The following is a 56,596-nucleotide window of genomic DNA, read 5'->3' as shown; positions in this document are numbered from 1 at the left end:
TGAACCGTACTCATGAGCACCGCAAGGCTCTGTTTGCAAACATGGCTGGCTCGCTCATCGAGCATGAGCAAATCAAAACAACTCTGCCGAAGGCAAAAGAACTGCGCCCGATCATCGAAAAGCTGGTCACTCTGGGCAAGCGCGGTGATCTTCACGCCCGTCGTCAGGCCGCTTCGCAGCTGAAAGAAGACAAAGACGTCGCAAAGCTGTTCGAGGTTCTTGGCCCCCGCTATGCCGAACGTCAGGGCGGTTATGTCCGCATCTTGAAAGCGGGTTTCCGCTATGGCGACATGGCTCCGATGGCGATCATCGAATTCGTTGATCGTGACGTCGACGCTAAAGGCGCGGCTGACAAAGCCCGCGTTGCTGCTGAAGAGGCTGCAGACGAATAATAAATTCTGACCATTTGGTCGGAAATAAACCTCCGCTCGGGCAACCGTGCGGAGGTTTTTCTGTTTTGAGGTTCAGATACGGGAATTGTCGGCCACGCCTATGCCTGCAGTGTGTCGACTAAGCTAGTCGCGGTCGCACAGTTCATCGGCTCTTGCATTCATGGCGCGGGCTTCGCATATCTTCGATCATTCCTGATTGGAGGTCACATGATCCGCAGTATTCTAGTGATAAGCCTGATGGTGGTGGCTGCGACTGCCTCAGCTGAAACGCGAGTGCCCCAATCACAGGCCGAGATTGGACTGGGTTTTGCCCCGGTAGTTCGGAAAGCTGCCCCGGCAGTGGTAAATATCTATGCCAAGATCATACGGGAAGGTCGAACCAATTCGCTGTTCTCAGACCCGTTCTTTCAGGACTTCTTTGGTCGGGGGTTTGGGGAGCCCCGTCAACGTATTCAGAACTCGCTCGGATCGGGCGTCGTTTTGTCGGAAGACGGCTATGTCGTGTCCAATTATCACGTGGTTGGGACAGCCACAGAGATACGGGTGGTGACCACGGACCGTCGTGAGTATTCGGCCAAGGTTGTGCTGGGCGATAAGGAAAGCGATATTGCCATCCTGCGGTTGGAGGAGGCGGGCGAGCTACCTTTTCTGCATCTGCGCGACTCCGATCATGTAGAAGTAGGTGAACTGGCTCTTGCGATCGGGAACCCGTTTGGGGTAGGGCAAACTGTGTCTTCAGGGATAATCTCGGGATTGGCGCGGACCGGTACAGCCACCGGTAATGCACGTGGATATTTCATCCAAACCGATGCGGCGATCAATCCCGGTAATTCCGGTGGTGCACTGATCGATGTGAATGGGGATTTGATCGGCATCAATACTTCGATTCTGACCCGGTCGGGAGGGTCAAACGGTATTGGATTTGCAATTCCGGCGAATTTGGTGGCGGAATTTCTACGTCAGGCGCGGGCAGGGAATGAAAGCTTCGTCAGCCCTTGGGCCGGTATGGCCGGTCAGCACATGAGCGCGGATATTGCCGAGTCTTTAGGATTGGTCATCCCGATGGGCGTTGTGGTGTCGGACCTTCATGCGCTTAGTCCGCTGGCCGAAGCGGGCTTGCGGGTAGGCGATGTAGTCACGCATGTGGATGGGGATGAGGTGAATTCTCCAGCCGAGATGAAGTTTCGCATGGTGGTTGCCGGGGTGGGCGGCAAATCCGTGCTGACACGGCTACGGGGTGAGGAGCGTGCTGATATCGAAGTTGCATTGATCCGAGCGCCCGAAACGCCTGCCGCGAACGAGACGATTTTGGGCGAGGATACCGCGCTGCCGGGGCTTATAGTCTCCGGGGTCAATCCGGCGGTCATTGTGCGCCTCGGATTGAAGCTGTCTCAAACAGGTGTTGTTGTCGTCGATCCCGGACAATACGGCGCGCGGGCGGGCTTGCGTGCAGGGGATGTGCTTGAGGTTATAAACGGCGGCAAGATTGACGTGCCAGAAGATGTTGTTCAGGTTCTGACCGACCCGGGTCGCCGGGTTCAGGTTCAAATTGAACGCGGTGGGCGGACAATCTCATTGCGGTTCCGGATGTGATCCGTGAATGATCTGTTTGATACAGGGTCGAGCGAACCCACGGCTTCGCCGCACAGACCGCTAGCAGATCGGTTGCGTCCGCAATCCTTATCCGAGGTGATCGGGCAGGAACAAGTGTTGGGCCAGGATGCTCCGTTGGGAGTGATGCTGGCTTCTGGAAGCCTGTCGAGCCTGATCTTTTGGGGGCCTCCGGGCGTAGGTAAGACGACAATTGCCCGGTTGCTCGCGCAGGAAACTGATCTGCATTTCGTACAGATCAGTGCTATCTTTACCGGTGTTCCGGATCTGAAGAAGGTGTTCGAAGCCGCCAAGATCCGCCGTCAGAACGGGCAGGGCACTTTGCTGTTCGTTGACGAAATCCATCGCTTCAACAAAGCCCAACAGGACGGGTTTCTGCCGCATATGGAAGACGGCACGATCCTTCTGGTCGGCGCGACCACCGAAAACCCGTCCTTCGAATTGAACGCAGCGGTGCTCAGCCGATCTCAGGTGCTGGTGCTGGAACGTCTCAGCCTCGCTGATCTTGAACGCTTGACCCAACGGGCCGAGAAAGAGCTGGACCGTGCCTTGCCCCTAACCCCTTCGGCGCGCGAAGCGCTGCAGGAAATGGCGGATGGCGACGGGCGCGCGCTGTTGAACCTGATCGAACAGGTTGCCGCCTGGACCGTGGAAACCGCTCTGGATCCTGATGCGCTGTCGACGCGTCTGATGCGACGGGCAGCGAAATACGATAAATCAGGGGACGAGCACTACAACCTTATTTCGGCCCTGCACAAATCGGTGCGCGGCTCGGATCCCGACGCGGCGCTCTATTGGTTCGCGCGGATGCTGACAGGGGGTGAAGACCCGCGCTATCTGGCACGCCGGATCACGCGGATGGCGGTCGAGGATATCGGGCTGGCCGATCCGCAGGCGCAATCAATCTGTCTTCATAGCTGGGAAACCTACGAACGGCTGGGCTCGCCCGAGGGCGAATTGGCACTGGCACAAGCGTTGGTGTATCTGGCGCTCGCTCCAAAATCGAACGGGGCTTATGTGGGGTACAAGGCAGCGATGCGGTTGGCAAAACAATCGGGCAGTGAACCGCCGCCCAAACATATTCTTAACGCACCGACATCGCTGATGAAGGATCAGGGATATGGGGCAGGTTACGCCTATGACCACGATGCCGAAGATGGGTTCTCGGGTCAGAACTATTTCCCGGATGATATGAAGCGCCCGGTTCTCTATCAGCCGGTCGAGCGCGGTTTTGAGCGAGAACTAAAAAAACGGTTGGAGTACTTTGCCAAACTGAGAACGCAGCGCAATCCGGGCTAGGCTTGACTCTGCACCCGATGCGCGCGACAGACGCGCATGATTTCTAAGGCACTGAAACAAGCACAATCCGGGCGGATCAGCCGCGCGGAAAAAGGGGCAATGGCATGAGCGGCGTACAGGTGATCACCGTAGCTGAGGGCGATGGCGAACAGCGGTTGGATCGTTGGCTGCGCCGGCTGTTTCCCCATGTCAGCCAAGGCCGGATCGAGAAGATGTGTCGCAAGGGTGAGCTGCGCGTTGATGGCGGGCGGGTCAAAGCCGCGACTCGATTGGAGGTCGGGCAGTCCGTGCGTGTGCCCCCGCTACCGGATGCGGACCATAAGCCAGCAGTCGTAAAGCACCGTGTCTCGGACGCCGACGCAAAGATGATCCAGTCTTGCGTGATCTATAAGGACGATCACGTGCTGGCGCTGAACAAACCACATGGGCTGCCGGTGCAGGGCGGAAGCGGTCAGACGCGCCATGTGGACAGCCTGTCAGAAGCGTTGCGCTTTGGGTACGATGAGAACCCGCGCCTTGTGCATCGGTTGGATAAGGACACATCTGGGGTGCTGTTGATGGCCCGCACGCGCGAAGCCGCCAAGGGGCTGACCGCAGCGTTCCGGCATCGCAACACCCAAAAGATTTATTGGGCGCTCGTTGCAGGGGTGCCGACGCCATATCTGGGTGAGATCAAGACCGGTCTGGTCAAGGCTCCGGGGCATGGCAAACAGGGCGAAGGCGAGAAGATGATCGCTGTTCATCCGAGCGAAGTGAACGATACGCCTGGCGCAAAACGCGCGCATACGCTCTATGCCACGCTCTACCGTGTGGCGGGCCGGGCCGCATGGGTTGCAATGGAGCCGGTAACCGGCCGGACACATCAACTGCGTGCGCATATGGCAGCGATCGGCCACCCTATCATCGGAGATGGAAAATACGGTGGCTCGGGGCAGGAAAACCTCGGCGATGGTTGGGGGGCTCAGCTGGGCGGCATCATCAGCAAGAAACTTCACCTGCACGCCCGCAGTCTGTCATTTGAGCATCCGGAAACACGAAAACCCATCACGATTACAGCCCCATTGCCAGACCACATGAAGCACAGTTGGGATACGCTCGGCTGGACCGAGGATCTGGCATCCGACGATCCATTCGAGCAGCTGCGATGAGTGCGCCCTTACGGTTGGTTCTGTTCGACGTGGATGGCACGCTTGTCGACAGTCAGGGCGCCATCGTTTCGGCGATGACTGCCAGCTTTCAGGCACAGTCTTTGCCAGTGCCGCGCCGAAACGCAATCCTATCCATCGTTGGCTTGTCTCTGCCTCATGCGATGGCACGTCTTGCGCCGGATCAGTCCGATCTGGCGCAGAACGCGCTGGTTGATGGCTACAAACAGGCCTATCACGCGCAACGGTTAGAGCAGGGCGCAGCCAGCTCGCCGCTTTATCCAGGCGCTCGGGAAGTAATTCAGGCACTCCATGAAATGCCCGAGGTGCTGCTGGGGGTTGCGACCGGAAAATCCAAGCGCGGACTGGATGCGCTGTTAGAGGCGCATGGGTTGGAGCAATATTTCATCACTCGGCAGGTGGCCGATCATCACCCCTCAAAACCGCATCCATCGATGATCGAAACGGCGCTGGCCGAAACCGGCGTGGGGGCCGCTCATTCGGCCATGGTGGGCGATACCAGTTTTGACATGGAAATGGCTGCTGCCGCGCAGGTCGCTGGGATCGGAGTAAGCTGGGGATACCATGATCGATTAGCCCTAGGCACTGCCCAATACGTGATCGAGAGCTTCGAAGAATTGCCAATTACACTGGCCAACATCTGGGACTGAAAAATATGAGCGACTGGAAACCAAAACGCTTCTGGACCTCAGGCGCGGTCGTTGAGATCGACAACGGTTACACGGTTGAGCTGGATGGTCGTCGTGTCAAGACGCCGGTAAAAGCAGCGCTGGTTCTTCCCACGCATGCCATGGCGCAGGCCATTGCCGATGAATGGGATGCGCAGGAAAAAGAGGTCGATCCCACCACGATGCCTTTCACCCGTTCGGCCAACGCGGCGATCGACAAGGTGCAGCATCAGCATGGTGAGGTTGCTGATATGCTAGCAGATTATGGCGATTCGGATTTGTTGTGCTATCGGGCGACTCACCCCGAGGCTTTGCAAAACCGGCAGGCAAACGATTGGGACCCTGCTTTGGATTGGGCTGCCGACGCGCTGGGCGCACGTTTAATTTCGCGCGTGGGCGTGGTGCATCAACCGCAAGACACAGAAACGCTGCAAACGTTGCGCAACCGGGTACACGCGCTCAATGCCTTTCAATTGGCGGCGTTTCACGATCTTGTCAGTCTGTCCGGATCATTGATTCTTGGATTTGCTGCGGCTTTGGATTGGCGAGCGCCAGATGAGATCTGGTATATTTCCCGATTGGATGAGCTGTGGCAGATCGAACAGTGGGGTCATGATGACGAGGCAAACGCTGCAGCCGAAGTAAAAAAAGCAGCGTTTTTGCATGCCAAGCGTTTCTACGACATCTCGATCTGAGACTTTTTGAGCTCAAATCGTGATTTTGGGCCCCTTTTTGCCCAAATTGATCAATCGTTTTCCCTGATCCAGCCCTTGACGTTTGTTGATGAATACGCCCAAACTCGGGCCACTAAAGGGGAGACACCTTTTGGGTAACCTTTCTGGCGCGTATAGTGCTGGATCGAACCGTCCCATAAAGGGATGGAAAATCAGGAAGAGGTAAAAATGAAAAAATCCGTAATCTTGGGCATGGCAACCATTGCCGGCCTGGCTGCTGGCGCAGCTGCGGCGGGAACTGTTGACGATGTCAAAGCACGCGGCAAGCTGAACTGCGGTGTGACCACCGGTCTGGTCGGCTTTGCTGCACCCGACGCGAATGGCGAATGGCAGGGCTTTGACGTCTCACTGTGCCGTGCTGTTGCAGCCGCTGTACTGGGCGATGCAAGCGCTGTTGAATTTGTTCCGACCACCGGCAAGACTCGCTTTACCGCGCTGGCTTCGGGTGAGATCGACATGCTGGCTCGTAACACCACTTGGACATTCAGCCGCGACGTAGACCTGAAGTTCGAATTCGTCGGCGTGAACTACTACGACGGTCAGGGCTTTATGGTTCCCAAAGCGCTGGGCGTAAGCTCGGCCAAGGAACTGGACGGCGCAACCGTGTGCATCCAGACCGGCACCACAACCGAGCTGAACCTGGCGGACTTCTTCCGCTCGAACAACATCAGCTATGAGCCGGTTCCGATCGAAACCAACGCCGAAGCACAGCAGCAGTATCTAGCTGGCGCATGTGACGTTTACACCACCGACGCATCGGGCCTGGCTGCTACTCGCGCCACGTTCGAAAACCCTGGTGACCACGTCCTGCTGCCCGAAATCATCTCGAAAGAGCCTCTGGGCCCGCTGGTCCGTCACGGCGATCACGAGTGGGGCGACGTTGTCCGCTGGACTCTGAACGCTCTGGTTTCGGCTGAAGAGCTGGGCGTGACCTCGGCCAATATCGATGAGCTGAGCGCCGGCGCAGGTGACAACCCCGAAGTGAACCGTCTGCTGGGTACCGAAGGTACTCTGGGCGAAATGCTGGGTCTGGACGCTGACTGGGCTGCCAAGGCGATTAAAGCTGGTGGTAACTATGGCGAAGTCTTCGCCAAGAACATCGGTGAAGAAACTCCGATTGGTCTGGCTCGCGGCCTGAACGCACAGTGGACCGAAGGTGGCCTGCTGTATTCGCCGCCGTTCCGCTAAAATCCATTGGAAAGGGCGCAGGGCAACCTGCGCCCTTTTCTCATCAGAATGCTACGAGTTGCTCAAGAGTGGGGAGAACCCCGCCGACAATGAAGCGCTCGAAAAGCACGGGGATTCCTAAATATGTCAACTATGACTGACCCACCGAAAGCTGACTTTCGGTTGTCTATGCTCATAAACGACACCCGCTATCGCTCACTGACATTTCAGGTGATTGCGGCCGTCGTTATTGCGCTTTCCATCTGGTATCTTGGCAACAACCTGATCCAGAACCTCAGGGCCGCCGGCCTCAACATTTCCTACACATTTCTGGGCGACCCTTCGGGGTACGACATTAACCAGCGTTTGATTGAATATGACAGCCAGTCTTCGCATGGGCGCGCCGCTATTGTTGGAATTCTCAATACGCTGCTTGTCGCTGTTCTTGCCTGTGTTACAGCCACGGTGTTTGGTGTGATAGCGGGCGTATTGCGCCTGTCGAATAACTGGCTCGTGTCAAAGTTGATGGCCGTCTATGTCGAGATCTTCCGGAACATCCCGGTCCTGATCTGGATCATCATCATCTTCACAATCATGACGGCAGTATTGCCAGGGCCCAGAGCCTTCCGCGGCGATAACCCAACATCCAGCATGTTGTTTGACTTGTTCGCTTTCACCAACCGTGGTGTGTATATCCCGCGTCCGGAATTCGCCAATGGCTTGTTCAGCGCCACAATTTTGAATTGGGTTGTGGTGATCGTGTTTTTGGTCGGTTCTTGGTTTGCGTCTCGCGAAATTGAAAAACGCGCCACGCTGAAGCAGGAACAAACTGGTGAGCGTCCGAAAACCGGCCTTGTGAAACTGGCCGTTTGGCTGGTGCCTTTTGCGCTGCTGATGGCGGTGATGGGTCTGACTTGGAACATTCCCGAGCTGAAGGGCTTTAACTTCAGCGGTGGTATCAAAATCGGTGGCCCGCTGATCGCTTTGTGGTTTGCCTTGTCGATTTATACCGGTGCCTTCATCGCGGAAAACGTTCGCGCGGGTATTCAGGCGATCTCGAAAGGTCAAACCGAAGCTGCAGCTGCACTGGGTTTGCGCCCCGGGCGGATCATGAATCTGGTGATCCTGCCGCAAGCGCTGCGGGTGATCATCCCGCCGCTGATTTCGCAGTATCTGAACATCACCAAGAACTCGTCGCTGGCGATTGCCGTGGGCTATGCGGATATCACTGCAACGTTGGGTGGCATCACGCTGAACCAGACCGGTCGTGCGATCGAGTGTGTTCTGTTGCTGATGCTGTTCTATCTGACCGCTTCGCTGCTGATCTCAATGGTGATGAACGTCTACAACGCATCCGTCAAGTTGAAGGAGCGCTGAGCCATGGCTGATCAAACAACAAACCCGATCGCCTTTGTGGCCGATGGCACCATTCCTCCGTCGCCACCACCAGCGAACCAGACGGGTATTGTGAAGTGGTTGCGAGAGAATCTTTTCTCAGGCGCAACCAATACAATCCTGACTGTCCTGTCGCTGATGTTGATCTATGTGCTTCTGAAGAACACGTTGCCATGGATCCTGAATGGAGTGTGGAACGCGAACTCGCTTGCGGAATGCCGAGAGATTCTCGCCGGTAAAACAGGTGCGTGTTTCGCGGTTCTGACCGAACGCTGGCCTCAGCTTATCTACGGGTTCAAATACCCTACCGATGCGTATTGGCGGCCTAATCTGGCATTCGTACTGATGCTAGCGGCGGTTGCACCGGTCCTGTTCTTCGACCTACCGCGCAAACTCCTGATCTTTACAGCCCTCTATCCCTTTATTGCCTTCTGGCTGATATGGGGTGGCACGATCTTGGTACCCTTTGTCGCCCTACTTGGCTGCGTTGCTGCGGGTGCTGTCTTTCAGAAGCTCGGGAAGAACAGTTTTGCCGCTGGATTCTTCGGGGCCATTATCGTTGCCTTGATCGTCTGGAAGCTTGGCGGTGCGTTGATCCCAGAGGATGCGTCCGAGGGGGCGTGGCTTTCCGCTGTTCCCAGCCGCGATCTAGGTGGCTTCATGCTCAACATGATGCTGGGCTTGGCCTGCGTATCGTTGTCTGTCCCGTTAGGGATCGCACTTGCGCTGGGCCGTCAGTCGAACATGCCGCTGATCAAGTGGGTCTGCGTCATCTTCATCGAATTCATCCGTGGTGTGCCTCTGATCACACTGCTGTTTGTGGCTTCGGTGATGCTGTCGTATTTCTTCCCGCCTGACAGCACGGTCGACCTGTTCCTGCGCGTTGTGATCATGATCACCATGTTCTCGGCCGCCTATATTGCCGAGGTGATCCGCGGTGGTCTGGCAGCGCTTCCACGTGGACAGTACGAGGCAGCAGACAGTCTTGGTTTGGATTACCCGCAGGCGATGCGGCTTATCATCCTGCCGCAGGCATTGAAGATATCGATCCCCGGTATCGTGAACGTGGCCGTGGGCCTGTTCAAGGACACCACACTGGTTTCGGTCATCTCAATGTTCGATCTGGTGGGCATGATCCGGGGTCCCATCCTGGCGTCGACCGAATGGAACGGCGTCTATTGGGAGCTTCTGGGCTTTGCCGCGCTTCTGTTCTTCGTCGTCTGCTACGGCATCTCTCAATATTCCCAGTGGCTCGAGCGTCGCCTTGCCACGGATCATCATTAAGGAGTTCAACATATGTCTGAACTTGCAATTGACCGCGAAATCGACCGCACCAAGATGCAGGTGAGCGACGAGGTCGCCATCGAAATCAACAACATGAACAAGTGGTACGGATCCTTCCACGTACTGCGCGATATCAATCTGACCGTCAATCAGGGCGAGCGGATCGTGATCGCGGGGCCGTCCGGGTCGGGTAAGTCCACCCTGATCCGCTGCCTGAACGCGCTGGAAGAGCACCAGCAAGGCACGATTGTCGTGGATGGGACGGAACTTTCGAATGACCTCAAGAACATCGACAAGATCCGGTCCGAAGTTGGCATGGTGTTCCAGCACTTCAACCTGTTCCCGCATCTGACCATTCTGGAAAACTGCACGCTGGCCCCGATCTGGGTACGTAAAACGCCCAAGAAAGAGGCAGAAGAACGCGCGATGCATTTCCTGGAAAAGGTGAAAATCCCGGATCAGGCGCTGAAATATCCCGGCCAGCTTTCGGGTGGTCAGCAGCAGCGTGTGGCGATTGCCCGCTCGCTCTGCATGATGCCGCGGATCATGTTGTTTGATGAACCGACATCGGCGTTGGACCCCGAGATGATCAAAGAAGTGCTCGACACCATGATAGAACTGGCCGAGGAAGGCATGACCATGCTGTGTGTGACCCACGAGATGGGTTTTGCACGTCAGGTTGCCAACCGTGTGATCTTTATGGACGCAGGCCAGATCGTGGAACAGAACGAACCGGAAGAGTTCTTCAATAACCCTCAGAGCGAGCGGACCAAACTGTTCCTAAGCCAAATTCTGGGTCATTGAACCGAGACCAGAAGATCAGAAAGGCGGGGTTTACCCCGCCTTTTATTATTCCAGCAATTCGCGTGGGATTTTAAATCCAAGGACTTCACCACTTCCCCAACGAACCGAAGCCCAATCTGGTGCTTCAAAGTGGATGACTGTCGTTGCGCCAGTCGGATAATCGTAGAATCGCGGATGGTTCGGGGCTTGGCGTACTAATCGATGTGCAAACTCTGCAATACCGGGATTATGGCCTAGAATGAGCACGGTCTTTGCCGAAGCCGACGAAAGCGCCTCAAACATTTGATCGGGCCCGGCAAGGTAGAGGCCGGGGGTAAAGGACAGCTTTGATGCGCTTAGCCCCAACCGGTTCCATGTCTCCCGCGTGCGTTGTGCTGTTGAGCTGATGACTTCATCTGGTAGCCAACCATTGCTTTGTAACCAGCGGCCGATCGCAGGAGCCGACCTTCGTCCGCGTTTGTTTAGTGGCCGGTCGTGATCTTGGACAAATGGATCTTGCCAACTGGATTTCGCATGGCGGGTCAGAATCAGAGTTCGGGTCATGATCGAAAAAAGGCGTTCATGTGATGCGCCGACTGTTCGGGTTGACGCTCGGCACCTGCGCTGACAGGGCAGGCGCGCCGCGCGATACACCCATCGTTCAGGCAGTCTTGTCCAGATTCAGTACCCAGATATCCTTTGCAGGCGGCCACATCGTAGAAGCTGTGCGTATTCAGCGCTTCTACTGGACAGGTGGTTGCGCAAGGGGCGGGGCATTCAATACATGGGGATTCCTGTAAGTTGTGCGGGATCGTAAATTCCCCAGTGAAATGCAAAGCGCCACGGAATGAAATCATCATTCCCACAGTATCGTGCACCAGTGCCCCTACTGGGCTGCTGAACGTGCGCCCGGAGTTTAGTGCCCAATCAATGAATGGCGCGTACGGTGGGCCGCCAAATGGATAGTGTGCTGCGGCTGACAGGTCCTGTGCCAGTTCGCCAATAACTCGCTTTGACCACCGGTCTACAGGATCGGGTTGACCATCCTTCCACTCAGGCGATGCAGTCAGAGTTGGCCAGAACGCTCCTGCCGTCCCCAGCAGGATCAATGTCCCGCCGCCCAATTGTTTGGCTCCCGACACGCGCGGATGTTGTGCACCCATAACTATCAGCCCAAGCTGAGTGGCTGCTCGTTCGACATTGGTGTAGGTCATCGACGGCGGAACGGCAGAGCCAGGCTCCAGCCCAGTTTTGTTGGTCGATCGTCCTGCCATTCCAATCCCACGCTCATTTGTTCGTGCCCGTCCCGAGGTTGTGCGATGTAAGTCCCCAGCATCCGATCCCAGATAGACAGTGCAAAGCCATAATTGCTGTCATGCTCTGTTCGGAATACCGAATGATGTACGCGATGCATATCGGGTGTCACAAGAACCCTACGTACCACAGCGTCAACGGCAAGGGGGAGCTTCAAGTTTGAATGATTGAACAACGCTGTGCCATTAAGAAGGATCTCGAACAGGATCACAGCCAGGGCGCTGGCGCCGAGCAGATAGATTAGCCCGATTTTCAGGATCATGGACAACGCGATTTCAACAGGGTGAAAGCGGACTGCAGTAGTGACGTCCATGTCTCGGTCGGCGTGATGCACACGATGTAGCCGCCAAAGGATTGGCACCTTGTGGGTAATCAGATGCTGTAGCCAGATTGCAAAGTCCAGAATCAGCACACAAAAAATAAGCTCAACCCACCCTGGCCAGGCGAGCCAATTAAAAACGCCCAATCCATTTTTCCCGGCATCAATGGCAGCGCCAACTGCCAATAAGGGCAACCCAATCGCCATAGTCCTGAGCATCAGTGTGTTCAAAACAGTGATTGATAGATTGGTTAGCCACCGATTTTTTCGCGGACAGGTTCGTAAGCGTTTTGGCGCAATTGTCTCTGCTGCCGCAAACACAACAAACAGAGCAAGAAACACGCTCAGACGAAATAGGGGCTCGTTCTCCATACATTCAACATCGGGCATGTTAATGCCCGGTGCAAGATGTCGAAGATCACTATGGCGTTAATCCGGGCGGATCAGGGATCCGGCACCGTGTTCCGTAAACAGTTCGAGTAACACCGCATTTGGCGCGCGCCCGTCCAGTATTACCACAGCCCGAACACCGCTATGAAGTGCGTCCAGCGCGGTTTCTGTTTTGGGGATCATTCCACCCGCGATAGTGCCTTCCAGCGTCATCTCACGGATCTGACCGGCTTTCAGTTCGGTCACGACCTCTCCGGCGGCATTCTTGACGCCTGAAACATCAGTGAGCAGCAGAAGGCGATCTGCTTTAAGTGCCGAGGCAATCGCGCCAGCCGCGGTATCGCCGTTGACGTTGAACGTTTCACCATTCTGGCCCGCACCAAGCGGGGCAATCACGGGGATCACGTCATGTGAGAACAGGTCATGCAGAACCTTTGGGTTCATCTTGGACGGTGAGCCCACAAATCCCAGCGATGGATCGGTCTGATCGCAAATCATCAGGTTTGCATCCTTGCCCGACAAACCCACAGCCGAGCCGCCCTGACCGTTGATCGCCTGTACGATACGCTTGTTTACAAGGCCGGACAGAACCATCTCGACCACCTCAACAGTGGCTTTGTCGGTCACACGCTTGCCGCCGACAAATTCCGACTGGATGTCCAGCTTGCCCAGCATGGCGTTGATCATAGGACCGCCGCCATGCACTATGACGGGGTTTACACCGACTTGCCGCATCAGAACAACGTCGCGCGCAAAGCTTTCCATCGCCTCGTCGCTGCCCATGGCGTGTCCACCCAGCTTGATAACAACGATGGCCCCGTCATAGCGCTGCAGGTAGGGCAGGGCGCTGTTCAAGGTGGCTGCGGTGGCGATCCAATCCCGATTCATATCTCTTGTCTTCATGGCTGAGGTCCCTTTGGGCACCCGTGTTAGGGTCTTTGAACGGTGCTGCCAAGAGCCAAGCTATTCCAGATGCGCGATGATCGAGCGCAGGGTGGGAATTCCGTCGCCTTTCTCGGATGATGTTAACACGATCTCGGGGAAGGCTGCGGGGTGTTTGGCAAGCGCACTGCGTATCTGCTGCAGCACTTTCTCGCGGTCGTTGGATTTTACCTTGTCGGCTTTGGTCAGAACGCATTGAAACGTGACAGCGCTGGTGTCCAGCAGCTTCATAATCTCTGCGTCGACCGGCTTTACCCCGTGGCGCGAGTCGATCAGCACAAAGGCGCGGCGCAGGGTTTGACGGCCGCTGAGATATTTTTTCAGCAACCGCTGCCACTTTTCGACGACCTTGACCGGCGCATTGGCGTAACCATATCCCGGCAGGTCAACCAAATAGAGCTCAGGTCCTTGAGTGAAAAAGTTGATCTCTTGTGTGCGGCCCGGCGTGTTTGATGCACGCGCCAGCCCTTTGGTCCCAGTCAGCGCGTTGATTAAGCTGGACTTGCCCACGTTTGAGCGCCCTGCGAAGCAGACTTCCAGCCGGTCAGGTGCGGGCAGGCCGTCCATGGCGACCACGCCTTTGACGAACTCGGATGGTCCGGCAAACAGTTTGCGCCCGGTTTCTGTTGCGAATGCGTCAGGGGATTCGGCCAATGGAAAACGAAGAGCGGTCACAGTACCTGTACCTCGTCGCCGGGGCGGATGCTGCCGCCTTGCAGAACCTCAGCGTAGACCCCGAAATCCTGATGATTCCAATTGCCGAGCGCGCCCAGCGTATCGGCATCGCGTTCACCCGTCTCGGGGTTGGCCGTCGTGGCCAAACAACGCGTTATGCGTTCACGGATGTGAAAGATCACCTCGCCAATTCGTATATTGCGGCCCAGCCAGTCGAATTCCTCCCACAGTGGCAGGCCATCGAACCAGATGTTGCCACGCCAACGTGCAATCGAAAGATCACGGCCCAATTTCTGCTCGACCGCACGGTGCGAGGCCATATTGCACAGGCTGATCGATGGGAAATCGCTATCGGTCATCCCGCGACCGGGAACGCGGATGATGCGGGCCGAGGCGGCCCGGTCTGTCGGCATCAGTGGCCTTACCCAGTCCAGAAATTTATCTTGTTGCGTGTCGGGCTCAAAACTCAGATCGGGGCGGTTGGGATGGCGCAGCGTGACCGTGTCACCCTGTAGATGCGCTGAGATTGCCATCAACTGAGGCGCCTTCGCGCCGCGGCTGAAATTGTTGCAGGGTACCCATTCCGACCCATCCGCTTTGGACGCCTCATGCGCAACCGCCCAAATACGATCCCCGGGCATGGTCTGCCCGGGGGTCATGGTGATGTGATCAAGGCTTTCGCGCCCGTGACTTTTTATCGGGTGCCGCCACAAAGCGGTTACTGTTCCGCTCATTTGTCATCCGTCTTTGGGGTGCGCTTGAAGCCAGACTTGATGTTTCCGAATACGTCAGGTTTGTAGCCTTGACTGCGCATGATCAGATATTGCTGGGTGAATGTGATCGTGTTGTTCGCAATCCAGTAGACCACCAGCCCGCTGGCAAAGCTGCCCAGCATGAACATGAACACCCAAGGCATCCAGGCAAAGATCATCGCCTGTGTCGCATCGGTTGGTGCCGGGTTCAGCTTTTGCTGCAGCCACATCGAGATACCCAGCAACAGCGGCAGGATGCCGATGAAGATCAGCGCCATGAACGTTTCCGGTTGTGGGCCAGCCCAGGGCAACAGGCCGAACAGGTTCATGATCGAGGTCGGATCCGGCGCGCTGAGGTCCTGGAACGGGCCAAACCAGGGGGCTTGGCGCAGTTCGATGGTGACGAAGATCACCTTGTATAGCGAGAAGAAGATCGGAATCTGCATCAGGATTGGTAAACAGCCAGCGGCCGGGTTTACCTTTTCCTTCTTGTAAAGCTCCATCATGCCTTGCTGCATCTTCTGGCGGTCGTCGCCTGCGGCTTCTTTCAACGCCTCCATCTGCGGCTGCAGTTCCTTCATTTTCGCCATCGAGACGTAGGATTTGAAGGCCAGCGGGAAGAGGATTGCCTTGACGATCAAGGTCAGGCCGATGATGGACCAGCCCATATTGCCGAACAGAGCATTGATGTTGTGCAGCAGCCAGAAGATCGGCTTGGTCAGAAAGAAGAACCAGCCCCAGTCGATGCTGTCGATGAATTTCTGCACGCCTTCAGCCTGATATTCACGAATGGCTTCCCATTCCTTGGCACCGGCGAACAGGCGGGTTGTGACCTCGGCGGTTTCACCTGGGGTGACAGTCAGTGTCGGCAGGACCGTCTCGGTCTGATAAATTTTGCGGCGCGAGTCGTATTTGGCGGCTGCTTTGAAAGCTGACCCGGGTTCGGGGATCAGTGTAGTCATCCAGTAATGGTCGGTGAATCCGATCCATCCATCTTCCTTGACCTGATAGACCTCGGCCTGGGCCCTCTCATTCGGGTCGATATCGAAATCGCGGACATCGCCATAATCGACCTCGGACAGTGTGCCATCCGACATGCCAATCACGCCTTCATGCAAGATGAAGAAATTCTTCAGGCCCGGAAGATCGCCATCTTCGCCAATACCGTGCCGGGCGAGAATGCCATAAGGGGCCATGCCCACCTCGGACTGGGTCGCGTTTTCGACCGATTGGGTCACGGTGAACATGTAGTCCTGATCGACCGAGATGATCCGGCGGAAGGTCAGGCCATTGCCATTGTCCCAGGCAAGCGTGATGGGGCTGTCTACACCTAGTTTCTCTCCCTGCTCCAATGTCCATAGCGTATTGGGGCCGGGAACGTCCGCACCTGCCAGGCCTGCGCCTGGGGCCCAACCATAAATGGCGTAATATGCTGATTCCGACCCGACCGGAGACAGCAATTCGACAATGGGTGCTCCTTCTTCGGTCGAAACCTTGTAGTCTTTCAAGAACAGCTCATCGATCCGCCCGCCCGACAGGGACAGGCTACCCTCCAGGCGGGGCGTGTCGATTTGCACCCTAGGGGCTTGTTCCTCTGGCAGCGTCTCTTCGGTGGTTGCGGTTGCTTCACCAACAGTGCTGGTGGCACTGGGGGTCTGCACCTCGTCCCCTTCAAGGGCGGCAATTTCAGCCTCTTCCTGTGTCACCGATGGTTCGGGCGGTGGAAACAGGACGAACCAGACAAGGATCACCAAAAAGCTGAGCGCGGTTGCAAGGATGAGGTTCTTATTCTGATCGTCCATCGGGGACAGCCACCTTGAGCAGTGAAACACACCCGGTGGGTTCAACAGAGTGCAGCCCCAAAGGTCAAGCGGAATCGCCTCATAAATCGCCGCAGTAACGGATTTGGCGCAATGAAATGACCGATTTCATCCCATATTGCCACCGATCCTGGGCGCGCTTTTAAGCTGATTACGATGGGCAGTGATCCATTGCATCGTCTGTTCGAACGGCATCGGTTTGGCAATTCCGAACCCCTGCACGTGATTGCTGCCCAACTGTGCCATCAATGCGTGCTCACCCGGGGTTTCGACACCTTCCGCAAGAGTCTCAAGATTCAACCTTTCAGCCATCGTCAGAATCGCGCTGACAAGCTGCTGCTGACTGGGATCCTGGTCGGATTTTGCCACAAAGGTCCGGTCGATCTTGATACGCGAAACGTTAAATCGTTTGATTGACGCGATCGAGGCATGACCAGTTCCAAAATCATCCAGATCGATACAACACCCAAGAGTCGCCATGCCTGTCACGTTTCTCGTTATCACGTCATCGGGTCGGCGCGAGAACACGGTTTCCAGAATCTCGACCGCTAATCTGTCTGGTGTCAGTTCAAACTGATCCAGTTCCCACTTCAATCGATCAATCAGGTTGGGATTGCGAAGTTCATCAGACGAGAAATTGATACCTATCCGAGGAATGATCGCATCGGCGCTATCCCAAGTGCGCAGGGCCTCGAAGGCGTGGTGGCGCATGACCTGACCCAACCGCTCCATCAGTTCGGCTTGTTCTGCGAAGGGCAAGAATACCTGAGGGCCAAGCACACCTTTGCCAGGATGCTCCCACCGTACAAGCGCTTCGAACCCGGTAATATTGCCGGTGTCAGTGGACACTTGAGGCTGGAACCAGGGCCGGATTTCCCCATTGTCCAATGCAGCCTCGAACTCTTTGCGCAAGTTGGCTCGAACCAGAGATCGCCGGCGGGTTGCCGTTGAAAAGGCGCGGATTGTCGAAGGCCCGCTTCTCTGGGCCTCGGCAAGGGCAGCCGTGGCGGCCCCTATCCATTCATCAGCTTCAGCCTGGTGCAGATCCGACAGTAGACAAAACCCGATCGAGCAGGACTGATACACGCCAACTCCGTTTAAAAAGAGCGGTTCTTCGACGGCGCTTTGCAGGCGGCCTGACATTTGAATGCAGGCTTCGAGATCCAGATGCGGTGAGGGATTAAGACCAATCAAAAACCGATTTTGGTCAATCTCGCAAAAGATGTCATGATTGCGAATGATCGAAAGAACGCGATCGCGGAATTGCTGTTTTGCATGATCGGCTGCGGCCTGCCCGTGCAGATTCAAAAGGTCGGCAAAATCGTCCAGAGCTATTGCGATGCAGGCGGCATTCTCGCCTTTGCTACGCGCTGTCTCATTCAAAATCTGCAGTTCGGATTGAAAAACATCATGAGTCACCAGGCCGCTGGGGCGCATTCCCGCGCTATGGGCGGTGTAGGACCGGCTGCCCCATATTCCGGTTGCGGCAAACATAAGCGGCAGGCCAAGCGCCGCCATGAATAGGGCACGTTCACCACCCAACCAGAACGCCGCCAGGCAGATGGCTGGCAAAAAGGCCAGGACCTGTGGTCCGGTCAGGATAACTCGCAACAGATCGAGACATTTATCAACAGAGAGAAATTTCCGCATCGGTTTTACGGCCTTTGGCTTGGGCAAGGATCGCGCAGGCCAACCGTAGGAAATCTATCTGAGTCACTCGTTAACGCAACTTGGGAATTTCCGCCGAATTTTCGTCGTTTTGAATCTGTCCGGTCGAAAGGTTCATAAAATCAAAAAGTTTCGGGTCAAGCAGGTGCGACGGTCTGGCATTTGTCAGTGCCCGGAACATCACCTGACGTCGCCCTGGCGCATTTTTTTCCCACTGGTCCAAAATCTGTTTGACCTGTTGGCGTTGCAGCCCGTCCTGGCTGCCGCACAAATCACATGGGATGATGGGATAGTTCATCGCCTTTGCAAATTTCTCGCAATCCGCCTCGGCCACATGGGCGAGGGGGCGATAGACAAACAGATCCCCCTCTTCATTGACCAGTTTGGGCGGCATGGTCGCAAGACGGCCCCCGTGGAACAGGTTCATGAAAAAGGTCTCAAGAATATCGTCGCGGTGATGGCCCAGCACGACTGCTGAACACCCTTCTTCGCGCGCGATGCGATAGAGGTTGCCCCGCCGTAAACGCGAGCACAGTGCGCAATAGGTGCGGCCCTGGGGGACCTTATCCACCACAATCGAATAAGTATCCTGATATTCGATCCGATGCGGCACTCCCATGCGTTCGAGGAACTCGGGAAGAACAGTGGCCGGGAAACCCGGCTGACCCTGATCCAAATTACAGGCCAGCAAATCGACTGGCAGCAGCCCGCGCCATTTTAGTTCGTGGAGCACTGCCAGAAGGGTATAGCTATCCTTGCCGCCCGACAGACAAACCAACCACCGGGGCGTTTTTCCATCATTGGTACGGTCCACCATCCCGTATTGATCAATGGCCTCACGCGTCTGACGCACAATGCGTTTGCGCAGTTTCTTGAACTCGGTGGTCGAGGGCGCCCCGGCAAAGAGCGGATGGATATCGTCAGCTTCGTCGAACATGGGGCGGGCCTATCGCAGTTGAGTGAACCGGGCAAGGGTGAGCGTTATTCGTCGTCGGGAACCGGATCATATCCATCGCTGCCCCATGGATGGCAGCGTCCAATGCGCCGCGCAGCCAGCCATGTGCCCTTGATGGGGCCATGTTTTTCCAGCGCCTCCAGCGCGTAGGCCGAACAGGTTGGTTGGTACCGGCAATTGAAACCAACCCAAGGGCTGAAGATCAGCCGATAGGCCCGGATCGGCAGGGCGAGGATATGGGCAAACAGGGTCATTTGCCGCCATGCACTTTGCGCAGGGCAAAGCGCAGATCATCTTTCAGTGCCTCAAAGGGCCGGGCGGCAGTGACCTCGGCACGGCCGATTAGGACGTAATCCCACCCTTCGCGTCCCTGAATGGGAAGAACTGCCCGCGCGGCCTCGCGCAATCGGCGCTTGGCGCGGTTGCGGGCCACGGCGTTGCCGACTTTCTTGGAACAGGTAAATCCGACGCGAATACCCGTCGCTTCATCCGCGCCGCGTTTTCGCGCTTGCACCATCATCGAGGCGGTGCCATGCCGTTTCGCCCGCGCTGCTTTAAGAAAATCAGAGCGATTCTGCAGAACAGTCAAAGTTTCGTGCGCGCAAACGGACGCCGCCGGGGGCTTGACCCTCGGCTGGTTTGTACCATCCTCAGGGGCCTCCGGCGGCGTCATGTTCATAACCTGATCAGTGAGCGGTTTACGCGCTCAGCGATTTGCGGCCACGTGCGCGGCGCGCGTTCAGGATTTTGCGGCCGGCTTTGGTAGCCATGCGCGCGCGGAAACCGTGGCGGCGTTTGCGAACCAGGTTCGAAGGCTGATAGGTGCGTTTCATCGCTCCGTCTCCAATCTATAGCGGTCGGGTGCGGCGCGGATTCGCCTGGCCCTAGTGTTCGAAGCCCGTCCTCTACTGGGTCACGGGAGTTAAGTCAAACCCCTAGGTGGGGGTTTCGCCGCCTTTTGCAACAATTCTGTAACCGGCACCAGCAAAAGGTTTCAAGTCGCAGGTATTATTGCCCGAATTCGTCACATTCCGGGCTATAAACATCAACGCCGCGTGAGGTCCCTGTTGTGCGGGCCCAAGGCATCGCATGTTGGTGCCAGAATGAAACGCACCAAACCGGACACTGTAATGAGTGATACAACTCAGACCCCGCGCAGCGGACCTGCGCGTCATATCCCTTTGCTGGTGATTCTCGTCGTCGCTGCGGTGGGTTTCTTTACCTTGGGCGATTACCTGACGTTTGAGACCTTGCGCGACAACCGCGAGGCGCTTTTGGCGTGGCGGGATGCCAACTATTTGGCGATGGTTGCTGCCTTTATTGGCATTTACATCGTGATCGTGGCCTTCTCATTGCCCGGAGCTGCGGTGGCATCGATGACCGGGGGCTTCCTGTTTGGTCTCTTCGCCGGGACCGTGTTCAATGTTGTTGCAGCTACGATCGGGGCCTCAGCCATCTTCCTTGCAGCACGCTGGGGGTTGGGCGAGTCACTCACGGCGCGGCTGGAATCCTCGGAAGGGACGGTCAAGAAACTGAAAGACGGCCTGCGTGAGAATGAGATCTCGGTTCTCTTCCTGTTGCGCCTGGTGCCTGTGGTGCCGTTCTTCGTGGCCAATCTGGTGCCTGCATTGGTTGGCGTGAGATTTCGGAATTTCCTGATCACGACTGCGCTGGGCATTATCCCAGGCGGCATCGTCTATACTTGGATTGGCGTCGGGCTCGGGGGTGTATTTGACCGGGGTGAGACGCCGGATGTTTCGTTGCTGTGGGAGCCGTTTGTCATTGGGCCCATCATCGGCTTGTGTGTTCTGGCGGCGCTGCCGATTGTTATCAAATCCCTCCGTGGCCGAAAGGACGCCTGATCCATGCAAGAGATAAAGACCGATATCCTGGTGATCGGCGCCGGGTCGGGCGGATTGTCCGTTGCTGCCGGGGCCAGCCAGATGGGGGCGGATGTCGTCCTGCTGGAGGGGCACAAGATGGGAGGTGACTGCCTGAACTTTGGCTGCGTTCCTTCAAAGGCCCTGATTGCCAGCGGCAAGGCGGCCTATGCTCAGGCACACACCTCGGCCTATGGGGTCGCGGACGTGGTGCCGCAGGTCGGCTATGCCGCTGCAAAGGATCATGTGCATGACGTGATCGCTCAGATCGAACCGATGGACAGTCAGGAGCGTTTCGAGGGTTTTGGTGTCAAGGTAATCCGGGAATACGGTAGCTTTATATCGCCAACTCAGGTTCAGGCTGGCGATCACCTTATCACAGCCCGCCGCGTTGTTTTGGCCACCGGGTCTTCGCCGCTGGTGCCACCATTGCCGGGCTTGGATCAGGTCACCTATTTTACCAATGAGACTATCTTCGACCTGCGCGACAAGCCGGAGCATCTGCTGATCATCGGTGGCGGCCCGATCGGCATGGAAATGGCGCAGGCGCATATCCGTCTGGGCTGTAAGGTCACGGTGATAGAAGGCCTGAAGGCGCTGGGCAAAGACGACCCCGAAGCTGCAACCCTCGTGCTGGACAGCCTGAAGGCGGAAGACGTCGCGATTCATGAAAACGCCATGGTGGCTCAGATCAGAGACAATGCGGGCGCCATAGAGGTCGTGACCGAGAATGGAGAGATTCATGCTGGTTCACATTTGTTGCTTGCCGTTGGGCGCAAGGCCAACGTTGATCGCCTAAATCTTGAAGCTGCCGGGATTGAGCGTACTCGCACCGGTATCAAGGTCGACGACTCACTGCGAACTACCAACCGCAAGGTCTATGCTATCGGAGATGTCGCAGGTGGTCTGCAATTTACCCATGTGGCAGGCTATCAGGCGGGGGTTATCATTCGCTCAGCCCTGTTCGGGTTACCGTCAAAAGCGAAGACAGCACATATCCCCTGGGCGACATATACCGACCCGGAACTGGCACAGGTGGGGCTTAGCGAAGCGCAAGCGCGTGCCCAACACGGAGACGCGGTGGAAATTGCCCGTTTCGATTATCACCATAATGACCGGGCGATTTCCGAACGGAAAACGAAAGGCTTTATCAAGGTGATGGTAGTTAAAGGTCGCCCCGTCGGTGCAACAATCGTAGGGCACCAAGCCGGTGAACTGATCAACTTGTGGTCGCTGGCGCTCGCAAATAACCTAAAGATGGGTCAGATCGCTGCCATGGTCTCGCCCTATCCGACGATCGGAGAGCTTAACAAACGGGTGGCGGGTGCCTATTTCACGCCAAGGCTGTTTGAGAATCAAACGGTTAAGAAAGTGGTCAGATTCGTCCAGCGCTGGATTCCCTGACCTAAGGAGGAGCGCAAAGTGAACTCGCTGTCGGGCCGATTTCTGATCCTGACGACGGTCTTCGTGATGTTGGCCGAAGTTCTGATCTTTGTGCCATCGATCGCGCGCTTTCGTGAAGATTTCTTGCTGAATCGGCTCGAGCGTGCCCAGATCGCTTCGCTGGCGTTGCTGGCTGATGATATGCTGGCCGACGAGCTTGAGGCAGAACTGCTGGTCAATGCGGGCGTTTACAACGTCGTGCTGCGCCGCGACGAAGTACGCCAGCTCATGCTGTCTTCACCCATCCCGGATCGGATCTCCAAAACCTTCGATCTGCGCGATGCCAGCGCCTGGGTGCTGATCCGCGACGCGACTCTGCGGCTGTTTACGCCCGAAAACGAGGTCATTCGCGTTCTAGGCGCGCCAGTTAAGGATGCTGGCCTGCTGATAGAAGTAACAATGGATAGCGACCCGTTACGAATGGCGATGACGGATTACGGGCTTCGCATTTTGGGCCTGTCCTTTGTGATTTCTATCATTACCGCCTCATTCCTGTTTCTTGCCGTGCGCGTGGTTCTGGTACGCCCGATCAAAAGTGTGGTCGGCTATATGCAACGCTACGCCAGCGCACCCGAGGACGCGCGCGGAATTATCTCACCCAATTCCAAGGTGACGGAACTGCGCGAAGCCGAAGAGGCATTGCAGATGCTTCAAACTGATCTGACACAAGCCTTGAAGCAACGCGAACGCCTGGCGCAATTGGGAGGTGCGGTGGCTAAGGTTAGTCATGATTTGCGCAACATTCTGACTTCGGCCCAGCTGTTTACCGACCGGATTGAGGCGAGTAATGACCCGCTGGTGGCTCGTATGGCGCCAAAACTTGTCAATTCGATCACCCGCGCCGTCTCATTATGCGAAAGCACACTGGCCTTTGGTCGCGCGGAGGAGCCCGCTCCGACACTGACCATGTTGCGCCTGCGAGAGATTGCTGAGGATGTTGCCACCAGCGAGAGGCTCGCGCTGGCGAATGCCTGTGTTGAGATCGTAAATGAAGTGCCCGAAGATCTTGTTGTCCGTGCTGACCCCGAGCAGATTTTCAGGGTCATTATGAACCTCGTACGCAATGCACGACAGGCGCTGTCTACTTCTGGAAAACCGGGTCGCATTTCTGTAAACGCCTCCGAGCAGGAAAAGGATTGGTGTATCGAAATCAGCGATACGGGCCCGGGTCTTCCGCCAAAAGCCCAAGAGAATCTGTTTACACCCTTTCAGGGGGGCGTGCGTAAAGGCGGCTCGGGTTTGGGATTGGCTATCTCACAAGAGTTGGTGCGCGGCCATGGCGGGGAGTTGTTTCTGAAAACCACCGGACCCGAGGGAACCACCTTTGAAATAAGGCTCCCACGCGGTGATATGACTTTTTGAAGTTTTTTTGAAGAATCGGCTTGCACGCCCGTGGCCTCAGGTCTAAATACCGCCTCACCAACGCGGACCGATAGCTCAGCTGGATAGAGTACTTGACTACGAATCAAGGGGTCGGGGGTTCGAATCCTCCTCGGTCCGCCACTTGGTGATCTCCTCAAATTATGATGAACCACACTAGGTTGTTTAAACCTTTGTGATTTATGGTTGTTGCAGCACTGGCGGGTTTCATTGGATTTCACCCGATTACACCAGTATACTTTCATTGAGTGGTATGTTTTGTGGTATTTTCATGGCTGCGCTCAGCGGAAAGCTGACAAAGAAGCTGGTAGAGAATCTTGGCCCGGGTCGGCATGGCGACGGTTCTGGACTTTATCTTGTTGTTGATCCATCGGGCGCACGGCGCTGGATTGTGCGCGTAACGGTCAAAGGACAGAAGAACCGCAAGGGCGCTCCGCTGCGTACGGATTTCGGGTTAGGTGGCGCTGATCTCGTCACACTAAACCAGGCTCGAGAAAGAGCCCTCGAATATCGACGCATGGCAAAGTCCGGGTTGAACCCTCGCTTCAACGCACAACGCGAAATCCCAACCTTCGAAGAACTCAGCAGGCAGGTTCACATTGACCGCCTGCCGACATGGAAGAATGCCAAGCACGGCCAGCAATGGCTCAACACCTTGCGCGACTATGCGTTTCCAAAGATCGGACGCATGCCAGTCGACAGCATTGATCAGCCCGAAGTGTTGATGTGCCTGTCCCCGATCTGGACCGAGAAACATGAAACCGCAAAGCGACTGTCGCAACGGATCAAGACAGTGCTCGACGTGGCAAAGTCCAAGGGCTTCCGCTCGGGCGAGAACCCGGTGACCGCGATCCGCGAAGGCAAGGTGCTGCCCACCGTCAAAGCCAAGGTCCAGCACCATGACGCGATGCCGTGGCAGGAGGTGCCCGCGTTCTATGCCGAGTTGCAGACACGCTCGGCCATGGCCGCCAAGGCGTTGCAGTTCACTATTCTGACCGCCTGCCGAACCTCAGAGGTGCTGGAGATGAAATGGCCCGAGGTCGACGTCGATGCGCGTCTGTGGACCATCCCGGCGGAGCGCATGAAGGGCGGACAGGTCCATCGTGTGCCTCTCACCGACGAAATGCTGGCCATTCTGGAGCCCCTGCGCGCGCTGGCCTCGGATTATGTGTTCGAGGGGCAAAGGCGGCACCAGCCTTTGTCGAACATGTCCATGCTGATGCTGCTGCGCCGGATGCGGCAGGATGGCGTTACCGTGCATGGCTTCCGCAGTTCGTTTCGGGATTGGGCGGCAGAGGCGGCGAACGCGCCGCGCGAACTGGCGGAGGCGGCTTTGGCCCATCAGGTTGGGTCCGATGTGGAGCGGGCGTATGCACGGTCAGATTTGTTGGAGCGTCGGCGCTCTCTTCTTGCCGAATGGAATTCATTTGTTGGAGGATTTGATGGTTAGCAACAACGAAGATCCACTGTTCTACTGGAAACTGTGTGACGAATTGTCAGTAGTTGACGCTGCCATACTAATAATTGGTGAAAACCCATCTCAGCATGTCGAGCTATGGGATCAAGAGGACAACGTCAGAATCTATGATGAGCATGGCGTGCCAAAGACCAAACAGCGCCAAGACTACGATGATTTGAAGCCTGCACTAAAGGCTCTGAGAGCCGCGATTTTAGGAAACCGTCTTCGCGCGAAAATTAGCTACCCGGCCCGTGGAGTTAAAAACTACTCGCCAGATTTAAGCATAATGGGAGAGCCGGTCTATCATACTGTCAAACTAGAACTGGACCCATATCAAGAAGAGCGAGTTGAATTCGATCATTTGGTAAGTTGTCAATCGGGCGAAGGCCGCCTGCATATAGGTGGGCCAATTCAGGTGGCCAGGGGCGCCGATGAGTTGTGGGTTTTCAAAGAGCCGAATTGGGAGCAGACAACTGTCGAGGTAGACGACCTAAAACGCTGGCTCAATGGTCGAGGCATTCGACCGCGTTTCTTCTTTCCAAACTCTTCTACAGGGGGCTTGGACGACAAAACCGGACCCAGGTACTCACCTAAACTGGCCTGTGCTGTGGCAGCTTGGCAGGCTGTTTTGAAACAACAGAAAAATAAAAGCGTTAAAGAAAGCCTTGCGATGTGGGTGCAAGCAAACGGTGTGCAATTCGGACTTGGCGATGAAACCGGTTTGGTTCCGAAAAAGGCGGTGGACGAAATCTCAACTGTAGCGAATTGGAATACCAAGGGAGGGGCCACGCCAACCTACATAGAGGATGAAACCGAATTCCCCGAAGCCGTGGATAATTTTGATAGTGCGATCCAAGGCAACGAAGACGACGGTTCCGAGATTCCGTTCTGAGTGATACGGTTCTGGCAGTGGTGGTCAGGTTTAAATTATTGTAATTTTGTAAAATTTTACAATTTCAAAAAGCTTTCACAGCAAACTGCGGTGTTAACTCGTTACAAGTTTTTCAAAGTTCGGCAGCTATTAGTGGGCCTGCCGGAAGGGCAAGTTAATGCCATCGCAACTGATCCAAGAGGATTTCAACGATGGCAAACGTCTTCAATGACGACCGGGTCTATTTCCCAGAAGACCCTGAAATGCAATTGCTGGGAAATCGCGAAAAGCTGGCTCAATGGCGCCACCGCATGTGTGGTCCGGCCTTTATCCGCATCGGTCGGCGGATCGCCTATCACGGCGCCGATCTGAACGCCTGGCTGGCGGCCCGGCGCACCGATCCCAACAACGAGGCTGCATAATGAAAAACCCCAACTCCAAGCGCGGAGATGGGGCTTTTCCAGTGACATCAACTGCCACCCTAGCAAGTCCAGTTGATGCCACAGGATGCCCCGCGCCGACAAGACAAAACGAGCGCCGGTACTACTGGTCGCCTTTGAGCCATTCGGTCGAACGGGTGATCGTACGGAAAGGACGGATCGAGCATGGCTGATATGTCCTTTTCCAAGTCGATTAATAACAACCTCGACAGGGGGCCAGACCCTGGCCCGCTTTCCTGAACTGATCATCGGGAAACCGCTGAGACCTACAGAGGCGAGCTGTTTCGCCATGGTGTTTACCGCGTTGCCGTCTGCCGGGATGGTATCCAATGGCTGTTTCAGCGCCAGAGACCGCAATTTCCGGCCGGGGGAGCGGCGTGGGACACGCTCGGGTACTGTGTGTCCAAATCTGGCCTGATCCGGCTCGTCCGGGCGCATATCGGCTGTGATATTCCTGAACTGGATTGTTTGCCCGAGCGTTTCCAGCGGAGGTGTCGCGATGAGTAGGCGGCGGTCTCCCAAGGGCAAACGGTCGGATGAGGGCCAATATGTCCTTATGCCCTATGCCATGATCAAATCTTCTGCGTGGAGGGCCTTATCCGATCCTGCGGTGAAGCTCTGGTTGGAGCTTCACACCCGCTACAACGGTGGCAACAATGGCAAGCTGTTTCTGTCGATGAACGAGGCGGCAGAAATCCTAGGATTGGGTAAGGCCACTGTTCAGCGGGCTTTCGAAGAACTTCAGGACAATGGCTTCCTTGTTCTTGAGCGTGAAGGCAACTGGTACCACCGTCGGGCCCACGAATGGCGGTTGACGACCAAGACGACGCAGACCCGGTCCGGCAAGAAAGCAGCCACCAACGACTGGCGGTTCTGGCAGCCCGAAAAAACAAAACGCGGTTCTGAGACGGACCCGTCAGCATCCTCCGTGGTTCCGTTTGAGAACCCAAAGACTTCCCATGGTTCCAAATCAGAACCCGTCAGACCGGTTTCTCGCCGGTCCGTCGGTTCTGAAACGGAACACTAATACTAACCACTCCCTGTTACGCGAGGCGAACATGAGCAAGGCACAGAAAGACAAAAGCAACGATCTTCAGACAACGAACTTCGAGCTTACCGAAGCGGAAACCAATGCAATTGCCGATCTGAGGGAACGGAAGAAATCACGCGTTCGGGCGCCGAACATCAAGTTGGACTTCGATGAAGACACACGCAGGCTCACGGTTGGGCACAAGGGAAAAGACCCAAAGTCGGGCTGCGCGTTGGCGATGCATGAGCTAGGCACAGTCGATTATCGGTTTTTCGAAGGCGTGATGGATCAAGTCGCGACGCTTGGGCAACAGGACAGCTCTGTTTCTGAGACAGCATCAAACTTCGTGATGTCTGTTGTTGCCGGGGTTGGGCCGCAAGACGAGATCGAAGCCATGCTGGCGGTGCAGATAGGGGCGATCCACCAGGCGACGATGATGATGGCGCGGCGCCTGAACCATGTAAAAAATCTCACGCAGCAAGACTCGGCGGAACGGGCGCTCAATAAGCTGGCGCGGACCTTCACTAACCAGGTTGAAACCCTGAAACGGTATCGCTCCAAGGCAGATCAAACCGTTCGTGTTGAACGCGTTGAAGTCAAAGAAGGCGGGCAGGCTATCGTAGGCACTGTCCAAAACGGGGGGCGGTCGGATGACAAAAAGTGACGGCAACCTCATGGACCCTACGAAAAGACTCAATGATGCGCCCAGGTGCACAGCAACGGCAAAGTCCACCGGCAAGCGATGCAAAGCTCCAGCGGTTCGAGGCTGGCGTGTTTGCCGAGTTCATGGTGCAGGCGGCGGGCATGCATCAGGACCTGACCATCCGTCCTGGAGACATGGACAAAGGTCCAGAGAAGCTGAGGAACTGCGCAAGACCATCAATGAATTGATCCGAACAGACAAGACGCTGCAGAAGCTGATCCATTGATTGGGCAGGGGCTGGTAACCGACACAAAGTAGTCATTCGACAAAACTAGTCGGATGTCTACACCGAGCCCTGAGCAGACTAAGTGATACTTAGTCTTAACCTAATATCACTCATCCCTGAGGTGTGTACCAAATTGGTGATGTGTAGGCCCGCTCCTGTATCGAGCGCGGCGCTTCGTCTGGGATCTCCGTTCCGAACACCTTTGCATCGTATGTCGTCCAACGCGGCGTTGGTATTGCCAGCACTCTGACATAGTAAAACGCGCTTTGCGTCGGGTCGAAGTTCGGGTCTTTCCAATATCCGGCGAGAATTGCCTGGCCGATGTCATTTGTCCAATACGCGTTTTCTACATCCACCGTATTGCCAACCGGACCGTCACACGCCGCGTTTACAAGTTCACGCCCGCCACAAGCAACATCATAAACACGTTCCGAAGTTGTGCCGTCACTGTTCAGCCAGCCTTTGACAATCTGAATACGGTCGAGGTTGGCCCCATCGGGGTCACGGAGCGCACGGATGAGAAGGCGCGGAGACCGACCGTCACTATCCGCTGGCAAATCCGCCCCCATCGGGACGCCATTTTCATATCCATACGCGGCAAAATCCGCACGTGGCAGGTCTGTTTCGTCGAATTCAAATCCGGCAAAAACGCGAATACGCATGTGCGGCCCCGTCGTCGCATAAACCTCCTTCCGAGCAAAAGCATCCCAAATGGCCTCGCGGGTGTTTTCCCTTGCCCAAACGGCCGCCAAACCCGACGCCGAAGTCTGCCATGCATATTGGGCAACACTCTCGTCACCACCAATGCCGCCGACGACTTCTTCAAATCGGATCGGGTCAGCAGTAGGTTCAACAGCCGCGACTTTCCCGAAGAAATTGTCCTCGCCAACCGTGGACAGCGATGTATGAGCATCGGTTGAACCGATCACGCCAAATTTGAAAGGGTTTGTCCCAGTTTCCGCCTCGTATCCTAGTCCACGACGCAATGCCGCGCGTGCGTATTCGCGCGGAAGCATTTCAGGTGTCTTCGGTTCTGGTCCGAGTTGTCCTTTGTCCCACGTTTCGAAGTCAGCAAATTCATCGTCTGGTGACAGCATGGGATGTGCTTCGCCGTCACCTTTCATTTGCGTGATTTCGTAGATCGGTTCCCACTTGGCACGCTGTTTGAAATACTCAACATCGAACGCTTCGCCGGACAAGCGCACTTCGTCGAACATCAACCCGTTGGACAAATTGCCATTGTGCGGGATCGCGAGCAGCTTTTGGCCTGTTGTCTCTTCGGCTTGTTCCATCCATGCCCAAAGGTCTTCGGGGTCAAAGCTATCAAAGTTCGAGAACGGGATGATCTTGTCAGCGCCCTCTTTGTCACCGTTGAATATGACATTCCTGTGCAGATTGTTCCGCTGTGGGTTTGAGGTCCACTCGAACCCGATAAGCGCAGTAAACAAACCCGGTTGATTGTGTGTCTCAGCGGCAGAGGTAATGTTGCTCCACGCCGTTTGGTAAATCTCCTGATAATCCGCCAATGGGTCTGTGCCAGTGGACTTGGCTTGGCTCCAAATCGACCATGCGCCAACGGGATCACCGGCCTCGACAGCTGCGTTCAGTTGCTGGCCAAACGCCGTGGAGAGCAGCGTGGCATCTTTGGCTGAGAGCAACGGCGCGAGACCAAGGTTTTCGGCGTGATCGGCGATAACCAGAAAATCCAATGGTCGGCGCAACCTCGCTTCGACACCGGTGCTGGATGTAACGACTTCGCCTTTGGCAAACCTGTAAGCTTCATCAGGGCCAAGTACATTCCCGATCATGCCGGCATCAGCAGAGTACGATGTATGCAAATGGGTGTCACCGAAAAAGACCTGATTAGGGAAGTCTTGCTGTGGGTAAGGAGAATACTCTCTGTCGCTAGGTTGAGTGCTTGGGACGTCCTCAGCGTGCGCACCAGCCGCAAGTGCGATAGTCAGAATAGATGCTAAACGGATCATTTCCTAACCTCATATTTTGTTCAAACCTAACAACGCTCAATACAAGTAACTATGACGCATAATCTGAACTCCATTCGTACAGCACAGCCGCCGCTCAATAAATCTCTGCGAACGATGGCTGCGACCCCAAAGCGGCGTACACGCAATTACTAAAGCACACACCTGTATCGAAGTCTCAAATTAAAAAGGTATTTTAGCGCGGATTGCTTGCGAACGTTGAGGTTTCATCAACTTTTTGCAGTTTGGCGACGCGCAATCTCCTGTCGAATTAGGTCTATGTGCAAACGTGCATCATATGCTCCCCGGCGGTATGCGAGCGGCAGATTCAGATTTGCAAGGGCGGTGTCCACGTTTTCGATATTTTTGGCGACTTCTTCAACCTCAGTTGAGGTCTGTGCCTTGCTGAGTTCCTCCTCAAGCGCCATGATACGCTGATAAAAACGCCAGACCCGGCGCTTTTGAAACCACACGTAACTGGACGGGACTATCCGCAAAAACGGTACTAAGAACAACAAAGGCAACAGCAATAACAGTACGCTGCCAAACTGGGCTGCGATCCAATATGGCAAGACGCCATGCAAAAAGTTTGGCCCAGAGTTTATGAGTTCTGTGGCAATTTTGTTCAGTGGTACAGGCGGTGAAGCCGTGTTCGGATACTCGCGCGCACTTTGCAAAATATTAGGTTCGCTATGAATGTTCTTTGCTGCATTCACTAACCTATCGGTTACTGCTGGGTGCAGATCGGATGCGGCGATAAGTGAAGCTCGCAATGCTAAGATCTTGACGTCCTCTGGTGGTCTTGGAGGGTCAAGTGTGATTGATCCTGCCGGTACAGTTACCGAATTCGCTCCGGAAAGTTTCAATGCAAGGGCATCGACCAAAGCCATAGGGACGAAAATGATTTCTGGATCAAAAATTGCATCCATAAGGTAAGGTGCATCGAGTGGAGCGACAAACAACGCCGCATCCGCTTCGTTGGCATATAACGCCTTTATCGCATCATTGCCCCCGACATCGACGAGGTTTATGCCGACATTTTGCAACTCGGCGGCCTCAATTAGCGCTAAAGCGGCGGCGCGAGTACCGGACGCCTTGGTTCCTGCAGCTAAGCGAATGTCTCCCCATTCTCCTGCATTGGTCCCGACTGGACTAGACTTTCCGCGGAACACCACCATGGGTTCAAGAAAAATGGCGCCCAAAGACTGTAAGTTTTCGTCCTGAGGTAATTCCAGGCCACCCTGAACAAATGCGGCGTCCACTTCGCCAGAAACAAGTTGCTGAATGTTCTCAACGGACCCCTCAGTTTCAACTAAAATTACCTGAATGCCGTCACGTGCAAGTTCTGCTTTGTAGAGTTGTCCAACTTGCCAATATCCGCCGCCGCTTATGCCAGCGGCCAGCTTAATACTGTTGGGCGGTTTCAAGCCAAAGATCAGAAAAACAAGCAACCCGATAAACATAATCGGAAAGAGAATGAAAAGAGCTAAGCGCATTTATTCTCACATTCAGATGATCGGAACCGATAATTCGTTCTCATTTGATAGCAGTCTTTTTGCCAACGAGAAACCGATCACAGTGGGTAGCACTCGAAAGTTGGAGTTCTTCGGTTCAAGTATCCCTGAAGAATAAGTTGGTTGCGCAAAAAACCAAGAGCGCTTGAACGAGGTCGAAATCAAAAACTGGCCGTCTAAGCAACGGTTTATCCTATCGTAAACCAGAGTTTTAGTTTTGTCTTTTTGTCGGCAATGTCCCGCATCTCGGAAATTGCAAAGTCTTGTTGCGAATGTCCGGTTTAGGCTGTCTGCGGTCCTTCGGTGAAAGCGGGCCAATGGCGGCAAAGTCCGCAGAGCAGACTTTGAGGAAAATTCTGCGAACGACCGCATCGAGCCCAAAGCGGATGTTAAAAAGAGCATCTTTTCTGACCCTTGGTAGCCGGTGGGCGCAGATGCTGGTATTCAGAGCATAAGGTAGCCCTATGAGGTCATAAATGCAGAGATCACTGGCGTTAGTCTCAACCATCCTCCTTTCAATTCTCGCAACGACAGCCAGTGCAACGGAAGACATCAGGCTTGTTGTGCAAATCACAGTTGATGGACTGCGCGGAGACTTGATTTCTCGTTATGAGGCCGCCTTCGGCGAAGCCGGCTTCAAAAGGCTTATGGAAAGCGGCGTCTGGTACACTGACGCTCATCATCGTCACGCCAACACCGAAACCATTGTTGGCCACGCGACACTCGCTACAGGAGCCCATCCCTCTGAGCATGGAATGATTGGCAATGCCTGGTTCAACAGGGCTGAAGAGCGATTGGGATACAATATTGAAGATCCGGACTACCCGATGCTGCCGGTCCCAGGCTTCGGTGGAGACGTTGATCAAGTCGACCCGACACAAGCCGCTGCTGTGACTTCGGGCCGTTCTCCAGTTAACTTGTTGGCGACGACTTTCGGAGACGAACTGGTGAAGGCCAATGCAGGTCGATCAAAAGTGTTTTCTGTATCTGGTAAAGACCGTTCGGCGGTTGCAATGGCAGGGCATTCTGGAAAAGCTTTATGGCTGTCGGCGGCAACAGGGGCTTTTGAAACAAGTAAATTTTACTATGACGCTTATCCAGATTGGGTTCTCGATTGGAATTCCAAACGCCCCGCAGATGCAAAAATCGAACGTGAGTGGTGGCCGGAGTGTTCAGACGCACCGTACCTAATGGAAAGAAAGGAACGCTCCTTCGTAACGAACCTTGGTACGTTCGGCCGAACTTTCCCGCATTTCTATGGGACGCCAGACGACGGGCTCTATTACACGCAAGTATTATTGTCGCCGCATGGAGACCGGATCACAGCCGATTTCGCAAAAACTGTAGTCAAAGAGGAAGGGCTTGGAGAGGACGAATGGCCAGACTACCTAAGCGTCAGTTTTTCTGGCGTTGACGCGACCAACCATTTCTTCGGACCTTCCAGCCTAGAAAATGAAGAAATGGTGCGTTGTTTGGATGAGACACTGGCAGATTTCTTTGAGTTTATGGATCGAGAGGTTGGGCGTGAAAACTTGCTTTACGTACTTTCCGCCGATCATGGCATGCCGGAAGCGCCAGAAGAGATGGCCGAAGCTGGTCTTTCAACCTTCCGTAACTCAACCGAAGCATTGATGATGGACGTGAATTCGGTGATCGCCGATGAGTTCGGAGTGGAATCCGCAATACAGTTCTTTTTCCGCCCTTACGTTTATTTGGACAATGGCGCGATAGAAGCGTCAGGCGCCGACAGACGCGTAATCGAGCGACATATCGCAGAAAAACTGATGGCTGCATCTGGCATTGACCTTGCGATGCCGACCGAACCGCTTGCTGAACAGCGAGGGCATACTCTGGAGGAGCAGATCCGGCGAAATTATCACCCAACGCGCTCTGGCGACATTTACGTTGTGCAAACGCCTTATTCATTTCTCTTTGAAGATGGCCCGATTGCCGTTATGCACGGATCGCCTTGGCGCTATGACACACATGTTCCGATCATTTTCGCTGGTCCAGGCATCAAGCCCGCTCGCGTCAGCCGTCCTGTTTCAACGGTGGACGTGGCCGTCACTCTGAGCACTATTTTAGGTATCAGCCAACCTAGCAGTGCTGCTGGTGAAACGCTTACCGAGATTGGCATTACAGATCCATGAGTGGTCTTGTCCTTTTATCGGATGCCGGACTGTTAAGTGTGTCGCTATGGTTGGCTGTGTTCTTTGGCCTAGTCTGCCGAGTTTGGCGAGATTTGGAGAATGACCTCAACGAACGTCAGGTTTGTCCGCAATTCGGACATCGATCGATTTTCTCCAAATAACCGCTCTGCGGACAAAGCCACCGTTTTTGAATTGATAGCTTTTGGCAGTTGGGCTGGATAAAGTCCTAGGATTAAGAGACCAGTTTTGAAGCTTCAGGGATTTTCCAAGATGCGGTTACAGTACCTTGTTGTATGTATGGCCTTTGTCACAGGGACTGCTTCTTTTGCGCAAGTTGCTCCGCCTGACGCAAGCGATACGTTTTTGAAGGGGCGACCTTATTCGCCTTACGCTGATCGCGCCTATCCAGAGAGAGTTTTCTTCGGGGACACGCACGTACATACTGGCCTATCGGCAGATGCGGGAGGCGGTGGAACACGCCTCATGCCACGCGATGCTTATCGTTTTGCACGAGGAGAACAAGTCACTTCTAATACTGGACAGCCCGTTAAATTGCACCGCCCGTTTGATTTTTACATGATTACTGACCATTCCGACGCGATGGGGGCTATCACGGACATTATTTCAGGAGCCCCCAACATTCTGGCTGACGAGCAAGGCCGCGAGTTTCACAATGCTTTCAATGCGGGTGGCGAAGAGGCCCTTCGTGCGATGCAGCAACTCATTGCGAGTTTTGCCCAAGGTACAGTCTCCCCAGCGCTCAATTATCAACCCGGCAATCCGGCATTTGCAACAGTTTGGGGTGACATTATCGATGCAGCAGAAGAGTTTAATGATCCCGGTGTGTTTACGACTTTCATCGCTTTCGAATGGACCTCACTTGTCCAAGGCAACAACCTGCATCGCAACGTGATCCTTCGCGATGGGTCTGACATTGCACGCCAGATACTGCCCTATACGACGACGCCACCAGTAGGCTCACCTAATCCGCGGGACCTCTATGCCTGGCTTCAGAATTTCGAAGACACAACAGGCGGAGATGCCCTCGCGATTGCGCATAATGGCAATCTATCCAATGGTTGGGTGTTTTCACTGGTTGATGACTTTGCAGAAGGCCAACCACCGTTGGACCGCGCATACGCCGAAGCCCGCGCGAAGTGGGAACCGCTTTATGAGTGGTCCCAGATCAAGGGCGATGGTGAAGCGCACCCGCTGTTGTCGACGGAAGATGAGTTTGCCGACTACGAGACATGGGATTTTGGCAACCTTGATGCCAGCGTTACAAAGACGCCGGAGATGCTGCCCGGAGAATATGCACGGTCAGGGCTACTGCGCGGCCTTGCTCTTCAAGCTGAGCTTGGTGTGAACCCCTACAAGTTCGGTGCCAGCGCGGCCACAGACACCCACACTGGTTTGTCTGCCGTCGCAGAAGACAATTTCTTTGGTAAACACACGGCTTACGAACCAAATGCGGAACGTGCAAGCCATGTCGGAAAGTCTTTTTCTGATGGCGATGTAGCTTACTACGGTTGGGGTTACAGTGCCGCCGGATTGACCGCCGTGTGGGCACGGGAAAACACGCGAACATCTATATTCGACGCAATGGAACGTCGCGAAGCCTATGGCACTACCGGCCCGCGCATGACTGTCCGCTTCTTCGGTGGTGACTATTCCGAAGACGCAATTGCACGGCGCGATCTAGCTCGGATTGGTTACGGTGGAGGGGTGCCGATGGGCGGTGACCTCACTGTTGCTGAAGGCGAGGCGCCGGACTTCTTGGTGTATTCATTGCGTGACCCCGTTGGTGCGAACCTCGACCGCGTCCAGATCATTAAAGGTTGGATTGATGCGGATACCGGGGAAGCGCAGGAGAAAGTTTATGACGTGGCATGGGGTGGAGACAGAAGCCCGGACGAAAACGGCAAGCTGCCCACTGTTGGGAGCACGGTCGACTTGTCCATTCCGTCTTGGACAAACACGATCGGCGCGTCGGAGTTAGGAGCGGTTTGGACAGACCCGGACTTTGATCCCTCGGAACTCGCTTTCTATTATGCTCGCGTGATCGAAATCCCGACACCACGGTGGACTGCTTACGATGCCGTAAAATTTGGGGTCGAGATGGGTTCAAATGTACCGATGACAACTCAGGAACGGGCATACACTTCTCCTATTTGGTACACACCGAATAACTGAAAATGCATCTTTTACGCTTGCTGACTTAAGGCTTCTTTGGGCTCGAAGAAGACGTTCGCTGCACTTTGTATGAGTGTCTGCTATTCTTAGTTACCGGTCGTTCCGTCATGCTCGAACCTGAGGCTTTGAAGCGCCAGTTCCAGTGATTTGCGTGGTATATTTAGTGGTATGCATTTTAGTTTCTAAGATTTTATAAATTTTTAACAATAAGTTATATAAAATGTAAGGTTGCTCCTCGGTCCGCCACTGGTTTCCTGTGTGGGACGACACATAGTTTTGCCATTTGGCACCCATAGTCGTTCCACTGGCGATTGCCCTTTCTTTTTTCTTTGTTTCGCAGCGGTGCGGCTTCGACACCAGAGGGACAGGCGAGGTTACGCGAAATTCTAAAGATACTTGGCGTAAACCTGAACCCAGCCGAGGGCGAAGATATTGACCGTATGCAGGTCAGAACTGAGCCCTTCTCCGATGAGGAAATGTGGGAAAACACGCCTCCGCGTTTTCGGCATATGCTACCACCTGAGGTGATCCGGAAGTTTGACAAAGGATAGCTGGGCGGGGGCTTGGGTTTCGTGCGCCAATATTTCTAGTGACCCATTTTTCCGGAGCGCCACTCAACCAGAGATCGCTTCACATCAAACCGCTTCAGCGATGTTCACGGTTCGTTTTAGTGAGGCTAGTCATCCAGTGGTAGCGAAACCAGCCATTTTTTGGTGTCGAACCGCCACGACCGCACTGCGGACTAAACGGTCAACCGACGAATAAACCAAACGAGCCGCTTTGCCTTGAATATCTGTCGCAGGGATATCACAGTCATATGATGAATCTTTTGTTGCACCGATATCGTCAAGTTCGTCTCAGCATCGAAAATTCACGGATTTGGGAATTTGCCACAAAGACCACCTTAAGACTTGTAATCAGTTCATTGTTTGTCCTCACGGCTGCAATGCTCACGATGCTTGTCTCAGTCTTTCTCTTCACTTGGAGCAAGGTTCTCGGTTTATTGGCCTGCGCCGCATTTGTAGCGCTATTGTTAGTCGTCAACATTTTGGCAGATGAAGGTCGTCGGCGGGAAAAGGGGCGCTAGGGGCTCGAAGCGGACATCTGATGGTTTTGGTTGGGCAAAATCGCCCTATACACGAGCTCAAGGTCGGCTGTGCGGGACAAAGCCGCCGTTGGTTGCACTGCAATCAATGTCTGGTTTCGCGAGCCAAAATGCGCACTGCCTTGATCGCGGTATCGTGCTGTGCCTGTAGCCCATCACGTCCCGTCTCCCGACTGACCAATTGGGCTAATTCAGGATAGCGCTCGACCGCTGGTGTATTGCGTAGTGCGAGGCCGATGTCCGAATTTTCACCAACGAAACAGGGCAATGTCGCAAGAACCGATAAATCACTGACACGGCTGCCAGCCACGTCCAATCGCGTAAGGTTCTCCATACCAATCAATGGGTGAAGGCTCACAATATTTGTGCTGCTGCATGTAAGCGTGATTAGTCTGCTGCAGTTTTCTAGCCCGTCTAAATTTTCAAAGGCGCCCCCAAACAACGATAGTATTTCGAGACTTGGAGGCGAAGGCAGTGGTCTTAAGAGTGGACCATATGCGTTCTTGTCAGTTGAGATAACCAGACGACGTAGCTCCCTACAAAACGACAAAGGCGAAAGGTCGGTTCGCGGTGAGATCTGAACAAGTGCGGCATCTTGCAAATGTGGCAACTCTGTCAGAGGACGCAAATCGGAGTTGGCGGACGGGCAGAACACCAAGTGCGTTAGTTCTTTCATATCTGAAAGAAAAGATAGATCAGCCAAAGCGACCTTGAACCGTAGTGCGAGCGAACGCATTTGAGTTAAGTTTTTTAGCGGGCGAGCATCTGATACCTTGAAATCGTTCAGCTCTAAGGCTTCCAAACCAGAAAGCTCAGCAATTGGCGAAATATCTGTGACTTCTGGCGCAGTCAACTTGAGCTTCTTCAGGCCAGTATGAGAAGCCAAGGGATGCAAATCCATTGCGCCATATAACCTAGCATCAATTTGCCGTAGGTTTTTTGATCTCGTCAAAGCGTCGAGAGATAGGTTTCCGACTTTCTGGAATTTAAGCTCCACCAGCTCGGGTTGCTTCGTGACTTCAGCAAGGTCTGCAAGCACCTGAAACTCTGCTTTCTCAAGCTTCGGTAAGTTACCAAGAGTGATATTGCCATGAGTATTGAGTATTTTGATTTCGATAAGTTCCGGCAAATCGGGAACTTTGACATGTATTTCGCCGGAGTGGCTTAGCTCTAGCCTCTGAAGTTTTTTCAACGAAGCCAGCACCGAAAAATCCGCAATCTCTGACGCATTGATTTTCAAGCTTTCGAGGCTGGGCAACCCACCCAGTGGAGACAAATCTGTGATTTCAGTATGGGAAATTTCTAGCTCGCGCAGATGGCCATCAAGTTGGCTAATTTCAGGCAAAAGCCTTCTGGACTTCCCGGAGATGACCATTCTAGCAGCCTTTGTTTCAGCACAACGCCTAATTGCACTCAAAGCAAATTCGACCGGGTCAGTCGGCGCTCCGTTTTGGCAAAGGCGATCAGAGGACACCGCTGGCGACTGAATCCGCCTGAGCAACTCCTGTTTGGCTCTTTGAAAGAGGTCACTTTTGGTCGGCTTTTTCATAAGTAGACATTCGCGGCAATGCGGAAGAAATGCAATCTGGGCTAAAACCAGTCATCTGACGGTTTCGGTTGGGCATCGTGCCGGTACAGACGGCATCAAGGTCGGCTGAGCGGACAAAACGGACATTGATGATTTTTTGACGAACGACTGCTCTGCCTGACATCAGGTTAACTGTCATTATTGACAATTAAAAACGTCGCCTCTATTTGTTGTCACACTTGACAGCAAAGGAATGCACGATGCTTGCACAAAAGTTAATAATCACCTCTGCACTTGGTTTGTCTTGCACCCTGAGCGCATCTGCCTTGGCTGCTGAAACTGGTGCGTTAACAGCGAGCGTTGACGGAATTCGCAACTCGAATGGCGTGCTGGTCGTTGCGGCTTTTGATGACGCGGCCGCATTTGAAGCGATGGATGTCATGAACGCTACGGCCGTGGCAATCATTCCTGCAAACGAAGGGCGCGTGTCAGTGACATTTCATGATTTGCCAACCGGTTCATACGCAATTGCCGCCTTGCATGACGAAGATAGTGACGGCGATCTCGACCTCGACGGTGAGGTTCCGACCGAAGGGTATAGTTTTGCTGCCATGGGCCAAAGCGGTCTTCCGCCAAGGTTCGGCGATGCTCTGACAGTCGCGGGACCGAATACTTCAAGAACCCTCACGCTTCGCTATTGGAATTGAGATGGTGGGTCGTCCGTCAAATCGCGATGACCGCTATGAGCAGGTGATGCAAGCGCTCATTCGCTGCGTCGCGCGCTACGGCGTTGACGGGGCGTCGCTCGCACAGATTGCTGAAGAAGCAGGGTTGAAGCGCCCGTTGGTACGCCACCATCTTGGCAACCGTGAAGACATGATGGCTGCGTTACAGGGCTATGTTTTTGGGGCCTTCTCTAATCAGACGGAAGCGATGATTGCCGCAGCACCGCCGACGGATGGGGCCAACTGGCTTATCGACGTTCTGTTTTCGGACGCAGGCGCATCGTCATCAGAATACGTTCTGGTTTTTGCTGCACTCACCGCGCGGGCTGCCGAGGATGCCGGTCTGCAAGCTGAATGCCAAAGTGTTGTTACTGATTTCGAAGACGCAGTTTCCACCATTTTGCGATCAGATTTCCCCGAGGCTGACGACGATCAGTTGCAGGCAGCAGCACATGGCATCGTCGCCGTCTATTACAACGCAACATCACTCGCGTCTTTGAGCATGCCCGAGGCGTGGCAAGCCCGCGCGAAAAGGGCGGCTCAGATACTTATAGGTACTTTGAAAGAGACAAAATGACCCGTGCTCGACTGCTCAACTACGCGACTTTCGTGATCCTGATGGCCACTACGGCTCTGGGCTACCAAGCGCTATGGGGCCTCCTGTTTCTCTACTGGACGATCCCCAACTTCTACTCTGGGCATGCGTTTCTTCTGTCGGATGTGACCCGAGATGAAGACCCCATCCTGTTCTGGCTGATCCAGTTTGCTTGGGTGGTGCTGGGTCTTCTGTTGGTCGCTCTCGAATTCTTACCACAAATGATCTGAGGAGGTCTCAACATGAAGCCCATGCTGCATTTACTGCCCGTCGAAGCTTATACCTCTCAGGAATGGTATGACCGCGAAATGCGCGACATCTTTTCTAAGACCTGGCGCTATGCCGGGTTCATGGAAGATGTCAGCGAACCGGGCCAGTACATTACAGTTCAAGCCGGCCTGAACAACATCTTTGTCGTGATGGGACGGGATCGCCGCCTGCGTGCCTTCCATAACATCTGTCGGCACCGTGGCACGCAGTTGATACGGGCGGTTGGTAAGACACAAAAGGCGCTGACGTGTCCTTATCACGACTGGACCTATGACCTTGAGGGCAACCTCGTCTCGGTTCCGGAAGAACAGGAAGAGTTCGGCCAGCTCGATAAGTCATGCCTTGGCCTCAAGCCTGCAAAAGTCGATCTTTGGAAGTCGATGATCTTTGTGCATCCCGATCCGAATGCGCCTTCGGTCGCGGAGTGGTTCGGACCCGCTGAGCCGCATATCGGGCCACATGTTCCTGAGGATCTTGTCGAATACGAAGAGCTGAACACCAGCTATGAGATCAAAGCCAACTGGAAGGTCGTCGTTGAGAATTACATCGATGTGTACCATCTCAGCCATCTGCATTCGAACACGCTTCAGATGTACGACCACAAAGCGGCCAAGTACCATTGGGAAGGCCCACATTACATGTTCTGGGAACCGCCTATTGATGCGTTTCTGAAAGATCAGGAAAGCAAGCTGATCGCGCCGCGCGTGATCCCAAAAGACATGAACGGTGCATGGGTTCCCATGATGTTTCCCGGCATTGGCATTGGTGCGAGCGAAGACGGCTGGAACGTCTTCATCATCGAACCGCTCGGACCAGAACTGACCCGCGTGCACAATCGTGGCCGCGTGTCCAACAGCTCTGGCTGGGAGTTCACGAAACAATCCATGAAATCTTCGATGTTCTGGACGAAGTTCGGTCTCAGCGGAAAATACGAGGCTCATGATGCCATGAGCGAAGACGACCCAATGGTTGCAGGCGACTTTACTGGCGAAGACATCTACGCCTGCGAACAGCAGCAAAAGTCACTGCATTCTCCCTACTTCGAAACCGGCCCCGCAGCAGTTGGCGAAAGCCCTGTCATTGACCATCAAAAAGTGGTGCTCGAATGGCTGGGAGAAAAGACATGACGCGCGAGTTTCACCCCCTGACCGTTCTCGATACCCGTGAAGAAATTGGTGGCTTGGCGAAGACGGTCATGTTCGATGTGCCAGACGCTTTGCGGGAAGCATTCACTTGGCGTCCCGGCCAACATCTGTCGTTCCGCTTCACAATCGACGGTGAAGAGCAGCGCCGCAGCTATTCGATTTCTTCTTCTCCCTTCACGGGCGATCCGCTGAGGATCACCGTGAAACGGGTCAAAGGCGGTGTCGTCAGCAATCACATCAATGACACAGTGAGAAAGGGCGACGTGATCGACGTCATGCCACCTTTCGGTGGTTTTTGCCTCGATCCCAATCAAACCGCGCGTCGCACGCACTACTTTTTTGGCGCTGGCTCAGGCATCACGCCTCTTTACGCGATGCTCAGCTCCGTCATGGCTGCGGAGCCAAACTCATTCGCGCATTTGGCCTATGGCAACACCAATGAAAAGAGCATCCTGCTTGGGGATGAACTGAATGGTGTTTGGACGAGCCATCGAGATCGGATGTCGATACATCATGTCTTCTCCAAGCCGGGGTGGTGGTCCAGCGCTGAGTATTGGCGCAAGGGCATTGTCGGCAAGGACGCCATTGATGCCCTGATCACAGAGAACCCGCCCTACGCGCAAGATGCCCAATACTATGTCTGTGGGCCAGGCGGCATGAACAAGGCCGTGAAAGCAGCGTTGATGTCGCTGGACGCGCCAGCAAGCCGCATCCACATGGAAAGCTACGGTGGGGCGGCGGACCTTGATACAAGCGTTGACGGTGTCGCATCGTCGATGGAGGTGACGCTCGGCGGCGTCCAACACACCGTGAGCATTTCACGGGGCCAAACTCTATTGGAAGCAGCAAAAGCCGCGGGTTTGAAACCACCATTCTCCTGTCAATCTGGTGTGTGCGGCGCATGTCGTGCCAAGTTGGTCTCTGGCGATGTTCACATGCGCGCTCGTATGGCGCTTGAAGACAAAGACATTGCAAACGGAGCGCTGCTAACCTGCCAGGCTTTACCAACGACCGAGAAACTATCGGTCAGTTATGACTAAGGCATTTTCCAGCGAGGAAGCTGGGACATTTTTTCTGGCGAGTATCGGTCTCACTCTTGTCACGTGGCGCATCAGTTTCACACTCGGTGCTTACGGGGAAGTATTCTACACAGACTTCCTGTCGATCTGGTTTGTATCACTTGCCGCGCTCATTGCCAGTTTCGTTGTCGGCAGAACTGCGGACGGAACGCGATATCTGACTTGGTGGGCTACATTGCTTCTCAGTTTGCCCACTGTCGTAATGACCTCCGCCATTTGGTCTTTCAATCCTGAGGTTCTGCCAAACTTGTCGTTTCTGTTGCTTCCGGCAATTCCTTTCACCGCATACATCTTGGATTCTGTTGCCGTGCCCGAGGCCGCTGAGCTTCATAGCAAACAGCTATTTCAATGGCTGGTCACCATAGTGGTCATTGTGAATGTCGCGAGCTTCTTGGTCGGGAAGTATAATTACGCTTTCATGACATGCGATGATTTCAGCATTGCCGGGGACCATCTGCCTAGAAATTGTTGGAATGGTTAGGCGACTCCATCGCTTTGCGGCTGACCGATACGAAGAAAACAAAGGCCCCAGCAGCCGACATACATGAACGGCACCGCATCAGTCGAACCGGGTTCTTGGCAGACCTCAGCTTAACAGCGTCCAGTTTGCTGCAAGACGGACACAGCCTCCATGCGCCGGAAAAACGCGAATGACGGTTGTTGTTTCTTTGTCGCTTCTCAGATCAGATTCTGTTTCATCCGGTCTTCGTCAATTCTCAATTCAGAAAGCACCCGCTTTGCCCAGGACAGCGCGCCAGAGGTCAGCAGAAAAACTTCTGGCACCACCACCCATTCGCCGACCCAGACACCCCCGGAACGCTCATGCTGGTGTAGGGTCAGTTCTCCGACTTGCTCTGATCTTTGGCGCCCAAGCCTTGCGACAGCCTCGGCAAACTCGCTGGCCCGTTGGTTGCGCTTATGGTGCATGGAGGACGAGGCACCCTTTCCGTTTTCATGGCACTCGCAAATCTCGCCGATGTCGCTGGATGACAGCAGATTGATGTTGTGTGCAATCTTGCAGATCGACGCACAGAGACCGCCGAGAGCAGAGGCAATATCAGCAACGCCATCACGCGCATTCTGCCAATGGGGTTCGGCTGCGTTCAACCCAAGGACCTCCGCCAAGCCGGCCTTTACCTCGGCCCCTTTTCCTTCTTCGTAGTTGGACAGATCGCCCAGGGGTCCGCCGACCTGAACCAGCGCTCCGCGCCTTTCCGCTTCGGTGATCGCCTCGCGACGACGCATAAGCTCCGCGCGCCAGACTTCAAACTTGGTCCGAAGCAGCATCGGGATCGCGTGTTGCCCATTGGTGCGTCCGATCATGTACGTGTTGGGGTGCGCCTCGATCAGACCCGTCAGCGAGGACACGAGCTGATCGAGGTCGCTCAACACGGTCGCCAGACCGAGCTTCATTTGCATCGCAAGCGCAGTGTCCATGATATCTTGCGTCGTACTATTGAAATGGACGAACTTGGCGAGATCCTCGCCGACGTGTTCGCGCAGTTGCCCGACCAATCCCAAGATGGGTCGCCCGACAAGCGCCATGTCCTGCCGCAAGCGTTCCTGATCGAGCTTTCCGATGCAAAACCCGTCGAGTGCAACAGCAGCTTCATTCGGCACGAGACCCACATCACTTTGCACACGCGCCAGCGTTTGTTCGACTTTGATCCATGCGGAGATTGTCGAGGATTCCGACCAGATGTGCCGCATATCTGTGCTGGAAAAGCTACCTTGCATGAGCTGCCAATCAAGCATCACCCAACCCTCCTTGCGCCAGTTTGCGTTCCTTCATGATTCCGCGAACGCGTAAGGCAATCGCCCCGGCACCAAGGATCAGGAAGGCGAGCGCAATCGGTCGTTCGACAAAGATCAGCGCACCGCCATCTGACATCAGCAGGGATTGCCGGAATGTTTCTTCTGCGCCCTTGGCCAATACAAAGGAGATCACGAAGGCCGCAATGTTGAAGTCATATTTGCGCATCAGCCAGCCGACGAAACCAGCACAGGTCATCACCGTCACATCGAACATAGAGCCGCGCGCCGAATAGGCCGCAACAAAGGCCGTCATGAAGATCAGCGGATAGAGCACATTGGTCGGGATTTTCAGGATCAATCGGGCGACTTGCGTGGCACCAAAATAGCCGATCAGGCCATAGGCGAGGATGCCGAGCATCCCGCAAGCAAAGAGCTTGTAGACCAGTTCCTTGTCTGTCAGGAACAACGTCGGGCCAACCTGTATGCCGTGGATCAGGAATACGCCCAACAGGATCGCCCCAATCGTCGAGCCTGGAATACCCAATGTCAGCAGCGGAGCCATGGAAGGGCCGGATACCGCGTTGTTGGCGGCTTCGGGTGCTGCAACGCCTTCCAATGCGCCCTTGCCCCATTGTTCAGGGTTTTTCGCGCGGCGCTTGCCTTCCCCGTAGGAGATGAAAGCCGCAATAGCTGACCCCAGACCCGGTAAAACACCAATGCCAGCCCCGATGAACCCACCTCGCACGGCATGGGGCAGGCAAGGTTTGTATTCCTCCCATGTCAGGTCATTGCCGTCAGCTGAGCTTTCGTTTTCCTTGGTCTCGCCAGTTGCTTTACGGCGTTCTTCAAGCTGCGCAAAGACTTCGCCCAAGACAAAAACGCCAATCATCAACGGCACCAGGCCGATGCCATTGGAAAGATCGAACGAGCCGAATGTGTAGCGCTCTTCGCTGGAAATTGGATCGAGCCCTACCATTGCCACCAGAATACCCAGGAGCGCAGAGGCCAGACCTTTGACGATGGACTTTCCGATTACCGAACCGATCACCACAAAGGCTGCAAAATAGATGGCAAAGGTTTCCGGAGGTCCGAGTTTCAGCGCAATTGCCGCGATGAAACCAACGCCAACAACCAACAGAATGTCGCCCATGAGATCGCCGATCACAGATGAGATCGTGGCAACCTTCATTGCTTTACCTGCCTTACCAGCGCGGGCCAGTGGATAGCCGTCAATCTGCGTCGCGGCGCTCGCGGCTGTGCCAGGCGTATTAAACAGGATCGCTGCGATGGAACCGCCATAGCGCCCGGATTTTCCGATCACATAAAGAAAGGCGAGCGCAAAGAGGGGCGACATATAGAAGGTGATTGGCAGCAGCATCGCGATTGCCGCTGAAGCTGTCAGACCCGGCGTTGCGCCCACGATCATGCCCACGGCAGCGGCAAGGACGATGGCAAAGAGCAGCATTGGGTCGGTGATGACCGAAAGAAGGGCGGGAAAAATTTCCATGAGACTTACCCCTGTATCCAGCTGAGCAGGTCAAACACTTCGCCATAGGGCGGGAAAACACCAAGCAGTACAAAAAAGATGAGGTGGAACACCAGCGGGCAGATGACCACGGAGACCGCAAGGCCGATCCAGCTCCGCACACCGAACATATACAGCACGATGGGAGCTACTATGGCCGTGGGCAGCAAGTAGCCAAACCAACGGAATGACTGTTGGTAGATCAGCGCAATGATGAACAGCGCGATGATCTGGATAGTGGCACCGCTGTCTCCGCTTGCTGTAGCGACATCTCCGGTCTGACGGGATGCACCTAGTAACAAGAGACCCGACAAGCCCAAAAGAGCGACGGAGGCAGCAAAGGGCACGATCCCGGCCCAGGTGTCGCCGGGCGATGCAGCTGGCACCTGCCACGCGCCCCAAATGGCCACAAGTGAAACGATGGCCAGCACAAGACCTTCGGCATAAGCGCGCATGTCATCCTCCCTGAAAAATGCGTGGACAGAAAGAAGCCGGGAGATCATCGATCCCCCGGCCGTGAGGACTTAGTTGGTCAAGCTTTCAACCAAAGGAGTGGCGTCCTCTTTCATAGAGCTCAGAGTTGCCTTGGCGTCTGCGCCGCTCTGATAGACTGGACCGGTCCCACGCGACGCCAGCAATTCAGCAAATTCAGGCTTCGCTGCGATCTGTTCCAGCGCTGTTTCCATCGCCGCGATCACTTCAGCAGGCGTGCCCTTCGGAGCAAACACGATCACCGGCGAGGACACAGCTGCAAACGGAATGCCCAACTCTCCAAAAGCAGGCACATCCTTCATGATGGCATCGCGTTCTTGACTGTTGACTGCCAGAGCGCGCAGTTGATCTTCGAACCCGGCCAGCTGTTGTACACCTAGGAAGCCGAAGTCAGCTTGTTCCCCGATTAGAGCGGCGCGAGTTGGCCCTCCGCCCTTGAACGGAACGTCTTGTGCTTCAATACCGTTATTGGCGAGAAAGCCCAGACCGCCCACATGGTGGAAACCACCGCGGCCTGAATGCGCCCAACGAAGCGATCCAGGATCAGCCTTGGCCGCGTCGATCACGTCCTGAACAGTCTGAAACGGGCTGTCTTTCGGGACCATCAGCGAGGTTTGCAATTGGCCGACCTGCGCAACGAACTCAAAGCTGTCCAGTGCATCAATGTCGGTGTCGCGGGTCATGGTGGACAGCAAGAATGAGCCACCAGAAGTCATCATCATCGTGTAGCCATCAGGCCGTGCGCCAACGACAGAATTGGCTCCATTCAAGCCACCCGAGCCGGGTTTGTTCACGACAACAACCGGCACATCCAAAATGCCTTCGGCTGCCGCTGAGATAGCGCGGGCATAGGCATCAGTGCCACCGCCTGCCTTGTAGGGTACAACCAGGTTGATCGGGCGCTTGGGCCAGTCAGCCGCAAAGCTGGCTGTGGCTGATGCCGCAAGGGCGATGCCTGCCAGTGCGGCAGAAATGAGTGTTCTGCGTTTCATAGAGTCCTCCCTAAATTCTCTTCTGGTCTCACCTAGCAGATCACAGAGATTGCGAAAAATGCAAAGATGTTTAGTTTACTTGCAAAAGATGTAAGTGACGGTGGCAAACATGAACATCAAAGCGCTTCGTGCATTCAGAGCAACGCTGTCTGAGGGATCACTCGCAGCAGCAGCAAAAATACTGCACCTTTCGCAACCAGCGGTGAGCCGGTTGGTTTCCGGTCTTGAGGGGGAGTTGCGGCTTGATCTTTTTGATCGAAGCGGCCGGAACCTCACTCCAACACCCGAGGGACTTGCATTTTATCGCGAAGCTGGTCGCATCCTCGACAACCTGGATGAGATCCCAGGCATCGCCGCCGAGATTCGTGCAGGCCGCACTCAGAATCTTCGGATCGTCGCAATGCCGCGCATCGCGCGCGCGCTGGCTTCCCCTGCCGTCGGTCAATTTGTAAGGGCGAACCCTGATACAAATGTCAGCCTGGATGTACGTGCCCGCAGAGAGGCTGGGAAGTGGCTGGCCGGTCGAGAATATGACGTGGGCATTGGTGCGCTTCCCGTCGAACACCCCGACATCCAGACTGAACTGCTGTTGCGCGTTAGAGCACAAGCCGTCGTACCAATTGATCATCCGCTTGCTGATCTGAAGGAGGTTTCCATTGATGATTTAGGTGACGTTCCTATTGTCAGGCTGATGCACGGATTGCTTCTGCGCGATCAACTGGATGATATGTTTCGATCCGCTGGGATACTACCAAAACAAACCTGCGAAGTCGCATCTTCCTCGCTGGCATGTGCCCTCGTAGCGGATGGCGGTGGTGTCACAATTGCAGATGAGCTTGTAGCGGCCAACGTAGATAGAGATCGCATTCGAACCATCCCCATAACGCCCGAACGCTGGATGTCGTTTGGGCTTCTCTTTCCGGTTCAGTCAGAGCCAAACGAAGTACGTGACCAGTTCGTTGATGTACTAAAATCACATGTCACAGCACTTGCGGCGTCAAGCGAGGCGATAGAAGTGATGTACTAGAAACTCGCGTATGCCTGCGGGCCTCTTCAAAAAATTTTGATAATTTCAAAATTTAAGCATCCAGAAAGCGGACTTTGATGTTTGATGCAGCATTTGGCACTTTGGGCTCTTCGCTGACTTTCTCTGCAATTGGGATCAATGTCTGCAACCAGGCAGATTTAAGTAATGGTGCGTTGGCTCCGCAGCGGCGCTAAACACTCAACCAGAGATCGCTTCACATTATGCCGCTTCAATGATGTTCGCGGTTCGTTATGGTGAGGCATTTCAGCCAAAAAAGTTGTCTGCGCGTGCCTCTGAACCAGAATCTACGCGCAGACTATCGAGAAACCTGCCGGGCGTCTGGCCCGGCATGATGGGCTCCGACGGGTTCGCCGTCCTCCCCATCGCCGCGCTTGATCCGCCCCACCGTGCGGCGTCTCCTGCGGTCCCCGCGCTTGATGGGTCCGGGTCCCCAAAAACAATTCCAATCAGCCGTGAGGGTTCAGGACGTGAAGGTCTCGTTTTCCGTGATCTTTTCAAACGCGGGTAAGAATGCGTCATGGTGCAGCGAAAGGTAGCGTGTGATCTGCTCGCTGCGCATCAGTTTCGCGATGAACCCGCGTGTCAGGACCAGATCGAGATGATCCGCGCCGTAGCTGTCTTCGACAAGGCGGGCCTCGCGTTCCAGATTGGCAGACTCGCGCTCCATAAGCTCCAGTTGCTCGCGTGAAATGCCTCTGATCTTTTTCGGCGTTGCCGCCGACACCAACTGGTTTTCGGGCGTCGCGGCCAGAAGCGATCGGGCATAGTTGATCGTGAACTTGTTCATGGCGACCATGAGTTGCGCCGCTTCAATCTGCCGGATCGGCTTCATTTTCTTCAGAATCTGAAACCCGGTCAAAGCCACTTGTTTGTCTTTCAGTAGTTCCGCCGCCTCATCGCAAATACCATCCAGAAGCTGGTGTTTTTGCTTCAGGGTCTTGATGTTGACATTAAGCGCGCTCGCCAAACGGGCCTCTGGTACGCCAAGTGAGAGGGCTCTCAGGATCATCTTGTGCTCTTGAATGGTCGCGAGACGAGAGATGCGTTTGTTGTAGGTGAAGGCTTCGTCGTCCGTGGACACAAGACATCGCGCATGTGTCTGACCCTGGTCTTTCAAAACCTCAAGGCGCAGATGCCCATCAAGCAAAGTATATTGACCAGCGTTGTATGGGTCGCGGGCCACAACCATAGGTTCAACAAGACCGACGTCCTGAATAGATGTGATGATCTGTTTGAACTTGATGCTGGCCTTCTTTTGCGGCGTGACAACATAGAGCGGTGCGATGTTCTCGAATGAGAGTGTTACCAGCTCCTGTTCAAAAGCTGCTGCAATCTTCTGTTCTTCCTTGGTCACCGTCATGTGGATATCTCCTCGAATTTTGCCAGGCGATCTGCAACCTGCTTTGGCAGGCTGATCAAGCCTTCGGCGCGAAGCAATGTGACGAAGTTTTCGTCAGTCATCAGGGTCTTAAGCGCTTCTGTCAGAAAGAGCAGTTCGCTGCGCGTTGCACTTGCTTTTCTCAGCAACACCTTCTTTTTCTCGACATCGTTTTCATAAGTCTTGAGCAGACTTTCGACCGACAGGCTTTTACGCGGTCGTTCACCAGTGCTCGCGCGGCCCTTGCCATGCTTCTGGCGCGCCTCAACCAGACGCTTGGCCGCCAGGAGTCTGCCGCCGCGCAGAAGCTTTTTCTCATAAGCTTGCCTCAGAACACGTTGCACGCCGACGTCATCCGCGTCCGCAATGTCAACGGCAACACTGACCGGAATCTTACCGCTCTCCACTGCACGCAGAAGGCGGTGTTCGTGACTTTCCAGAAGTTTAATGACGCCGTGGACATACTTCTTGGACAGCTGAGTCTTGGCGGCGATTTCAGTTTCAGAGTAACCCCTTTCTTTGAGGCGCCCAATGTCTCTGAGCAAATCCAGCGAATGGTGGTGCCTGCGCGCCAGGTTTTCCACCAGGCTCATAACAAGGCAATCTTCGCTGCTGGCATCTATGACGATCGCCGGTATTTCAGATTGGCCAAGAACCTAGAATGCCTCAAGACGGCCCTGGCCGCAGACCAATTCGTATGCTGGCTCACTTCCGTCCTCAGTCTCACGCGCAGCAACCGTTATGGGTCTTTTCAACCCAAGCTCCGCGATGTTCGCGGTAATCTCGTCGAAAACCTTTTTGTTCCTGAGCCTTGGGTTGACGACGGTAATTGCATCGACAGGAACAAGAACAGTGCGTCCGACCGGCACATGATCCATCACGCTGCCTCCAGTATTGGCGTACGTGCGGCCATGTCGAAGAAATGAGCCAGGTTATCGAAGCGGAATGCATCAAGGGACAAACCGTTGTTTTCCGCCAAGCGCAGCTTTGATTTGGTCATGTCAAAGGTAGGCAACAAGTAGTAGTCGAGCGGCGTTCTGTTTGACTGCCCCATCCTGACGACGATGGACATATCGGGGAGCTGGCCGGTGTTCAAACGAATGTTCCAGCGATACGCACCTGCGCCTGTCTGAAGACAGCGCGCAATGACAATTGAAACGGTGAACTCGTCATTGATGATGAGGGTATCTGTATTGAGGTCACGAGCGACGTCTCCGCCAACGGCTTCGACTCCGGCGATGATGTCCCGGATGATGTCGGAATGCAGGCTGCGCAATCGTCTGTTGATCTCAATGTATCGGTAATCTCTGTCAGGCTTGAAGCCGACGAGGCTGTAAGCGTGCAACAGGCTACCAAATCTGTTCTGATAGGCCCCGCTGGATGGAAGCTTTGGCGCTTCATTGATGACAAAGCCCGAGAGATATCCGATTGGGTAGTCGCAGCGAGGCGCGCGGTATTGCTCTGATCGGGGCGTCTGGCAGTGGTAAATCCACCGCCGCAGACCGCTTGTTTGACAATCACACTGACCTGATCCTGCCAATGGCGGGTCAGGATGTGGCGGAGGTGATCCGGCTACTGGTGCCGTCGCCAGCGACGCTAAAGAATGTTGGTACGACGATCCTGTCCGGTCTGGGATATCCGCTCGCTCGGGACAAGTCGGTAGGCATCATCTGGACGCAGGTTCGTCAGTTCCTCCGAATGCGAAGGACCCTGTTTGTGCATTTGGACGAGGCTCAGGACCTCTATACCAGCAAAGGCGTCAAAACCCGTAATGATGTGGTGAACACCCTGAAGTCTCTGATGAACGATAAGGATTGGCCGGTTGGTCTCGTTCTGTCTGGCACGCCCGATCTGATCGAGATGATCAATTCGGATGTTCAGCTTAAAAGGCGCATAGATGTTGTGCACCTGGGTGCAGTGAGCTGGATTTCCCACGAACCCGAGATCACAGAGATCTTTACCGAGTTCGTTGGGAAATCTGGTCTGATACCTTCCATCGAACTTCAACAGAGAGAGTTTCTCAAGCGGCTGGTCCATGCAGGTGGCAATGAGTTTGGATTGTTCATCGAAATGTGTCTGAGCGGGATAGAAGAGGCACTTTACGACGGTGATACCCAACTCCGTCTTGGACATTTTGCAGAGGCATTCCGTCGAAAGTCGGGGTGTATCCCTGCATTCAACCCGTTCCTTGCCCAAGACTACCTGAGCATTGATGTCAGAACCATTATGGGCTGGTTGGATCCTGATGACCCTTCGCCGGATGGAGGATTGTCATGACAGCACTACTCGCTCTGACTTTGACTCATCATCACATGGAAACCCCTGCCTCTTATGTCGCCCGCCTGTCACGCCGCAATTATGCGAGACGCGGCGAATGTCTCAAAGGAGCCCAAACTACCGGATTCTGCGCTCACACTTAATGGCAGGATTTCGCAGAAATCGGCTTTGCAAAGCCATAGAGAGCAAAAGGGATAAGTAACGGAAACAGCTCTACCCGACTCCGAATCCTTCTCGGAGGTTGCGTGTTCATGCATTTTCAACACGTAGCGCGACAACATCCTCGACCCCGCAAAACAACCACAAACCGTGGAGTTCGCTATTCGAAAGAACACTCAAAACGGCTCTTGGGTTTTTGTACTCGCCATGCCGCGCTTTAGATGTTGAATAAAAAGCCGGAGCGGCACCAAGGCTCGGTACTCTTGCGGAAAATATATATTGACGCCGGGCATTGTCACCTGATGCTCGACCAGAACTTCTGTGAGTTCACCACTGTTCAAGGCATCAGCACAGTGTTCTCGGAACGTATAGCTGACGCCCAACTCTCGCGATGCCAGTTCCACTGCCACCGGCAACGAGTTTGCAATTACGCTACCTCTAACTTCAACCGGGTACTCTCCATCGGGCCCTGAAAACATCCATGGTGCCAATTTCCCAGAACTTGGAAAGCGGTATCGGAGACAATTGTGGTCCAGCAAATCCGTAGGGTGTTCGGGTGTGCCGTGTTTTTCAAGGTACGCAGGACTCGCCACCACAGCAGAGGTCATGGGATCGGTCAAACTGACGGCAACCATGTCCTGAGCAATCAGCCCTCCCAGTCGAAATCCTGCGTGCAGGCCCTCTTTCAAAATGTCCGACCAGGCATCGGCCAGAACAAGTTCGATCTCGATTTCGGGATAAAGCTCCTGAAACGTCAGCAGAGGTTTACTGATCAACAAGTGATATACAAACTCCGGGAGTGCGAGCTTTAATGCACCACGTGTGCTTTGGCCTGCGGTGCGCGCATTCTCGAGGCCATTGGCCAACTGCTCAAATGCCGGTCCAGAACTTTGAGCCAGCGCGCGTCCTGCATCAGTCAAGCTGATCGAACGGGTTGTGCGAATAAATAACGCCGTGCCGATACGCTCTTCCAGCGTCTTCAACTGATGGCTCACCGTTGACCGTTTGATCCCAAGAGCCAAGGCCGCGGCACTTAGACTTCCCTCTTGAGCGATTGCATTGAAAACCTCGAGCGTGGCCAACGGCAGTCTAATTGTCATATTTCCTACAACATAGAAGTTGATAACTGGGCAATTGTTCTAAATTAAGGGCATAGTTAGTTTTGGGTAACGTGTAAACACAGCACCCGAGGCTCCTTATGAAAACCCTTGTTTTGGCCGCTCATCCCGATCTGTCGACCTCATCCGCCAATCGAAAATGGTTGGATGCGTTATCTGAATTGGACGGTGTCACAACGCGTGACTTAACAGCCATTGGCGGCCCAACAATGCAATTTGACCCGGCACATGAACAGTCGTTACTTCGACAGACCGACCGCGTGGTGCTTCAGTTTCCATTTTATTGGTATTCGTCACCGCCAGTTCTCAAGGCTTGGCTGGACCAAGTGTTGCTGTTTGGGTTTGCCTATGGACCTGGCGGAAACCAACTGCACGGAAAAGAGCTTGGGCTTGCGGTTACCACGGGCGGGTCCGCAGAAAGTTATCGCGCGGGCGGCATCAACAATTTTTCGATGACAGAGTTCCTCACGCCGTTCCGGCAGACTGCCCTTATGGTGGGGATGAACTATCTGCCACCTTTTGTACTGCATAGTGCAATGAGCCGAGACCAGACCGCTCTGAATGCCAGCATGCCTGCGTTGATTTCCTACGCCACTGACCCGCGGGTTGGATCAATGGGCAGTATGAAACAACCGGCATTTGCGTAGGGACAGGAAAAAGCCCTGACTTTGTAACGACTTCCGGCACGACTGCCTTGCGTCCTGCAGACACCTGCTCCAGCACACAAGGCATACACCAAATCGCACAAAGGCGATCCAACCAACGGGTGGTTTCTCTGTCAGGGAAATTACCCGCTCCATCTTCATTCAGGAGAAGAACATGCAAAGTTTTGAAAACAAAGTGGTCCTCATCACAGGTGGTGGCACCGGCATCGGCAAGGCGACGGCCGCTGCCTTTGTCAACAGTGGATCTAAGGTGGTTATCACGGGCCGGCGGCAGTCCGTTCTTGAAGGTACCGCACGAGAACTTGGCCCGAACGCGCACTTTATCGCCGCAGATATCTGCAAGAGCGGAGAGCCAGCCCGAATTATTGAAGAAACCATTGGCAAATTTGGTCAATTGGATGTTCTGGTCAACAATGCTGGGACTGGGACCATGGGCCCCCTGTCTGAAACCAGTGATGACGACATTGAAAAGACATATCGGATCAATGTCTTCGCACCACTAGCCATGGCCCGCGAAGCAACGGCGCACCTTGTCAAAACCAAGGGATCCATCGTCAATATTTCGTCTGTCACGGCACGCGGTACAATGCCCGGGATCGTGACCTATGCGTCATCAAAGGCAGCCGGAGAACACGCCGTAAGGCTGCTAGCCGCAGAGCTTGGCCCCTTGGGTGTTCGGGTCAATGCCGTTGCTCCAGGCTTTACCGACACAGATGCCCTGTCGTATGTCAAATCGAACGAAGAAATGATGGGGATGATTGTCGCCCAAACGCCGCTGGGTCGACTGGGAAAACCGGAAGACATTGCAAATGCAGTTCAGTTGCTTGCTGATGACCAAGCCGGGTGGATCACCGGCCAGTCAGTACAAGCCGGTGGCGGGTATCTGCTGTAGAAGTCTGAACTTTTGCGATGCGCATTGTGGAGCGCATCGCACCACCTCTGGTTTGAACCCGCAAAGCCATTTTCACTATGATACCTGCATTCGTCCAGTTTCCGGACCAATCAGAAAGCGGGTTGCCTCTAGTAAGAATGGTAGGTTTTGATACGGCATGCTGAGGACCCCCAATGACCCCTGACCTGTCCAAACACCTTCAGTAAAGGTGCAATGCGAAAGCTATGCCCTTCGGACTGAAACCCGTCATTGCGCCAAACAAGTTGAACCGCCGCTTTGTCCGCGACGCAGCCCTTTGTACTCGTTCCACTAAATGGCCACTACTCAACCAGAGATCGCTTCACATAAAACCACTTCAGCGACGCGCGCGGTTTGTTATGGCGCTGTCAATCACCCCATGGTTGCAGCAACGTGCCCTCCGAGACCCCGTTCGACGACGACCGTAATGCGCGGACTCAGCCGACCTTGGGTTTCTGACCTTTGCTATCGCAGCATGTGTTTGTATGTACAGCAGGCTTAATTCCGCGTCGCAAGGCATGTCACCGAACCGGTCATTGGCGGGCGTCAACTTGGCCGGAACCGAGACCGTACTTTCGTTGCATCCGGTTCAGACACATGAGACGCGGACAAAGTAGCTATTTAGGGCAACCTAACGGATGTCCACTTTCAGCGCTTCGCGATCAGTTAAATAGGGTAGCCGCGCTTGGGCAGCTGATACTTTGTCTAGTTGCAACGTGCCATAGATTATCTGGGCCTGCGTATTTGCGCGCGCCAGTTCCCGGCCGTCCGGAGTTGCAATAAAGCTTTGACCTAAAAAGGTCATGCCATGTTCGCTGCCAGCGCTGTTCGCATACGCAAGAAAGACGCCGTTTTCATAAGCGCGCGTCGGGATCATGCGTTGTGCTACCCATTCCCACTGAGCGCCAAGTGCGGTTGGAACCAGAACGAGCTCGGCCCCCTTTGTGGCCACATCCCGCGCGGTTTCCGGGAATTCGGCGTCATAGCAAATCAGTGTCGCTATTCGCACACCGCGATAAGTGAAAAGCGCACACCCTCTACCGGGTGTGAAATGATCCCCTTCGAAACCCGGCGGAATGGCTAGTTTGCGGTGACCGCCCAAACGCGCGCCATCCGGCCCGATGCATTGCGCCGCATTGAAGATCACCTCTCCATCAACTTCGGGGAACCCATAGTGGATTGCGACATCGTGGGTTTTAGCAAGTGCTGCAATAGCATGGGCAAT

The 56,596-nt window shown here is 54.7% G+C and carries 56 protein-coding genes and 1 tRNA gene (2 of these 57 only partly in view); 32 read left to right on the top strand and 25 right to left on the bottom strand.

Annotated features, from left to right (window positions below; translation table 11 throughout):
• The 10 genes from rplQ to ACR0IU_RS18455 all read left to right on the top strand — a co-directional run.
• Positions 1-392 carry the 3' portion of a 50S ribosomal protein L17 gene (gene rplQ / locus ACR0IU_RS18500; RefSeq protein ID WP_010437128.1) on the top strand. 28 nt of this gene lie to the left of the window's left edge, so only the last 392 of its 420 coding nucleotides appear in the window; its start codon lies off the left edge, out of view; the stop codon is at positions 390-392.
• Positions 393-599: 207 nt separating this feature from the next.
• A complete protein-coding gene (locus ACR0IU_RS18495; protein ID WP_480610256.1) occupies positions 600-1,985 on the top strand; it encodes a trypsin-like peptidase domain-containing protein in 1,386 nt (461 codons plus the stop codon).
• Between the two features lie 3 nt (positions 1,986-1,988).
• The gene (locus ACR0IU_RS18490) at positions 1,989-3,302 is read left to right on the top strand and encodes a replication-associated recombination protein A (protein ID WP_480717279.1); all 1,314 of its coding nucleotides are present in this window, start codon (positions 1,989-1,991) and stop codon (positions 3,300-3,302) included.
• 104 nt (positions 3,303-3,406) lie between these two features.
• On the top strand, positions 3,407-4,450 hold the full coding sequence (locus tag ACR0IU_RS18485) for an RluA family pseudouridine synthase (RefSeq protein WP_170478221.1): 1,044 nt from the start codon (positions 3,407-3,409) through the stop codon (positions 4,448-4,450).
• Complete coding sequence (locus ACR0IU_RS18480; protein WP_480717278.1) at positions 4,447-5,118, top strand: HAD-IA family hydrolase; 672 nt, start codon at positions 4,447-4,449, stop codon at positions 5,116-5,118. The genes ACR0IU_RS18485 and ACR0IU_RS18480 overlap by 4 nt, the downstream gene beginning before the upstream one ends.
• Before the next feature lie 5 nt (positions 5,119-5,123).
• Positions 5,124-5,831 carry an ATP12 family chaperone protein gene (locus ACR0IU_RS18475; protein WP_480717277.1) on the top strand — a complete coding sequence of 236 codons (708 nt, stop codon included), beginning with the start codon at positions 5,124-5,126 and terminating at the stop codon, positions 5,829-5,831.
• A gap of 207 nt (positions 5,832-6,038) precedes the next feature.
• Entirely contained in the window at positions 6,039-7,058 is a 1,020-nt protein-coding gene (locus ACR0IU_RS18470) for an amino acid ABC transporter substrate-binding protein (protein ID WP_010437135.1), read from the top strand.
• A 123-nt stretch (positions 7,059-7,181) separates the two neighbouring features.
• Positions 7,182-8,414: an amino acid ABC transporter permease gene (locus tag ACR0IU_RS18465; protein ID WP_170478212.1), complete on the top strand. Its 1,233-nt coding sequence runs from the start codon at positions 7,182-7,184 to the stop codon at positions 8,412-8,414.
• A gap of 3 nt (positions 8,415-8,417) precedes the next feature.
• Positions 8,418-9,716 carry an amino acid ABC transporter permease gene (locus ACR0IU_RS18460; RefSeq protein ID WP_170544300.1) on the top strand — a complete coding sequence of 433 codons (1,299 nt, stop codon included), beginning with the start codon at positions 8,418-8,420 and terminating at the stop codon, positions 9,714-9,716.
• Positions 9,717-9,728: 12 nt separating this feature from the next.
• On the top strand, positions 9,729-10,520 hold the full coding sequence (locus ACR0IU_RS18455; RefSeq protein ID WP_029621560.1) for an amino acid ABC transporter ATP-binding protein: 792 nt from the start codon (positions 9,729-9,731) through the stop codon (positions 10,518-10,520).
• A gap of 45 nt (positions 10,521-10,565) precedes the next feature.
• On the opposite strand, the gene ACR0IU_RS18450 is transcribed toward ACR0IU_RS18455, so the two are convergent.
• The 12 genes from ACR0IU_RS18450 to rpmH form a co-directional block, all read right to left on the bottom strand.
• A complete protein-coding gene (locus ACR0IU_RS18450; RefSeq protein WP_480717276.1) occupies positions 10,566-11,063 on the bottom strand; it encodes a SixA phosphatase family protein in 498 nt (165 codons plus the stop codon).
• Positions 11,060-11,773, bottom strand: coding sequence for a ferredoxin (locus ACR0IU_RS18445; RefSeq protein WP_480717275.1), 714 nt, complete (start codon positions 11,771-11,773; stop codon positions 11,060-11,062). Before ACR0IU_RS18445 ends, ACR0IU_RS18450 begins: the two co-directional genes overlap by 4 nt.
• Positions 11,710-12,504, bottom strand: coding sequence for a sterol desaturase family protein (locus tag ACR0IU_RS18440; protein WP_480652358.1), 795 nt, complete (start codon positions 12,502-12,504; stop codon positions 11,710-11,712). The genes ACR0IU_RS18445 and ACR0IU_RS18440 overlap by 64 nt, the downstream gene beginning before the upstream one ends.
• A gap of 57 nt (positions 12,505-12,561) precedes the next feature.
• Positions 12,562-13,425: an acetylglutamate kinase gene (gene argB / locus ACR0IU_RS18435; RefSeq protein ID WP_480717274.1), complete on the bottom strand. Its 864-nt coding sequence runs from the start codon at positions 13,423-13,425 to the stop codon at positions 12,562-12,564.
• A 60-nt stretch (positions 13,426-13,485) separates the two neighbouring features.
• Positions 13,486-14,139: a ribosome biogenesis GTP-binding protein YihA/YsxC gene (gene yihA / locus ACR0IU_RS18430; protein WP_480717273.1), complete on the bottom strand. Its 654-nt coding sequence runs from the start codon at positions 14,137-14,139 to the stop codon at positions 13,486-13,488.
• On the bottom strand, positions 14,136-14,873 hold the full coding sequence (locus tag ACR0IU_RS18425; protein ID WP_319546266.1) for an MOSC domain-containing protein: 738 nt from the start codon (positions 14,871-14,873) through the stop codon (positions 14,136-14,138). Before ACR0IU_RS18425 ends, yihA begins: the two co-directional genes overlap by 4 nt.
• The gene (yidC, locus tag ACR0IU_RS18420) at positions 14,870-16,693 is read right to left on the bottom strand and encodes a membrane protein insertase YidC (protein ID WP_480717272.1); all 1,824 of its coding nucleotides are present in this window, start codon (positions 16,691-16,693) and stop codon (positions 14,870-14,872) included. The genes ACR0IU_RS18425 and yidC overlap by 4 nt, the downstream gene beginning before the upstream one ends.
• Before the next feature lie 126 nt (positions 16,694-16,819).
• A complete protein-coding gene (locus ACR0IU_RS18415; protein ID WP_480717271.1) occupies positions 16,820-18,361 on the bottom strand; it encodes an EAL domain-containing protein in 1,542 nt (513 codons plus the stop codon).
• Positions 18,362-18,431: 70 nt separating this feature from the next.
• Positions 18,432-19,316: a tRNA 2-thiocytidine(32) synthetase TtcA gene (ttcA, locus tag ACR0IU_RS18410; RefSeq protein WP_010437165.1), complete on the bottom strand. Its 885-nt coding sequence runs from the start codon at positions 19,314-19,316 to the stop codon at positions 18,432-18,434.
• Between the two features lie 44 nt (positions 19,317-19,360).
• Positions 19,361-19,588 (bottom strand): membrane protein insertion efficiency factor YidD, encoded by a 228-nt coding sequence (gene yidD, locus ACR0IU_RS18405; RefSeq protein WP_010437166.1) that lies wholly within the window; start codon positions 19,586-19,588, stop codon positions 19,361-19,363.
• Positions 19,585-20,007: a ribonuclease P protein component gene (gene rnpA, locus ACR0IU_RS18400; protein ID WP_480717270.1), complete on the bottom strand. Its 423-nt coding sequence runs from the start codon at positions 20,005-20,007 to the stop codon at positions 19,585-19,587. Before rnpA ends, yidD begins: the two co-directional genes overlap by 4 nt.
• Before the next feature lie 25 nt (positions 20,008-20,032).
• Positions 20,033-20,167, bottom strand: a complete 135-nt coding sequence (rpmH, locus tag ACR0IU_RS18395; RefSeq protein WP_005980833.1) for a 50S ribosomal protein L34 — start codon at positions 20,165-20,167, stop codon at positions 20,033-20,035.
• Positions 20,168-20,464: 297 nt separating this feature from the next.
• Here rpmH and ACR0IU_RS18390 point away from each other — a divergent pair, with 297 nt between their 5' ends.
• The 10 genes from ACR0IU_RS18390 (at position 20,465) to ACR0IU_RS18345 (ending at position 28,728) form a co-directional block, all read left to right on the top strand.
• Positions 20,465-21,196, top strand: a complete 732-nt coding sequence (locus ACR0IU_RS18390) for a TVP38/TMEM64 family protein (RefSeq protein ID WP_480717269.1) — start codon at positions 20,465-20,467, stop codon at positions 21,194-21,196.
• A 3-nt stretch (positions 21,197-21,199) separates the two neighbouring features.
• Positions 21,200-22,618, top strand: a complete 1,419-nt coding sequence (locus tag ACR0IU_RS18385; protein ID WP_480717268.1) for a dihydrolipoyl dehydrogenase family protein — start codon at positions 21,200-21,202, stop codon at positions 22,616-22,618.
• A gap of 18 nt (positions 22,619-22,636) precedes the next feature.
• Positions 22,637-24,019, top strand: coding sequence for a sensor histidine kinase (locus tag ACR0IU_RS18380; RefSeq protein WP_260024326.1), 1,383 nt, complete (start codon positions 22,637-22,639; stop codon positions 24,017-24,019).
• Positions 24,020-24,083: 64 nt separating this feature from the next.
• A tRNA-Arg gene (locus tag ACR0IU_RS18375) sits at positions 24,084-24,160 on the top strand.
• A gap of 148 nt (positions 24,161-24,308) precedes the next feature.
• On the top strand, positions 24,309-25,487 hold the full coding sequence (locus ACR0IU_RS18370; protein WP_480717267.1) for a tyrosine-type recombinase/integrase: 1,179 nt from the start codon (positions 24,309-24,311) through the stop codon (positions 25,485-25,487).
• Positions 25,480-26,388, top strand: a complete 909-nt coding sequence (locus ACR0IU_RS18365) for a hypothetical protein (RefSeq protein WP_480717266.1) — start codon at positions 25,480-25,482, stop codon at positions 26,386-26,388. Before ACR0IU_RS18370 ends, ACR0IU_RS18365 begins: the two co-directional genes overlap by 8 nt.
• 191 nt (positions 26,389-26,579) lie before the next feature.
• Complete coding sequence (locus ACR0IU_RS18360; RefSeq protein WP_058272409.1) at positions 26,580-26,789, top strand: MerR family transcriptional regulator; 210 nt, start codon at positions 26,580-26,582, stop codon at positions 26,787-26,789.
• A 517-nt stretch (positions 26,790-27,306) separates the two neighbouring features.
• The gene (locus ACR0IU_RS18355; RefSeq protein ID WP_480717265.1) at positions 27,307-27,834 is read left to right on the top strand and encodes a helix-turn-helix domain-containing protein; all 528 of its coding nucleotides are present in this window, start codon (positions 27,307-27,309) and stop codon (positions 27,832-27,834) included.
• A 31-nt stretch (positions 27,835-27,865) separates the two neighbouring features.
• Positions 27,866-28,501, top strand: coding sequence for a hypothetical protein (locus ACR0IU_RS18350; protein ID WP_480717264.1), 636 nt, complete (start codon positions 27,866-27,868; stop codon positions 28,499-28,501).
• Positions 28,498-28,728, top strand: coding sequence for a hypothetical protein (locus ACR0IU_RS18345; RefSeq protein ID WP_480717263.1), 231 nt, complete (start codon positions 28,498-28,500; stop codon positions 28,726-28,728). The genes ACR0IU_RS18350 and ACR0IU_RS18345 overlap by 4 nt, the downstream gene beginning before the upstream one ends.
• Positions 28,729-28,876: 148 nt before the next feature.
• Here the strand turns inward: ACR0IU_RS18345 and ACR0IU_RS18340 are convergent, their stop codons facing one another.
• Together ACR0IU_RS18340 and ACR0IU_RS18335 are read right to left on the bottom strand one after the other, a co-directional pair.
• Complete coding sequence (locus ACR0IU_RS18340; RefSeq protein ID WP_480717262.1) at positions 28,877-30,751, bottom strand: DUF3604 domain-containing protein; 1,875 nt, start codon at positions 30,749-30,751, stop codon at positions 28,877-28,879.
• Positions 30,752-30,978: 227 nt separating this feature from the next.
• On the bottom strand, positions 30,979-32,244 hold the full coding sequence (locus tag ACR0IU_RS18335) for a TAXI family TRAP transporter solute-binding subunit (protein WP_480717261.1): 1,266 nt from the start codon (positions 32,242-32,244) through the stop codon (positions 30,979-30,981).
• 494 nt (positions 32,245-32,738) lie between these two features.
• On the opposite strand from ACR0IU_RS18335, the gene ACR0IU_RS18330 reads away from it, so the two are divergent.
• Together ACR0IU_RS18330 and ACR0IU_RS18325 are read left to right on the top strand one after the other, a co-directional pair.
• Complete coding sequence (locus ACR0IU_RS18330; protein ID WP_480717260.1) at positions 32,739-34,412, top strand: alkaline phosphatase family protein; 1,674 nt, start codon at positions 32,739-32,741, stop codon at positions 34,410-34,412.
• A 270-nt stretch (positions 34,413-34,682) separates the two neighbouring features.
• Positions 34,683-36,605 (top strand): DUF3604 domain-containing protein, encoded by a 1,923-nt coding sequence (locus ACR0IU_RS18325; protein WP_170782182.1) that lies wholly within the window; start codon positions 34,683-34,685, stop codon positions 36,603-36,605.
• 1,190 nt (positions 36,606-37,795) lie between these two features.
• On the opposite strand, the gene ACR0IU_RS18320 is transcribed toward ACR0IU_RS18325, so the two are convergent.
• On the bottom strand, positions 37,796-39,259 hold the full coding sequence (locus tag ACR0IU_RS18320; protein ID WP_480717259.1) for a leucine-rich repeat domain-containing protein: 1,464 nt from the start codon (positions 39,257-39,259) through the stop codon (positions 37,796-37,798).
• Between the two features lie 239 nt (positions 39,260-39,498).
• Between ACR0IU_RS18320 and ACR0IU_RS18315 the strand changes: the two genes are divergently transcribed.
• The 6 genes from ACR0IU_RS18315 to ACR0IU_RS18290 are packed head-to-tail and all read left to right on the top strand — an operon-like array spanning position 39,499 to position 43,533.
• Positions 39,499-39,945 (top strand): DUF2141 domain-containing protein, encoded by a 447-nt coding sequence (locus ACR0IU_RS18315; protein WP_480717258.1) that lies wholly within the window; start codon positions 39,499-39,501, stop codon positions 39,943-39,945.
• Between the two features lie 46 nt (positions 39,946-39,991).
• Positions 39,992-40,540 (top strand): TetR/AcrR family transcriptional regulator, encoded by a 549-nt coding sequence (locus tag ACR0IU_RS18310; RefSeq protein WP_480717257.1) that lies wholly within the window; start codon positions 39,992-39,994, stop codon positions 40,538-40,540.
• A complete protein-coding gene (locus ACR0IU_RS18305) occupies positions 40,537-40,788 on the top strand; it encodes a hypothetical protein (protein ID WP_480717256.1) in 252 nt (83 codons plus the stop codon). The genes ACR0IU_RS18310 and ACR0IU_RS18305 overlap by 4 nt, the downstream gene beginning before the upstream one ends.
• Positions 40,789-40,800: 12 nt before the next feature.
• On the top strand, positions 40,801-41,955 hold the full coding sequence (locus tag ACR0IU_RS18300; RefSeq protein ID WP_480717255.1) for an aromatic ring-hydroxylating oxygenase subunit alpha: 1,155 nt from the start codon (positions 40,801-40,803) through the stop codon (positions 41,953-41,955).
• Positions 41,952-43,013 carry a 2Fe-2S iron-sulfur cluster-binding protein gene (locus ACR0IU_RS18295; protein ID WP_480717254.1) on the top strand — a complete coding sequence of 354 codons (1,062 nt, stop codon included), beginning with the start codon at positions 41,952-41,954 and terminating at the stop codon, positions 43,011-43,013. The genes ACR0IU_RS18300 and ACR0IU_RS18295 overlap by 4 nt, the downstream gene beginning before the upstream one ends.
• Complete coding sequence (locus ACR0IU_RS18290; RefSeq protein ID WP_480717253.1) at positions 43,006-43,533, top strand: hypothetical protein; 528 nt, start codon at positions 43,006-43,008, stop codon at positions 43,531-43,533. The genes ACR0IU_RS18295 and ACR0IU_RS18290 overlap by 8 nt, the downstream gene beginning before the upstream one ends.
• A 197-nt stretch (positions 43,534-43,730) precedes the next feature.
• Here the strand turns inward: ACR0IU_RS18290 and ACR0IU_RS18285 are convergent, their stop codons facing one another.
• The 4 genes from ACR0IU_RS18285 to ACR0IU_RS18270 all read right to left on the bottom strand — a co-directional run bounded on the left by ACR0IU_RS18285 (position 43,731) and on the right by ACR0IU_RS18270 (position 47,816).
• Positions 43,731-44,807 carry a lyase family protein gene (locus ACR0IU_RS18285; protein ID WP_480717252.1) on the bottom strand — a complete coding sequence of 359 codons (1,077 nt, stop codon included), beginning with the start codon at positions 44,805-44,807 and terminating at the stop codon, positions 43,731-43,733.
• On the bottom strand, positions 44,800-46,314 hold the full coding sequence (locus ACR0IU_RS18280; RefSeq protein WP_480717251.1) for a tripartite tricarboxylate transporter permease: 1,515 nt from the start codon (positions 46,312-46,314) through the stop codon (positions 44,800-44,802). Before ACR0IU_RS18280 ends, ACR0IU_RS18285 begins: the two co-directional genes overlap by 8 nt.
• A gap of 5 nt (positions 46,315-46,319) precedes the next feature.
• Complete coding sequence (locus ACR0IU_RS18275) at positions 46,320-46,787, bottom strand: tripartite tricarboxylate transporter TctB family protein (RefSeq protein WP_257599590.1); 468 nt, start codon at positions 46,785-46,787, stop codon at positions 46,320-46,322.
• A 69-nt stretch (positions 46,788-46,856) separates the two neighbouring features.
• Positions 46,857-47,816, bottom strand: a complete 960-nt coding sequence (locus ACR0IU_RS18270) for a tripartite tricarboxylate transporter substrate binding protein (protein WP_480717250.1) — start codon at positions 47,814-47,816, stop codon at positions 46,857-46,859.
• A 109-nt stretch (positions 47,817-47,925) separates the two neighbouring features.
• Here ACR0IU_RS18270 and ACR0IU_RS18265 point away from each other — a divergent pair, with 109 nt between their 5' ends.
• The gene (locus ACR0IU_RS18265) at positions 47,926-48,843 is read left to right on the top strand and encodes a LysR family transcriptional regulator (protein ID WP_480717249.1); all 918 of its coding nucleotides are present in this window, start codon (positions 47,926-47,928) and stop codon (positions 48,841-48,843) included.
• A 481-nt stretch (positions 48,844-49,324) separates the two neighbouring features.
• On the opposite strand, the gene ACR0IU_RS18260 is transcribed toward ACR0IU_RS18265, so the two are convergent.
• From ACR0IU_RS18260 to ACR0IU_RS18245, 4 genes are all read right to left on the bottom strand, one after another.
• Positions 49,325-50,224, bottom strand: coding sequence for a plasmid partitioning protein RepB C-terminal domain-containing protein (locus tag ACR0IU_RS18260; RefSeq protein ID WP_480717248.1), 900 nt, complete (start codon positions 50,222-50,224; stop codon positions 49,325-49,327).
• On the bottom strand, positions 50,221-50,835 hold the full coding sequence (locus ACR0IU_RS18255) for a plasmid partitioning protein RepB C-terminal domain-containing protein (RefSeq protein ID WP_480717247.1): 615 nt from the start codon (positions 50,833-50,835) through the stop codon (positions 50,221-50,223). The genes ACR0IU_RS18260 and ACR0IU_RS18255 overlap by 4 nt, the downstream gene beginning before the upstream one ends.
• 63 nt (positions 50,836-50,898) lie before the next feature.
• Positions 50,899-51,120 (bottom strand): ParB N-terminal domain-containing protein, encoded by a 222-nt coding sequence (locus tag ACR0IU_RS18250; RefSeq protein ID WP_480717246.1) that lies wholly within the window; start codon positions 51,118-51,120, stop codon positions 50,899-50,901.
• Positions 51,120-51,518, bottom strand: coding sequence for a hypothetical protein (locus ACR0IU_RS18245; protein WP_480717245.1), 399 nt, complete (start codon positions 51,516-51,518; stop codon positions 51,120-51,122). Before ACR0IU_RS18245 ends, ACR0IU_RS18250 begins: the two co-directional genes overlap by 1 nt.
• A gap of 152 nt (positions 51,519-51,670) precedes the next feature.
• On the opposite strand from ACR0IU_RS18245, the gene ACR0IU_RS18240 reads away from it, so the two are divergent.
• Positions 51,671-52,519 carry an ATP-binding protein gene (locus ACR0IU_RS18240; RefSeq protein ID WP_480717244.1) on the top strand — a complete coding sequence of 283 codons (849 nt, stop codon included), beginning with the start codon at positions 51,671-51,673 and terminating at the stop codon, positions 52,517-52,519.
• Positions 52,520-52,854: 335 nt separating this feature from the next.
• On the opposite strand, the gene ACR0IU_RS18235 is transcribed toward ACR0IU_RS18240, so the two are convergent.
• Positions 52,855-53,778 (bottom strand): LysR family transcriptional regulator, encoded by a 924-nt coding sequence (locus tag ACR0IU_RS18235; RefSeq protein ID WP_480717243.1) that lies wholly within the window; start codon positions 53,776-53,778, stop codon positions 52,855-52,857.
• Between the two features lie 98 nt (positions 53,779-53,876).
• On the opposite strand from ACR0IU_RS18235, the gene ACR0IU_RS18230 reads away from it, so the two are divergent.
• Together ACR0IU_RS18230 and ACR0IU_RS18225 are read left to right on the top strand one after the other, a co-directional pair.
• Positions 53,877-54,443 (top strand): NAD(P)H-dependent oxidoreductase, encoded by a 567-nt coding sequence (locus tag ACR0IU_RS18230; RefSeq protein ID WP_480717242.1) that lies wholly within the window; start codon positions 53,877-53,879, stop codon positions 54,441-54,443.
• A 172-nt stretch (positions 54,444-54,615) separates the two neighbouring features.
• Positions 54,616-55,353 (top strand): SDR family NAD(P)-dependent oxidoreductase, encoded by a 738-nt coding sequence (locus tag ACR0IU_RS18225; protein WP_480717241.1) that lies wholly within the window; start codon positions 54,616-54,618, stop codon positions 55,351-55,353.
• Between the two features lie 649 nt (positions 55,354-56,002).
• On the opposite strand, the gene ACR0IU_RS18220 is transcribed toward ACR0IU_RS18225, so the two are convergent.
• Positions 56,003-56,596 carry the 3' portion of a carbon-nitrogen hydrolase family protein gene (locus ACR0IU_RS18220; RefSeq protein WP_480717240.1) on the bottom strand. Its footprint extends 201 nt past the window's final position, so the window shows 594 of its 795 coding nt (coding positions 202-795); its start codon lies beyond the right edge, outside the window; the stop codon is at positions 56,003-56,005.

This window comes from Ruegeria sp. CL5 (assembly GCF_056536485.1).
The sequence above is the reverse complement of the archived record's forward strand: the minus strand, read 5'-3'. Positions and strand labels throughout refer to the sequence as shown.

Excerpts from the sequence above, each read along its gene's own strand:
- ACR0IU_RS18285 (WP_480717252.1), bottom strand. The coding sequence starts at position 44,807 with ATGCTTGATTGGCAGCTCATGCAAGGTAGCTTTTCCAGCACAGATATG.
- argB (WP_480717274.1), bottom strand. The coding sequence starts at position 13,425 with ATGAAGACAAGAGATATGAATCGGGATTGGATCGCCACCGCAGCCACC.
- ACR0IU_RS18465 (WP_170478212.1), top strand. The coding sequence starts at position 7,182 with ATGTCAACTATGACTGACCCACCGAAAGCTGACTTTCGGTTGTCTATG.
- ACR0IU_RS18415 (WP_480717271.1), bottom strand. The coding sequence starts at position 18,361 with ATGCGGAAATTTCTCTCTGTTGATAAATGTCTCGATCTGTTGCGAGTT.
- ACR0IU_RS18235 (WP_480717243.1), bottom strand. The coding sequence starts at position 53,778 with ATGACAATTAGACTGCCGTTGGCCACGCTCGAGGTTTTCAATGCAATC.
- ACR0IU_RS18460 (WP_170544300.1), top strand. The coding sequence starts at position 8,418 with ATGGCTGATCAAACAACAAACCCGATCGCCTTTGTGGCCGATGGCACC.
- ACR0IU_RS18280 (WP_480717251.1), bottom strand. The coding sequence starts at position 46,314 with ATGGAAATTTTTCCCGCCCTTCTTTCGGTCATCACCGACCCAATGCTG.
- ACR0IU_RS18365 (WP_480717266.1), top strand. The coding sequence starts at position 25,480 with ATGGTTAGCAACAACGAAGATCCACTGTTCTACTGGAAACTGTGTGAC.
- ACR0IU_RS18480 (WP_480717278.1), top strand. The coding sequence starts at position 4,447 with ATGAGTGCGCCCTTACGGTTGGTTCTGTTCGACGTGGATGGCACGCTT.
- ACR0IU_RS18325 (WP_170782182.1), top strand. The coding sequence starts at position 34,683 with ATGCGGTTACAGTACCTTGTTGTATGTATGGCCTTTGTCACAGGGACT.
- ttcA (WP_010437165.1), bottom strand. The coding sequence starts at position 19,316 with ATGTTCGACGAAGCTGACGATATCCATCCGCTCTTTGCCGGGGCGCCC.
- ACR0IU_RS18470 (WP_010437135.1), top strand. The coding sequence starts at position 6,039 with ATGAAAAAATCCGTAATCTTGGGCATGGCAACCATTGCCGGCCTGGCT.
- ACR0IU_RS18425 (WP_319546266.1), bottom strand. The coding sequence starts at position 14,873 with ATGAGCGGAACAGTAACCGCTTTGTGGCGGCACCCGATAAAAAGTCAC.
- ACR0IU_RS18295 (WP_480717254.1), top strand. The coding sequence starts at position 41,952 with ATGACGCGCGAGTTTCACCCCCTGACCGTTCTCGATACCCGTGAAGAA.
- rpmH (WP_005980833.1), bottom strand. The coding sequence starts at position 20,167 with ATGAAACGCACCTATCAGCCTTCGAACCTGGTTCGCAAACGCCGCCAC.
- rnpA (WP_480717270.1), bottom strand. The coding sequence starts at position 20,007 with ATGACGCCGCCGGAGGCCCCTGAGGATGGTACAAACCAGCCGAGGGTC.
- ACR0IU_RS18385 (WP_480717268.1), top strand. The coding sequence starts at position 21,200 with ATGCAAGAGATAAAGACCGATATCCTGGTGATCGGCGCCGGGTCGGGC.
- ACR0IU_RS18495 (WP_480610256.1), top strand. The coding sequence starts at position 600 with ATGATCCGCAGTATTCTAGTGATAAGCCTGATGGTGGTGGCTGCGACT.
- ACR0IU_RS18255 (WP_480717247.1), bottom strand. The coding sequence starts at position 50,835 with ATGAGCCTGGTGGAAAACCTGGCGCGCAGGCACCACCATTCGCTGGAT.
- ACR0IU_RS18455 (WP_029621560.1), top strand. The coding sequence starts at position 9,729 with ATGTCTGAACTTGCAATTGACCGCGAAATCGACCGCACCAAGATGCAG.
- ACR0IU_RS18340 (WP_480717262.1), bottom strand. The coding sequence starts at position 30,751 with ATGATCCGTTTAGCATCTATTCTGACTATCGCACTTGCGGCTGGTGCG.
- ACR0IU_RS18260 (WP_480717248.1), bottom strand. The coding sequence starts at position 50,224 with ATGACGGTGACCAAGGAAGAACAGAAGATTGCAGCAGCTTTTGAACAG.
- ACR0IU_RS18390 (WP_480717269.1), top strand. The coding sequence starts at position 20,465 with ATGAGTGATACAACTCAGACCCCGCGCAGCGGACCTGCGCGTCATATC.
- ACR0IU_RS18335 (WP_480717261.1), bottom strand. The coding sequence starts at position 32,244 with ATGCGCTTAGCTCTTTTCATTCTCTTTCCGATTATGTTTATCGGGTTG.
- ACR0IU_RS18290 (WP_480717253.1), top strand. The coding sequence starts at position 43,006 with ATGACTAAGGCATTTTCCAGCGAGGAAGCTGGGACATTTTTTCTGGCG.
- ACR0IU_RS18315 (WP_480717258.1), top strand. The coding sequence starts at position 39,499 with ATGCTTGCACAAAAGTTAATAATCACCTCTGCACTTGGTTTGTCTTGC.
- ACR0IU_RS18350 (WP_480717264.1), top strand. The coding sequence starts at position 27,866 with ATGAGCAAGGCACAGAAAGACAAAAGCAACGATCTTCAGACAACGAAC.
- yidC (WP_480717272.1), bottom strand. The coding sequence starts at position 16,693 with ATGGACGATCAGAATAAGAACCTCATCCTTGCAACCGCGCTCAGCTTT.
- ACR0IU_RS18265 (WP_480717249.1), top strand. The coding sequence starts at position 47,926 with ATGAACATCAAAGCGCTTCGTGCATTCAGAGCAACGCTGTCTGAGGGA.
- ACR0IU_RS18270 (WP_480717250.1), bottom strand. The coding sequence starts at position 47,816 with ATGAAACGCAGAACACTCATTTCTGCCGCACTGGCAGGCATCGCCCTT.
- ACR0IU_RS18370 (WP_480717267.1), top strand. The coding sequence starts at position 24,309 with ATGGCTGCGCTCAGCGGAAAGCTGACAAAGAAGCTGGTAGAGAATCTT.
- ACR0IU_RS18445 (WP_480717275.1), bottom strand. The coding sequence starts at position 11,773 with ATGGCAGGACGATCGACCAACAAAACTGGGCTGGAGCCTGGCTCTGCC.
- ACR0IU_RS18360 (WP_058272409.1), top strand. The coding sequence starts at position 26,580 with ATGGCAAACGTCTTCAATGACGACCGGGTCTATTTCCCAGAAGACCCT.
- ACR0IU_RS18320 (WP_480717259.1), bottom strand. The coding sequence starts at position 39,259 with ATGAAAAAGCCGACCAAAAGTGACCTCTTTCAAAGAGCCAAACAGGAG.
- ACR0IU_RS18250 (WP_480717246.1), bottom strand. The coding sequence starts at position 51,120 with ATGGATCATGTGCCGGTCGGACGCACTGTTCTTGTTCCTGTCGATGCA.
- ACR0IU_RS18485 (WP_170478221.1), top strand. The coding sequence starts at position 3,407 with ATGAGCGGCGTACAGGTGATCACCGTAGCTGAGGGCGATGGCGAACAG.
- ACR0IU_RS18330 (WP_480717260.1), top strand. The coding sequence starts at position 32,739 with ATGCAGAGATCACTGGCGTTAGTCTCAACCATCCTCCTTTCAATTCTC.
- yidD (WP_010437166.1), bottom strand. The coding sequence starts at position 19,588 with ATGACCCTGTTTGCCCATATCCTCGCCCTGCCGATCCGGGCCTATCGG.
- ACR0IU_RS18300 (WP_480717255.1), top strand. The coding sequence starts at position 40,801 with ATGAAGCCCATGCTGCATTTACTGCCCGTCGAAGCTTATACCTCTCAG.
- ACR0IU_RS18440 (WP_480652358.1), bottom strand. The coding sequence starts at position 12,504 with ATGGAGAACGAGCCCCTATTTCGTCTGAGCGTGTTTCTTGCTCTGTTT.
- ACR0IU_RS18305 (WP_480717256.1), top strand. The coding sequence starts at position 40,537 with ATGACCCGTGCTCGACTGCTCAACTACGCGACTTTCGTGATCCTGATG.
- ACR0IU_RS18355 (WP_480717265.1), top strand. The coding sequence starts at position 27,307 with ATGAGTAGGCGGCGGTCTCCCAAGGGCAAACGGTCGGATGAGGGCCAA.
- ACR0IU_RS18475 (WP_480717277.1), top strand. The coding sequence starts at position 5,124 with ATGAGCGACTGGAAACCAAAACGCTTCTGGACCTCAGGCGCGGTCGTT.
- ACR0IU_RS18230 (WP_480717242.1), top strand. The coding sequence starts at position 53,877 with ATGAAAACCCTTGTTTTGGCCGCTCATCCCGATCTGTCGACCTCATCC.
- ACR0IU_RS18450 (WP_480717276.1), bottom strand. The coding sequence starts at position 11,063 with ATGACCCGAACTCTGATTCTGACCCGCCATGCGAAATCCAGTTGGCAA.
- ACR0IU_RS18225 (WP_480717241.1), top strand. The coding sequence starts at position 54,616 with ATGCAAAGTTTTGAAAACAAAGTGGTCCTCATCACAGGTGGTGGCACC.
- ACR0IU_RS18275 (WP_257599590.1), bottom strand. The coding sequence starts at position 46,787 with ATGCGCGCTTATGCCGAAGGTCTTGTGCTGGCCATCGTTTCACTTGTG.
- ACR0IU_RS18310 (WP_480717257.1), top strand. The coding sequence starts at position 39,992 with ATGCAAGCGCTCATTCGCTGCGTCGCGCGCTACGGCGTTGACGGGGCG.